The organism is Micromonospora sp. NPDC005252 (assembly GCF_042872475.1).
In the GTDB taxonomy this organism is placed as follows: Bacteria; Actinomycetota; Actinomycetes; order Mycobacteriales; family Micromonosporaceae; genus Micromonospora.
Window position 1 is genome coordinate 1 of the sequence record NZ_JBIAKN010000016.1, and the last position, 57,253, is coordinate 57,253.

At 72.5% G+C, this 57,253-nt stretch carries 51 protein-coding genes (1 of these 51 cut by a window edge); 36 read left to right on the forward strand and 15 right to left on the reverse strand.

Features of this window, described 5'->3' with window-relative positions:
* Positions 1–225: 225 nt before the first annotated feature.
* Positions 226–912: a hypothetical protein gene (locus tag ACFYPH_RS28245; RefSeq protein WP_354862418.1), complete on the reverse strand. Its 687-nt coding sequence runs from the start codon at positions 910–912 to the stop codon at positions 226–228.
* A 69-nt stretch (positions 913–981) separates the two neighbouring features.
* Here ACFYPH_RS28245 and ACFYPH_RS28250 point away from each other — a divergent pair, with 69 nt between their 5' ends.
* The 3 genes from ACFYPH_RS28250 to ACFYPH_RS28260 are packed head-to-tail and all read left to right on the forward strand — an operon-like array spanning position 982 to position 5,416.
* Entirely contained in the window at positions 982–3,600 is a 2,619-nt protein-coding gene (locus ACFYPH_RS28250) for a valine--tRNA ligase (RefSeq protein WP_387186020.1), read from the forward strand.
* Entirely contained in the window at positions 3,597–4,931 is a 1,335-nt protein-coding gene (locus ACFYPH_RS28255) for a folylpolyglutamate synthase/dihydrofolate synthase family protein (RefSeq protein ID WP_355067032.1), read from the forward strand. Before ACFYPH_RS28250 ends, ACFYPH_RS28255 begins: the two co-directional genes overlap by 4 nt.
* Positions 4,928–5,416: a DUF4233 domain-containing protein gene (locus ACFYPH_RS28260; RefSeq protein WP_387186025.1), complete on the forward strand. Its 489-nt coding sequence runs from the start codon at positions 4,928–4,930 to the stop codon at positions 5,414–5,416. Before ACFYPH_RS28255 ends, ACFYPH_RS28260 begins: the two co-directional genes overlap by 4 nt.
* Before the next feature lie 42 nt (positions 5,417–5,458).
* Here ACFYPH_RS28260 and ACFYPH_RS28265 read toward each other — a convergent pair whose 3' ends face one another.
* Positions 5,459–6,997 (reverse strand): VOC family protein, encoded by a 1,539-nt coding sequence (locus ACFYPH_RS28265; RefSeq protein WP_387186027.1) that lies wholly within the window; start codon positions 6,995–6,997, stop codon positions 5,459–5,461.
* A 142-nt stretch (positions 6,998–7,139) separates the two neighbouring features.
* On the opposite strand from ACFYPH_RS28265, the gene ndk reads away from it, so the two are divergent.
* A complete protein-coding gene (gene ndk / locus ACFYPH_RS28270; protein WP_354862410.1) occupies positions 7,140–7,565 on the forward strand; it encodes a nucleoside-diphosphate kinase in 426 nt (141 codons plus the stop codon).
* A 13-nt stretch (positions 7,566–7,578) separates the two neighbouring features.
* Here ndk and sigJ read toward each other — a convergent pair whose 3' ends face one another.
* The 3 genes from sigJ to ACFYPH_RS28285 all read right to left on the reverse strand — a co-directional run bounded on the left by sigJ (position 7,579) and on the right by ACFYPH_RS28285 (position 10,143).
* Positions 7,579–8,454 (reverse strand): RNA polymerase sigma factor SigJ, encoded by an 876-nt coding sequence (sigJ, locus tag ACFYPH_RS28275; protein WP_355135362.1) that lies wholly within the window; start codon positions 8,452–8,454, stop codon positions 7,579–7,581.
* A complete protein-coding gene (locus ACFYPH_RS28280) occupies positions 8,451–8,894 on the reverse strand; it encodes a carboxymuconolactone decarboxylase family protein (protein WP_354862407.1) in 444 nt (147 codons plus the stop codon). The genes sigJ and ACFYPH_RS28280 overlap by 4 nt, the downstream gene beginning before the upstream one ends.
* A gap of 79 nt (positions 8,895–8,973) precedes the next feature.
* Positions 8,974–10,143 (reverse strand): acyltransferase, encoded by a 1,170-nt coding sequence (locus tag ACFYPH_RS28285; protein ID WP_354862405.1) that lies wholly within the window; start codon positions 10,141–10,143, stop codon positions 8,974–8,976.
* Positions 10,144–10,317: 174 nt separating this feature from the next.
* Between ACFYPH_RS28285 and ACFYPH_RS28290 the strand changes: the two genes are divergently transcribed.
* The 3 genes from ACFYPH_RS28290 (at position 10,318) to ACFYPH_RS28300 (ending at position 16,195) form a co-directional block, all read left to right on the forward strand.
* A complete protein-coding gene (locus ACFYPH_RS28290) occupies positions 10,318–11,868 on the forward strand; it encodes an alkaline phosphatase D family protein (protein WP_387186032.1) in 1,551 nt (516 codons plus the stop codon).
* 392 nt (positions 11,869–12,260) lie between these two features.
* Positions 12,261–15,407, forward strand: coding sequence for an isoleucine--tRNA ligase (gene ileS / locus ACFYPH_RS28295; RefSeq protein WP_387186035.1), 3,147 nt, complete (start codon positions 12,261–12,263; stop codon positions 15,405–15,407).
* Between the two features lie 98 nt (positions 15,408–15,505).
* Positions 15,506–16,195, forward strand: a complete 690-nt coding sequence (locus tag ACFYPH_RS28300) for a lysophospholipid acyltransferase family protein (RefSeq protein WP_354857892.1) — start codon at positions 15,506–15,508, stop codon at positions 16,193–16,195.
* A gap of 416 nt (positions 16,196–16,611) precedes the next feature.
* Here ACFYPH_RS28300 and ACFYPH_RS28305 read toward each other — a convergent pair whose 3' ends face one another.
* A complete protein-coding gene (locus tag ACFYPH_RS28305; RefSeq protein WP_387186038.1) occupies positions 16,612–18,021 on the reverse strand; it encodes a hypothetical protein in 1,410 nt (469 codons plus the stop codon).
* 155 nt (positions 18,022–18,176) lie between these two features.
* Between ACFYPH_RS28305 and ACFYPH_RS28310 the strand changes: the two genes are divergently transcribed.
* From ACFYPH_RS28310 to ACFYPH_RS28345, 8 genes are all read left to right on the forward strand, one after another.
* Positions 18,177–20,153 carry a TIGR03960 family B12-binding radical SAM protein gene (locus tag ACFYPH_RS28310; RefSeq protein ID WP_354857897.1) on the forward strand — a complete coding sequence of 659 codons (1,977 nt, stop codon included), beginning with the start codon at positions 18,177–18,179 and terminating at the stop codon, positions 20,151–20,153.
* 178 nt (positions 20,154–20,331) lie between these two features.
* Complete coding sequence (locus tag ACFYPH_RS28315) at positions 20,332–21,051, forward strand: TIGR03936 family radical SAM-associated protein (protein ID WP_387186116.1); 720 nt, start codon at positions 20,332–20,334, stop codon at positions 21,049–21,051.
* 131 nt (positions 21,052–21,182) lie between these two features.
* Positions 21,183–24,236, forward strand: a complete 3,054-nt coding sequence (locus tag ACFYPH_RS28320; RefSeq protein ID WP_355135354.1) for an Rne/Rng family ribonuclease — start codon at positions 21,183–21,185, stop codon at positions 24,234–24,236.
* 117 nt (positions 24,237–24,353) lie between these two features.
* Positions 24,354–24,866: a hypothetical protein gene (locus ACFYPH_RS28325; RefSeq protein ID WP_387186042.1), complete on the forward strand. Its 513-nt coding sequence runs from the start codon at positions 24,354–24,356 to the stop codon at positions 24,864–24,866.
* Positions 24,867–25,032: 166 nt separating this feature from the next.
* Positions 25,033–25,347 carry a 50S ribosomal protein L21 gene (gene rplU, locus ACFYPH_RS28330; protein ID WP_007464063.1) on the forward strand — a complete coding sequence of 105 codons (315 nt, stop codon included), beginning with the start codon at positions 25,033–25,035 and terminating at the stop codon, positions 25,345–25,347.
* 11 nt (positions 25,348–25,358) lie between these two features.
* Positions 25,359–25,613, forward strand: a complete 255-nt coding sequence (gene rpmA, locus ACFYPH_RS28335) for a 50S ribosomal protein L27 (RefSeq protein ID WP_007464062.1) — start codon at positions 25,359–25,361, stop codon at positions 25,611–25,613.
* Positions 25,614–25,708: 95 nt separating this feature from the next.
* Positions 25,709–27,184 carry a GTPase ObgE gene (gene obgE, locus ACFYPH_RS28340; RefSeq protein ID WP_354857905.1) on the forward strand — a complete coding sequence of 492 codons (1,476 nt, stop codon included), beginning with the start codon at positions 25,709–25,711 and terminating at the stop codon, positions 27,182–27,184.
* 70 nt (positions 27,185–27,254) lie between these two features.
* Positions 27,255–27,704 carry a GNAT family N-acetyltransferase gene (locus ACFYPH_RS28345; protein ID WP_354857907.1) on the forward strand — a complete coding sequence of 150 codons (450 nt, stop codon included), beginning with the start codon at positions 27,255–27,257 and terminating at the stop codon, positions 27,702–27,704.
* Positions 27,705–27,756: 52 nt separating this feature from the next.
* Here ACFYPH_RS28345 and ACFYPH_RS28350 read toward each other — a convergent pair whose 3' ends face one another.
* The gene (locus ACFYPH_RS28350) at positions 27,757–28,248 is read right to left on the reverse strand and encodes a DUF4383 domain-containing protein (protein ID WP_354857909.1); all 492 of its coding nucleotides are present in this window, start codon (positions 28,246–28,248) and stop codon (positions 27,757–27,759) included.
* Positions 28,249–28,480: 232 nt separating this feature from the next.
* On the opposite strand from ACFYPH_RS28350, the gene ACFYPH_RS28355 reads away from it, so the two are divergent.
* From ACFYPH_RS28355 to ACFYPH_RS28365, 3 genes are read left to right on the forward strand one after another with little or no spacing between them, the layout of a single operon-like run.
* Positions 28,481–29,305, forward strand: a complete 825-nt coding sequence (locus ACFYPH_RS28355; RefSeq protein ID WP_387186047.1) for a hypothetical protein — start codon at positions 28,481–28,483, stop codon at positions 29,303–29,305.
* 31 nt (positions 29,306–29,336) lie between these two features.
* A complete protein-coding gene (locus ACFYPH_RS28360; RefSeq protein ID WP_354857914.1) occupies positions 29,337–29,804 on the forward strand; it encodes a phage holin family protein in 468 nt (155 codons plus the stop codon).
* Positions 29,801–30,451 carry a DUF3618 domain-containing protein gene (locus tag ACFYPH_RS28365; protein ID WP_363940116.1) on the forward strand — a complete coding sequence of 217 codons (651 nt, stop codon included), beginning with the start codon at positions 29,801–29,803 and terminating at the stop codon, positions 30,449–30,451. The genes ACFYPH_RS28360 and ACFYPH_RS28365 overlap by 4 nt, the downstream gene beginning before the upstream one ends.
* A 108-nt stretch (positions 30,452–30,559) precedes the next feature.
* Here ACFYPH_RS28365 and ACFYPH_RS28370 read toward each other — a convergent pair whose 3' ends face one another.
* Together ACFYPH_RS28370 and ACFYPH_RS28375 are read right to left on the reverse strand one after the other, a co-directional pair.
* Positions 30,560–31,594: a glycosyltransferase gene (locus ACFYPH_RS28370; protein WP_387186051.1), complete on the reverse strand. Its 1,035-nt coding sequence runs from the start codon at positions 31,592–31,594 to the stop codon at positions 30,560–30,562.
* 92 nt (positions 31,595–31,686) lie between these two features.
* Complete coding sequence (locus ACFYPH_RS28375; RefSeq protein ID WP_354857922.1) at positions 31,687–32,931, reverse strand: cytochrome P450; 1,245 nt, start codon at positions 32,929–32,931, stop codon at positions 31,687–31,689.
* A 218-nt stretch (positions 32,932–33,149) separates the two neighbouring features.
* On the opposite strand from ACFYPH_RS28375, the gene ACFYPH_RS28380 reads away from it, so the two are divergent.
* Positions 33,150–33,539: a hypothetical protein gene (locus ACFYPH_RS28380; protein ID WP_387186055.1), complete on the forward strand. Its 390-nt coding sequence runs from the start codon at positions 33,150–33,152 to the stop codon at positions 33,537–33,539.
* Between the two features lie 144 nt (positions 33,540–33,683).
* On the opposite strand, the gene ACFYPH_RS28385 is transcribed toward ACFYPH_RS28380, so the two are convergent.
* A complete protein-coding gene (locus ACFYPH_RS28385) occupies positions 33,684–33,902 on the reverse strand; it encodes a DUF397 domain-containing protein (RefSeq protein ID WP_007464035.1) in 219 nt (72 codons plus the stop codon).
* Positions 33,903–33,970: 68 nt separating this feature from the next.
* Between ACFYPH_RS28385 and pepN the strand changes: the two genes are divergently transcribed.
* Complete coding sequence (pepN, locus tag ACFYPH_RS28390; RefSeq protein WP_387186058.1) at positions 33,971–36,487, forward strand: aminopeptidase N; 2,517 nt, start codon at positions 33,971–33,973, stop codon at positions 36,485–36,487.
* Between the two features lie 92 nt (positions 36,488–36,579).
* Here the strand turns inward: pepN and ACFYPH_RS28395 are convergent, their stop codons facing one another.
* Positions 36,580–37,794: an FAD-dependent monooxygenase gene (locus tag ACFYPH_RS28395; protein ID WP_387186060.1), complete on the reverse strand. Its 1,215-nt coding sequence runs from the start codon at positions 37,792–37,794 to the stop codon at positions 36,580–36,582.
* A gap of 159 nt (positions 37,795–37,953) precedes the next feature.
* Entirely contained in the window at positions 37,954–38,613 is a 660-nt protein-coding gene (locus ACFYPH_RS28400; protein ID WP_355067046.1) for a PadR family transcriptional regulator, read from the reverse strand.
* A gap of 123 nt (positions 38,614–38,736) precedes the next feature.
* Between ACFYPH_RS28400 and nadD the strand changes: the two genes are divergently transcribed.
* From nadD to ACFYPH_RS28425, 5 genes are all read left to right on the forward strand, one after another.
* Entirely contained in the window at positions 38,737–39,333 is a 597-nt protein-coding gene (gene nadD, locus ACFYPH_RS28405) for a nicotinate-nucleotide adenylyltransferase (protein WP_203178711.1), read from the forward strand.
* Between the two features lie 110 nt (positions 39,334–39,443).
* Complete coding sequence (gene rsfS, locus ACFYPH_RS28410; RefSeq protein ID WP_354857937.1) at positions 39,444–39,851, forward strand: ribosome silencing factor; 408 nt, start codon at positions 39,444–39,446, stop codon at positions 39,849–39,851.
* Entirely contained in the window at positions 39,848–40,477 is a 630-nt protein-coding gene (locus ACFYPH_RS28415; protein ID WP_387186065.1) for a histidine phosphatase family protein, read from the forward strand. Before rsfS ends, ACFYPH_RS28415 begins: the two co-directional genes overlap by 4 nt.
* Positions 40,478–40,549: 72 nt before the next feature.
* A complete protein-coding gene (locus tag ACFYPH_RS28420) occupies positions 40,550–41,404 on the forward strand; it encodes a DegV family protein (RefSeq protein WP_354857943.1) in 855 nt (284 codons plus the stop codon).
* 4 nt (positions 41,405–41,408) lie between these two features.
* Positions 41,409–42,182, forward strand: coding sequence for an SDR family oxidoreductase (locus ACFYPH_RS28425; protein WP_354857946.1), 774 nt, complete (start codon positions 41,409–41,411; stop codon positions 42,180–42,182).
* Between the two features lie 66 nt (positions 42,183–42,248).
* On the opposite strand, the gene ACFYPH_RS28430 is transcribed toward ACFYPH_RS28425, so the two are convergent.
* Positions 42,249–43,727 (reverse strand): arabinofuranosidase catalytic domain-containing protein, encoded by a 1,479-nt coding sequence (locus ACFYPH_RS28430; RefSeq protein ID WP_387186069.1) that lies wholly within the window; start codon positions 43,725–43,727, stop codon positions 42,249–42,251.
* A 394-nt stretch (positions 43,728–44,121) separates the two neighbouring features.
* On the opposite strand from ACFYPH_RS28430, the gene ACFYPH_RS28435 reads away from it, so the two are divergent.
* From ACFYPH_RS28435 to ACFYPH_RS28450, 4 genes are all read left to right on the forward strand, one after another.
* Positions 44,122–44,976, forward strand: a complete 855-nt coding sequence (locus ACFYPH_RS28435) for a helix-hairpin-helix domain-containing protein (RefSeq protein ID WP_387186072.1) — start codon at positions 44,122–44,124, stop codon at positions 44,974–44,976.
* Positions 44,973–47,381: a ComEC/Rec2 family competence protein gene (locus tag ACFYPH_RS28440; protein WP_387186075.1), complete on the forward strand. Its 2,409-nt coding sequence runs from the start codon at positions 44,973–44,975 to the stop codon at positions 47,379–47,381. The genes ACFYPH_RS28435 and ACFYPH_RS28440 overlap by 4 nt, the downstream gene beginning before the upstream one ends.
* Positions 47,382–47,582: 201 nt before the next feature.
* The gene (gene holA, locus ACFYPH_RS28445) at positions 47,583–48,563 is read left to right on the forward strand and encodes a DNA polymerase III subunit delta (protein WP_387186119.1); all 981 of its coding nucleotides are present in this window, start codon (positions 47,583–47,585) and stop codon (positions 48,561–48,563) included.
* Positions 48,560–48,973, forward strand: a complete 414-nt coding sequence (locus tag ACFYPH_RS28450; protein ID WP_355067051.1) for a hypothetical protein — start codon at positions 48,560–48,562, stop codon at positions 48,971–48,973. The genes holA and ACFYPH_RS28450 overlap by 4 nt, the downstream gene beginning before the upstream one ends.
* A 132-nt stretch (positions 48,974–49,105) precedes the next feature.
* Here ACFYPH_RS28450 and rpsT read toward each other — a convergent pair whose 3' ends face one another.
* Positions 49,106–49,372 (reverse strand): 30S ribosomal protein S20, encoded by a 267-nt coding sequence (rpsT, locus tag ACFYPH_RS28455; protein WP_007464006.1) that lies wholly within the window; start codon positions 49,370–49,372, stop codon positions 49,106–49,108.
* Between the two features lie 228 nt (positions 49,373–49,600).
* Complete coding sequence (locus ACFYPH_RS28460) at positions 49,601–50,587, reverse strand: phosphotransferase (protein ID WP_354857961.1); 987 nt, start codon at positions 50,585–50,587, stop codon at positions 49,601–49,603.
* Positions 50,588–50,648: 61 nt separating this feature from the next.
* Here ACFYPH_RS28460 and ACFYPH_RS28465 point away from each other — a divergent pair, with 61 nt between their 5' ends.
* The 7 genes from ACFYPH_RS28465 to ACFYPH_RS28495 all read left to right on the forward strand — a co-directional run.
* A complete protein-coding gene (locus ACFYPH_RS28465) occupies positions 50,649–51,185 on the forward strand; it encodes a DUF4240 domain-containing protein (RefSeq protein WP_387186079.1) in 537 nt (178 codons plus the stop codon).
* 117 nt (positions 51,186–51,302) lie between these two features.
* Positions 51,303–53,177 (forward strand): translation elongation factor 4, encoded by a 1,875-nt coding sequence (gene lepA, locus ACFYPH_RS28470; RefSeq protein WP_354857966.1) that lies wholly within the window; start codon positions 51,303–51,305, stop codon positions 53,175–53,177.
* Between the two features lie 365 nt (positions 53,178–53,542).
* Entirely contained in the window at positions 53,543–53,827 is a 285-nt protein-coding gene (locus ACFYPH_RS28475; protein ID WP_053656080.1) for a GlsB/YeaQ/YmgE family stress response membrane protein, read from the forward strand.
* A gap of 382 nt (positions 53,828–54,209) precedes the next feature.
* Positions 54,210–54,494, forward strand: a complete 285-nt coding sequence (locus ACFYPH_RS28480) for a GlsB/YeaQ/YmgE family stress response membrane protein (protein ID WP_344360793.1) — start codon at positions 54,210–54,212, stop codon at positions 54,492–54,494.
* 224 nt (positions 54,495–54,718) lie between these two features.
* A complete protein-coding gene (locus ACFYPH_RS28485) occupies positions 54,719–56,005 on the forward strand; it encodes a sugar ABC transporter substrate-binding protein (protein ID WP_354857971.1) in 1,287 nt (428 codons plus the stop codon).
* A complete protein-coding gene (locus ACFYPH_RS28490; RefSeq protein WP_387186084.1) occupies positions 56,002–56,988 on the forward strand; it encodes a carbohydrate ABC transporter permease in 987 nt (328 codons plus the stop codon). The genes ACFYPH_RS28485 and ACFYPH_RS28490 overlap by 4 nt, the downstream gene beginning before the upstream one ends.
* Positions 56,985–57,253, forward strand: the beginning of a protein-coding gene (locus tag ACFYPH_RS28495) for a carbohydrate ABC transporter permease (protein WP_355135333.1). The gene runs 562 nt beyond the window's last position; only the first 269 of its 831 coding nucleotides appear in the window; the start codon lies at positions 56,985–56,987; its stop codon lies beyond the right edge, outside the window. Before ACFYPH_RS28490 ends, ACFYPH_RS28495 begins: the two co-directional genes overlap by 4 nt.

The following is a 57,253-nucleotide window of genomic DNA, read 5'->3' on the forward strand; positions in this document are numbered from 1 at the left end:
CCGGAAGCTAAGCCCTCCAGCGCCGATGGTACTGCACTCGTGAGGGTGTGGGAGAGTAGGACACCGCCGGACAATCTTCCAGAAAAGGCCACCCCCAACAGGGGTGGCCTTTTCTGCGTTTCCCCGACTCCGCGCCGCTGATATCGGGCGCTTCCGCAGTTGCGGACACCCGATATCCGGGAAGGCGCGTCGCTCAACGAGGTCACATCGCCGGGCGGGCGCGGATCAGTCGCGGGTCTGCATGTCCCCGCGAAGGTCGCGGAACAGGGCGCCGGCGTCGGTCACCGACCTACCGGGGAACATCGCCATCACGACGCTGCCGTGGTCCGCCCAGCCGCACACCGCGAAGTCGCCGCCGTCGCCACTGGTGCTGCCGCACTTCATCACGCCACCCAGGTCGCCCGCGGGCACCTCGCGCAGGCCGGTCACCGCGCCGGTCTCGTCGGACATCAGGCCGAAGAGGCTGTCCAGGTCGCGTTCGGGCTGCCAGAGCAGCGTGGTGCCGCCGAAGATCAGCACCGAACGCTTGTCGTCGGCGGGGTCGCGGTAGACGGTGCCGAAACTGCGGTCCAGCTCGATGTCGGCGGCCAGGCCGCTGCGTAGATAGTCCGCCGTGCTCTTGGCCCGCTCGCTGTCGTCCCGGGTCAACCCCGCCACCTGATCGGGTGAATTCAGCCGGGTGTCCTTCTGCTGCGCCACGCGCCACCCGCCGACCCCCAGTACGCCCGCACCCGCGAGACCCACGACCAGCGCTACCGCCCAACCGATCTTGCGGCGCCGGGACCAGCCGCCGGAGCGCTCGTCGGGGTCGCCCCCGGTGTCCCGGGTGCTCAGCTGGATGGGCTCCTCGGTCAGTTCGACCGGCTCGCGACTGTCGTCGAGCGAACGTTCGGTGAGATGTGCGTCGGACATAGCCGACACCGTACGCGAACGGCAGGTGGCGCACGTCAGGTCCGCGGAAGCCCTCCGTAGACTTGTCAGGTGACCGAGAGACTGGATGCCCGACGCCCCGACGCCCCGACCCTCGCCGGCCAGTACCAGCCCGGCGAGGTAGAGCAGCGACGGTACGAGCAGTGGGTAGCCGCTGGGCACTTCCGGGCCTCCGCCGACAGCGACAAGCCCCCCTTCACCATCGTCATCCCGCCGCCGAACGTCACCGGCTCGCTGCACATGGGCCACGCGTTCGAGCACACGCTCATGGACGCGTTGACCCGGCGGAAGCGGATGCAGGGCTTCGAGGCGCTGTGGCTGCCCGGCATGGACCATGCCGGCATCGCCACCCAGAACCTGGTCGAGCGTCAGCTCGCCGCCGAGGGCCTTTCCCGACACGACCTCGGCCGGGAGAAGTTCGTCGAGCGGGTCTGGCAGTGGAAGGCCGAGTCCGGCGGCGCCATCCTCGGCCAGATGCGCCGCCTCGGCGACTCCGTGGACTGGGACCGTGAGCGCTTCACCATGGACGCGGGGCTGAGCCGCGCCGTCCAGACGATCTTCAAGAAGCTCTTCGACGACGGCCTCATCTACCGAGCCAACCGGATCATCAACTGGTGCCCGCGCTGCCTCACCGCGCTCTCCGACATCGAGGTCGAGCACACCGACGACGACGGTGAGCTGATCTCCATCCGCTACAGCGACGAGGTCGTGGTGGCCACCACCCGGGCCGAGACGATGCTCGGCGACACCGCCGTCGCGGTGCACCCCGACGACGAGCGCTACCAGCACCTGATCGGCACCGAGGTCGAGCTGCCGCTCACCGGCCGGCGGATCCCGATCGTCGCCGACGCGCACGTCGACCCGAGCTTCGGCACCGGCATGGTGAAGGTGACGCCCGCGCACGACCCGAACGACTTCGAGATCGGCCAGCGCCACGACCTGCCCGCGCTGACCGTGATGGACGAGCGCGGTGTGATCACCGTGCCTGGCCCGTTCGAGGGGCTGGACCGGTTCGAGGCGCGGCCGGCGATCGTGGCCGCGCTGCGGGAGCAGGGCCGGATCGTCGCCGAGAAGCGGCCGTACGTGCACGCGGTCGGGCACTGCTCGCGCTGCAAGACGACTGTCGAGCCGCGGCTGTCGCTGCAGTGGTTCGTCAACACCGCCCCGCTCGCGCAGGCCGCCGGCGACGCGGTCCGCGGCGGCCGGGTGCGCATCGAGCCGGCCGAGCTGGCCAAGCGCTACTTCGCCTGGGTCGACAACATGCACGACTGGTGCATCTCCCGCCAGCTGTGGTGGGGGCACCGCATCCCGGTCTGGTACGGCCCGGCGGGCGAGATCGTCTGCGTCGGCCCCGACGAGGAGGCCCCGACCGGCGAGGGCTGGCACCAGGACGAGGACGTCCTGGACACCTGGTTCTCCAGCGGCCTGTGGCCGTTCTCCACCCTGGGCTGGCCCGAGCAGACCCCGGACCTGGCGAAGTTCTACCCGACCAGCGTGCTGGTCACCGGGTACGACATCCTGTTCTTCTGGGTGGCCCGGATGATGATGTTCGGCCTGTACGCGATGGACGGCCGGCCGCCCTTCGACGTGGTCGCGCTGCACGGCATGGTGCGTGACCAGTTCGGCAAGAAGATGTCGAAGTCGTTCGGCAACGTGGTCGACCCGCTGGACTGGATCGACAGGTACGGTGCCGACGCCACCCGGTTCACCCTGGCGCGGGGTGCGAACCCCGGTCAGGACGTCCCGGTCAGCGAAGAGTGGTGCCAGGGCTCGCGCAACTTCTGTAACAAGCTCTGGAACGCCACCCGGTTCGCCCTGATGAACGGCGCGCACACCACGGGCGACCTGCCGCCGGTCGAGCAGCTCTCCACCGTCGACAGGTGGATCCTGTCCCGGCTGGCGCACGTCACCGCCGAGGTCGACGAGCAGTTCGAGGCGTACGAGTTTGCCAAGGTGTGCGACCTGCTCTACCACTTCGCCTGGGACGACGTCTGCGACTGGTACGTCGAGCTGAGCAAGCCGGTGCTCGCCGAGGGCGGCGAGCGGGCCGACGCCACCCGGCGGGTGCTCGGGCACGTGCTCGACCAGCTGCTGCGGCTGCTGCACCCGGTCATCCCGTTCGTCACCGAGGAGCTGTGGCTCGCGCTGACCGGCGGCGAGACGGTGCAGGCCGCCGCCTGGCCGGTGGCCGACCGGTCGCTGGTCGACGACGCCGCCGAGGCTGAGCTGGCCGCCGTGCAGCGGGTGGTCACCGAGATCCGCCGGTTCCGTTCCGACCAGGGGCTGCGCCCGACGCAGCGGGTGGCCGCCCGCCTGGACGGGCTGGCCGGGGCCGGCATCGCGGCCCACGAGCCGCTGATCAGGTCGCTGGTCCGGCTGGACGCGGCCGGTGACGACTTCCAGGCCAGCGCGACGCTGGCCATGCCCGGCGCGGTCGGTGTCGCGTTGGACACCCGGGGGTCGATCGACGTGGCCGCCGAGCGGGCCCGGCTGACCAAGGACCGCGCGGCCGCCGAGAAGGAGGTCGCGCAGGCCCGAGCGAAGCTCGACAACCCTGCCTTCATCGGCAAGGCCCCCGAGCCGGTCGTCGCGAAGATCCGCGACCGGCTCGCCACCGCCGAGGCCGACCTGGTCCGGATCGACGCTGCTCTGGAGACACTGCCCTCGTGACCGACCGTACCGATTTCGCCGCCGCCGAAGCCGAGCTGAACGCCCGCGGCTTCACCCGCATGGTCTTCGAGCTGGACCGCATCGAGTCGCTGCTCGACCTGCTCGGCAGCCCGCAGCGGGCGTACCCGGCGATCCACCTGACCGGCACCAACGGCAAGACGTCCACCGCGCGGATGATCGACTCGCTGCTGCGGGCGTTCGGGCTGCACACCGGCCGGTACACGAGCCCGCACCTGGAGACCGTGCGGGAGCGGATCAGCCTGGACGGCGAGCCGGTCAGCGAGGAGCGGTTCGCCGCGGTGTACCGGGAGATCAAGCCGCTGGCGGAGCTGGTCGACGCCCGGTCGGACGAGCCGCTGACGTACTTCGACATGACCACCGCGCTGGCGTTCGCCACGTTCGCCGACGCGCCTGTCGACATCGCCGTGGTCGAGGTGGGACTCGGCGGCGCCGAGGACGCCACGAACGTCATCCAGGCCGGGGTGTGCGTGATCACCCCGATCGGCCTGGACCACACCGAGTGGCTCGGCGACACCCTCCAGGACATCGCGCTGGCGAAGGCCGGCATCATCCACCCGGGCGCCACGGTGATCGCGGCGGCGCAGGAGGAGGAGGCCGCGCGGCCACTCCTCGACCGCTGTGCCGAGGTGGGCGCCACCATCGCCCGGGAGGGCGCCGAGTTCGGCGTGCTGGGCCGGGCTGTCGCGGTCGGCGGGCAGGTGCTCAGCCTCCAAGGCCTGGGCGGCATCTACGACGACATCTTCATTCCGCTGCACGGCGCGCACCAGGCGCAGAACGCCGCGGTGGCGCTCGCCGCCGTGGAGGCGTTCCTGGGCGCCGGGAGCCGACGGCAGTTGGACGTCGACGCGGTCCGGGAGGCCTTCGCCTCGACCAGTTCCCCCGGGCGGCTGGAGCGGGTACGCAACGCGCCGACCATCCTGCTGGACGGCGCGCACAATCCGCACGGCATGGCCGCCACCGTGACCGCACTCCAGGAGGAGTTCGCGTTCAGCAAGCTGGTGGCGGTGGTCGGCGTACTCGCCGACAAGGACGCGGAAGCCCTGTTGGAGTTGCTGGAGCCGGTGGTCGACCAGGTGGTGGTCACCCGTAACAGCTCGCCGCGGGCGATGCCGACGGCGGAGCTCGCCGCGCTGGCCGAGGAGGTCTTCGGCGAGGAGCGGGTGGAGTCGGCCGAGGAGATGCCGGACGCCATCGAGCTGGCGGTCGCACTGGCCGAGGAGGACGTCCCCGGAGAGCTCAGCGGCGTCGGGGTCCTGGTGACCGGTTCGGTGGTCACGGTGGCCGACGCCCGCCGGCTGTTGAAGCGATGACCGGCCCGGAACAGGACCCGCGCGCCACCGAGGGCCCCGCCGGCCCGTCGGTCGGCGAGGCGGGCTCGTCGCGCGGCGAGGCGGGCTCGGTTACCGAGCAGGGCGCGGCCGGATCGTCAGTGGGGGAGCCGGAGGCCGGGCAGCCGCGGCGGTCCGGGCTGCGCAACCCGGAGCGGGCGGTACGCGGCCTGGGCGCTGGGACGCTCAGCCTGGAGGCGCTGGTGCTGCTGCTGGCCATCCAGCCGATCCGGGTGGTCGGTGGCGACCTCGGCGGGGCCGCGATCGCGGCGGTGGTGGCCCTGGCGGTTGCCGCCGTCCTGCTTGCCGGCATGATGCGCCGCCCCTGGGCCTGGCACGCCGGCACCGTGCTGCAGGGCCTGCTGATGCTGGCCGGTCTGCTGCACTGGTCGCTGCTCGTGCTGGGCATCATCTTCGCCCTGGTCTGGGCGTACGCGCTGCACGTCCGCCGGGTCATCCTCGGCTGACACGCCGACTCGTCCGGCGATGCTCCGGGAGGACCGGCCGGGTCAGGCGTCGGCGCGTTCGCGCCACTGGGTGAGGGCGATGCCGTGGCCGTCCGGGTCCCGGAAGGCAGCCGCCCACACCTCCAGCCTGCTGCCCCGGTTGACCACCCGGGGCGCGTACGTGAAGCGGACCCCGGAGTCGCGCAGCCGGCCGTACGCCGCCTCAATGTCGTCCACCTCGAGGTTGACGTGCACCAGTCGGCGGCTGATCGGCGCCGCCCCGGTCACCTCGCGCAGCACCAGCCGGGTCGTGCCGAAGGCGAGCACGGCGTTGCCGGCGCCCTGGTCGACCTCGCTGAAGCCGAGCATGTCGCGGTAGAAGCCGAGCGACCGGGACAGGTCGGTGACCAGCAGGGTCAGGCCGACACCGCTGATCGGGCCGGCCGGATCAGTCGCGGACGCGCCGTCGTACCCGAAGATCGCCTCGTCCAGGTCCTCGGCGGTGACGGTCTCGCGGGCCTTCCCGGTCGGGGTCGGATCGTCCAGCGGCAGGTCCAGCGGGTCCAGCGGATCCATGGCGACCGGGCCGGTGCGCTGCGCCGGAGGTGGATCGAAGCGCGGCGCGGCGGGTGGGTCGAGGCGGGCCTCGGCGGTCGCGCGCCGGTCGTCGGGCGCCGGGTCGACGCGGTCGTCGGGTTGGTCGACGCGGTCGTCGATCGGGGCGAGCGGGTCCGCGCTGGGCTGGTCGAAGTGCTCCTCCGCCGGTGGGCGCGGTGCGGGGGTGGCCCGTCGGGGCAGCCCCGCACCGGGCTGCGGCTCGACGACGACGCCTTCGAGCACCACCGGGCCGCCCGGGCTCTGGCTCATCACCACCGGCTCGCGCTCGTCGGGCGCGACCGCCGGGTCGTCGCGCAGCGGGTCGGGGCCGCGCGGGTCACGGAACACCTCGGGGCCGCGTGGGTCACGGAACGGGTCACCGTCGCGGGCGTCGCGGAAGGGGTCGCCGTCGCGGCCACGCGGGTCGAGGAACCCCTCGCTGTCGCGCGCGTCCCGGAAGTCGTCGTCCGTCGCGCGGTCGGCCCACGGCGGAGCGTCCTGCTGGATGAGCACGTCGTCCACGGCGTCGATGTCGCCGAACTCCGGTGGGAGGTCGGCGACGGCCGCCGCGGTCTCGGCGTGGGTGGGCACCTCGTCCCAGAGAACCTTGACGTGCCGCTGGTCGTCCAACGCGACCCGGATCGGCAGGGTCTGACCCAGCGACGGCCACTTCGAGACCGGCACCCGCGGCTCGATGATCTTCTTGGATCGGGGCGGCAGACCGGGCGCGTCGATGACCAGTTGCAGCTCGCACCGGCCGAACGCGTACTGGGTGGGTGGTTCGGAGGCGCTGTGCACGTGCGCCACGCCGACCACCCAGGTGCGCCCGCCGCCGCGTACGGTAGCCAGCGCGATCGCCAGCACCAGCAGGGCGACCCCGAGGGCCACGATGGCCCAGCTGGTCATGCCCAGCCCGAAGAGGACGACGAAGGTGGCCACGGTGCCGAGCACCGTGCCGATGAGCTTGCGTACCGGCGCGATGGGCCGGTTCCCGCCATTCGCCACAGTGGACCTCCCGGGGGTCAGGGCCAGGCTAGGCCGGATCGGCCACCGGGGGAAAGACCGGCCGCCGCGCCGGCGCCGGGACCGGGTCGCTAGGCTGACCGTACCGATCCCAAGCGTTCCGCGCGTACAGGAGGAACCCAGCGTGTCCAGCAACAGCCCGGATGAGCGCAGCCTCGTGCTGATCAAGCCGGACGCGGTCCGCCGCGGCCTGGTCGGCGAGGTCCTCTCCCGCTTCGAGCGCAAGGGGCTGCGGATCGACGCGATGGTGCACCGGACGATGGACGCCGCGCTGGCCGACGCGCACTACGCCGAGCACGTCGACAAGGCGTTCTACCCGCCGCTGAAGGACTTCATGACCGGTGGCCCGCTGGTCGCCCTGGTGCTCTCCGGCGACCAGGTCATCGACGTGGTCCGTGGGCTGGTCGGCGCGACCGACGGCCGCAGGGCCGCCGCCGGCACGATCCGGGGCGACCTGTCGCTGTCCAACCGGGAGAACCTGGTACACGCCTCCGACTCGACGGACAGCGCCAAGCGCGAGATCGGGCTCTGGTTCCCCGAGCTGAGCTGACGGCGCCGGGGGTTCAGCCGACCGGCGGCAGCTTCTCCGGGTTGCCCACGACGTAGATCCCGGTGATCCGGCCGGCTGCGGCGGTGACGGTCAGCGTGTACCGGCCGCCGTCGGAGCGGGTGAGCAGGATGGCGGGTTCGCCGTTCAACTCCAGCCGACGCGCCGCCCACTCGCGGCGTGGGCCGTAGATCCCGGCGTAGAACCGGGCGACCCGGTCCGCGCCCCGCAGCGGGTTGCGGGCGGAACGCACCCGGCCGCCGCCGTCGTTCCACGCCGTGACGTCCGCGGCCACCAGACTGGTGAGCGTCGCCAGGTCCCCGTTCCGGGCGGCGGCGAGGAACGCCTCCAGCAGCCGCTCACGCTCCGAGCGGCTGGCGGTGAAGCGGCGGCGCTCCTGGCGTACCCGCGTGGCCGCCCGGTGGTGCAGCTGTCGACAGTCCTCGGGGGTCCGGTCCAGGATCTCCGCGATCTCGGCGTACGGCAGGTCGAACGCGGTGTGCAGGACGTACACCGCGCGCTCCGGCGGGGTGAGCCGCTCCAGCACGTGCAGCAGGGCGGTGGACAGCGAGTCGCGCAGCTCCGCGCGGTCCAGCGGGCCGAACGGCGAGGGCTCGGTCGGCACCGGCTCGGGCAGCCACGGCCCGACGTAGGTCTCGCGGGCCGCCTGCCGGGCCCGGAGCCGGTCCATCGCCAGCCGGGTGACCACCCGGGACAGGTAGCGGCGCGGCTCGGCCACGGTGGCGCGGTCCACGCCCAGCCACCGCAGGTACGCCTCCTGGAGCACGTCCTCCGCGTCGTGCCGGCTGCCGAGCAGGCGGTAGGCGAGCCCGAGCAGCATCGGCCGGTGCGCCTGGAGCGCACCGGCCGCCTCTGCCGCCTCGGTCGTCACACCTGCGCCGGGGGCTCCGTGTGCGTGGTCACGGCGATACGATTCCACACGTTGATTGTGGCGATCGCGAGGACCAGATCGGCCAGTTCCTTCTCCGGCCAGACCTTCGCGGCGGCGTCCCACACCTCGTCCGACACCCCGTGCTCGCCGAGCCGGGTCACCGCGTCGGTGAGCGCCAGCGCGGTCTGCTCCCGCTCGTCGAAGAACGACAGCGCCTCCCGCCAGGCGGCCACCGCGAACAGCCGCCGGCTCGACTCGCCGGCGGCGAGGGCGTCGCGGCTGTGCATGTCCACGCAGAACGCGCAGCCGTTCAGCATCGACGCCCGCAGCTTGACCAGCTCCAGCACGGTGTGGTCGACGTTCGCCTGGACGTACTTCTCCAGGCCCGACACGGCCTGGTATCCCTGCGGCGCGACCTCGAAGAGCCTCATTCGTTGCATGACCAACTCCCTGTTCGATCCGACACCGCAACGACGGTTCGACCGGGGCGTGCCGTGACAACCGCGGTGGTGACCCCGGTCACGCGTGGCGGTGGGCCCGGCCGGAGGCCGTCGGAACGGTGTCGGCCAGCACCTCGCGCGGGCGGGGGATCCGGGGGCTGTCATCGACGGTGTCCACCGGTCGGTCGTCGTCGCGCGACGCGGGCCGCGCGACGCGGGCGGCGAGCCGCCGCCCCACCCCGATCGCGGGTAGCTCGACCCACCGGTAGAGCACGTCCGCGAGGATCAGCCCCACCACCACGGCGCCCACGAAGATGACGGTGCCGTGGCGCCCCCTCGTGGGCAGCAACCCGATCGCCACCCCTGCCGCGATGGACTGGACCAGGTACATCGAGTACGACCGTTCGCCGACGAAGACCAGTGGACGGAGCGCCAGTACGCGCGCGAGGAGGCTGCGCGACAGCAGGGCCGGCAGCAGCAGGGCGGCCGCCGCGGCGTAGCTGCCGATCAGCGCCTCCGGGCCGAGCCGGGCCGGCCAGTACCGCACGGCCACCTGGACCGCGACGAAGGCCATGATCACCGCGCTGGCCGTGATCGGGTGGGTCAGCGGCCGGAGCAGGGCGAAGCCCCGGGGGTGCTGCATGATCACGGCGATGAGGCAGCCGAGCAGGATCGCCACGTAGTGGATCGGCCAGCTCAGCCACGCGATCTCCGGCGGGATCAACGCGACGAGGAGCACGAGCAGGCCGAGAGTGACGGCCAGTCGGCGGCGGAAGACGGTGGTCACCAGCACGAACGCGATGGCCGGCCAGAACAGGTAGAACTTCTGCTCGATCCCGATCGTCCAGGAGTGCAGGTACGGGGCGCCGGCCGGCAGGAAGTCGTTGAGCAGGAGCAGGTAGTACGCCAGCGAGCGTTCCAGCGCGTCGGCCGTGCCGCTGAGCCGGGCCAGTGCCCAGGTCAGGAAGAGCACCAGCAGGTACACCGGCATGATCCGGAAGAACCGCCGCAGGTAGAACGCGCGCAGTGAGACCCGCCCGTACCGGTGCTCCTCCCGCAGCAGCAGCGTGGTGATCAGGAAACCGGAGAGCACGAAGAACAGGTGGACGCCGATCCAGCCCGTCAGCCAGGCCCAGGACGGGCCACCGAAGTGGAAGGCGAAGACCATGACGGCCGCCACGGCCCGCAGGCCGTCCAGGGCGGGAAAGCGTCGCATGGCCTGGAACTCGTCGTAATCGAGCGGACGCACCGGCGAAGTTTGCGCGAGCCCGTCAACGGGGTCAAGCGGCGACCGTCGTCCAGAGCGGAGCGTGCGGCCGTTCCGGCCGGACAACCGGCGTTCGGGCCCCGGTCATCCGGGCCGCCGATCGCGGTCATCTCCGCCCGGTAGACCGACGGGGTCAACCCATGACCGGGAGGAAGCATGACCGAGCTTGATCGACGTACCCTGCTGCGGGCCGGCTTGGTGGCCGGGGCCGGAGTCGCCGGCGGCGCGCTCCTGGGCGGCGCCGGCGCGAACGCCGCCCCGGCCTGGCGCCCGGCGGGACGCCCCGTGCTCACCCACGGCGTGCAGAGCGGCGACGTGACCGCCGACTCGGCGCTGGTCTGGGCGCGGGCCGACCGTGCGGGCCGGATGCTGGTCGAGGTGAGCCGGCGGCCCGACTTCCGGGGCGCGCGGCAGTTGCGTGGCCCGGTGCTCGGCCCGAGCGGAGACTTCACCGGCAAGGTGCGGCTGCGGGGCCTGCCGGACGCCGAGCGGCTGCACTACCGGGTCCGGGTGGAGAGTCTGGAGCGGCACGGGGTGGTCAGCGAGCCGCTGACCGGGTCGCTGACGACCGCGCCGGGCCGGCACCGGCGGCGCGACGTGAGGTTCGTCTGGACCGGGGACATCGTCGGGCAGGGCTGGGGGATCGACCCCAACTACGGCGGACTGTCGATCTTCCGCGCGATGCGGGAGGCCCGTCCGGACTTCTACCTGTGCAGCGGCGACACCGTGTACGCCGACGGCCCGCTGGTCGAGTCGGTGACGCTGCCCGACGGGCGGATCTGGCGCAACCTGGTGACCCCCGAGAAGAGCAAGGTCGCCGAGACGCTTACCGAGTACCGGGGACAGTTCGCCTACAACCTGCTCGACGCGCACCTGCGGGAGTTCGCCGCGGCGGTGCCGCAGATCAACCAGTGGGACGACCACGAGGTCCTCAACAACTGGTACCCGGGGGAGATCCTGGACGACCCGCGCTACACCGAGCAGCGGGTCGACGTGCTCGCCGCGCGGGCCAGTCAGGCGTTCCACGAGTGGCTGCCCGTGCCGGACGACGGGCCGCTGTACCGGCGGATCTCGTACGGGCCGCTGCTGGACGTGTTCGTGCTCGACATGCGTACCCACAAGGACCCCAACGACGGCAACACGTACGCCGACCCGAAGCGCGGTCTGCTCGGCCGCGAGCAGCGGGAGTGGCTGATCCGGGAGCTGAAGCGCTCCACGGCGACCTGGAAGGTGATTGCCAACGACCTGCCGATCGGGGTCGTGGTGCCGGACGGTCCGGGCGCGCAGGAGGGCGTCGCGCAGGGCGACCCCGGTGCGCCGCTCGGTCGTGAGCTGGAGTTCGCCGAGGTGCTGCGGGCCACCCACCGGGCTCAGGTGACCGGCATGGTCTTCCTCACCGCCGACGTGCACTACTCCGCCGCGCACCACTACGACCCGTCCCGGGCGGCGGTCGGTGACTTCACGCCGTTCTGGGAGTTCGTCTCCGGTCCGGCGCACGCCGGCGCGTTCGGCCCGAACGCCCTGGACGGCACGTTCGGCCCGCAGGCGGTCTTCGTGCACGCCCCGCCGCGCGCCAACACCTCGCCGGCCGAGGGCTTCCAGCACTTCGGCGAGGTATCGATCGACGGCGAGTCCGCGGCCCTGACAGTTCACCTGCGCGACCGCGACGGCGCCTCCCTCTGGAACACCACCCTCCCCGCCCCCTAACCCACCCTCCCACCGTCCCCTGTTGATCAAGAGGTTTGCGTCAGGATTTGGCGCGACGTTGACGCAAATCTCTTGATCAACGGAAGCATCCGCCGGGGTGGGGTGCACGCGGGATTACTCGGCGGCGGAGTGATGGGTGGGTCTTGTATCGTTGAGCACCGTAAGGCGATGACCCGGCCATCACCGGTGAGCCTCCGGAAGAACAGCCGGGCAACCGGCCCAGTAGAACCGGACGGGTGCGGCCCGTCACAGCCGGCAAATGAGCGGGCGGTCGATCCTGACCGCCAAGCGGGGTGGTACCGCGGGCCACCCGGGAGCGCCGTCGTCGGCGTACCCGGACGGTTCGTCCTCGCAGACCCACGTTGAGTGAGCTGCGAGGAGAGCGACAGGCGATGGCCTATCCGTTGCACGACCCGACCGCCGCCGGTGTGCCGGCGAGCCCGGACCTGCCCGCGGTCGAGCGCCGGGTGCTGGAGCACTGGACGGCCGACAAGACCTTCGAGGCGTCCGTCGAGGCCCGCCCCGCCGGCACCGACGGCAAGAACGAGTACGTCTTCTACGACGGCCCGCCGTTCGCCAACGGCCTGCCGCACTACGGCCACCTCTTCACCGGCTACGTCAAGGACGTGGTGCCGCGCTACCAGACCATGCGCGGTCGGCACGTCGAGCGGCGCTTCGGCTGGGACTGCCACGGCCTGCCCGCCGAGGTGGTGGCCGAGAAGCAGCTCGGCATCACCAGCAAGGCGGAGATCATCGACCTGGGCGTGGCCCGGTTCAACGAGGCCTGCCGCACCTCGGTGCTGGAGTTCACCCAGGACTGGGAGCGGTACATCAACCGGCAGGCCCGCTGGGTCGACTTCGCCAACGACTACAAGACCCTCGACCTGGACTACATGGAAAGCGTCATGTGGGCCTTCAAGACCCTGCACGACAAGGGTCTGATCTACGAGGGTTTCCGGGTGCTGGCGTACTGCTGGCGCTGCGAGACGCCGCTGTCGAACACCGAGACCCGGATGGACGACGTCTACCGGGACCGGCACGACCCCACCCTGTCGGTGTGGTTCGGGCTGACCGCCGACGAGTCCGCGCCGGAACTGGTGCGCGGGCCCGTCAAGCTGGGCGTCTGGACCACCACGCCGTGGACCCTGCCGTCGAACCTTGCGCTCGCCGTCGGCCCCGACATCGAGTACGCGGTGCTGGAACGCGACGGCGAGCGGTTCGTGGTGGGTGCCGCGCGGCTCGGGGCGTACGCCAAGGAGCTGGAGGGGTACGAGCAGGTCGGCACGGTGTACGGCCGGGACCTGGTCGGGCGCCGCTACACACCGCTGTTCGACTTCCTCGTCGAGCAGGCGGGCGAGAACGCCTACCAGGTGCTCGGCGCGGAGTTCGTCACCACCGAGGACGGCACCGGGATCGTGCACCTCGCCCCGGCGTTCGGCGAGGACGACCAGAACGTCTGCAACGCCGCCGGCATCCCCACCATCGTCACGGTGGACGACCACACCCGGTTCACCGCGCTGGTCCCGCCGTACCAGGGTGAGCAGGTCTTCGACGTCAACAAGCCGGTGATCCGCGAGCTGAAGGACCGGGGGGTGGTGCTCAAGCAGGACACCTACACCCACTCGTACCCGCACTGCTGGCGCTGCGACACCCCGCTGGTCTACAAGGCGGTGTCGTCGTGGTTCGTCGCGGTGACGCAGTTCCGGGACCGGATGGTCGAGCTGAACCAGGAGATCAACTGGACGCCCGGCCACATCAAGGACGGCTCGTTCGGCAAGTGGCTGGCCAACGCACGGGACTGGTCGATCAGCCGGAACCGGTTCTGGGGCTCCCCGATCCCGGTGTGGAAGTCCGACGACCCGAACTACCCGCGCCTGGACGTCTACGGCTCCCTCGCGGACATCGAGCGGGACTTCGGCGTACGCCTCACCGACCTGCACCGGCCGGCGGTGGACGACCTGGTCCGCCCCAACCCGGACGACCCGACCGGTCAGTCGATGATGCGTCGGGTGCCGGAGGTGCTGGACTGCTGGTTCGAGTCCGGGTCGATGCCGTTCGCCCAGGTGCACTACCCGTTCGAGAACGCGGACTGGTTCGAGCACCACTACCCGGGTGACTTCATCGTCGAGTACATCGGGCAGACCCGCGGCTGGTTCTACACCATGCACGTGCTGGCCACCGCGCTGTTCGACCGGCCGGCGTTCCGCAACTGCCTGAGCCACGGCATCCTGCTGGGCTCGGACGGGCGCAAGATGTCCAAGAGCCTGCGCAACTACCCGGACGTCTACCACGTCTTCGACGCGTACGGCTCGGACGCGATGCGGTGGATGCTGATGTCCTCGCCGGTGCTGCGCGGCGGTGACATGGCGGTCACCGAGGCGGGCATCCGTGACGCCGTCCGGCAGGTGCTGCTGCCGCTGTGGAACGTCTGGTACTTCTTCACGCTCTACGCCAACGCGGACGGGTACCAGGCGCGGCGGCGCACCGACTCGACGCACCTGCTCGACAGGTACGTGCTGGCGAAGACCAACGAGCTGGTGTCGACGGTCAGCGCGCAGATGGACGCGTACGACATCTCCGGCGCCTGCGCCACCGTGCGGTCCTACCTGGACGCGCTGACCAACTGGTACGTGCGCCGCTCGCGGGACCGGTTCTGGTCCGGCGACGCCAACGCGTTCGACACCCTGTCGACCGTGCTGGAGACGCTCTGCCGGGTGGTGGCGCCGCTGGCGCCGCTGACCGCGGAGGAGATCTGGCGCGGGCTGACCGGGGAGCGCTCGGTGCACCTGACCGACTGGCCGGAGGCGAGCGAGTTCCCGGCCGACCACGACCTGGTCGCCGCCATGGACAACGTGCGGGCCGTGGCCTCGGCGGCGCTGTCCCTGCGCAAGGCCAAGGGTCTGCGGGTACGGCTGCCGCTGTCGAAGCTGACCGTGGCCTCGCCGGCGGCGGAGCAGCTGCGACCGTTCGCCGATCTGATCGCCGACGAGGTCAACGTGAAGGCGGTGGAGTTCAGCGCCGAGCTGGCCGCGTACTGCGAGCAGGTGTTGACCGTGGTGCCCCGGGCGCTCGGCCCGCGCGTCGGCAAGCAGGTCCAGCAGGTGATCAAGGCGGTCAAGGCGGGCGAGTGGGAGCTGGTCGACGGCGCCCCGGTGGCCGCCGGCATCACCCTGGCCGAGGGCGAGTACGAGCTGCGCCTGGTCGCCGCCGACGCCGAGCACTCCGCGCCGCTGCCCGGCGGCGAGGGCGTGGTCGTGCTGGACACCGAAGTCACCCCGGAGTTGGCCGCCGAGGGCCTGGCCCGCGACGTGGTGCGGGTGGTGCAGCAGGCCCGCCGCGACGCCGACCTGGACGTCTCCGACCGGATCGTGGTGTCGGTGTCGGCGTCCGAGGAGGTGCGCGCGGCGGTGAGCGCGTACGTCGATTTCGTCGCCGGTGAGGTGCTGGCCGACTCGATCGACTTCGCCGAGGGCCTCGACGGTTTCGCCGGCGAGGTGGGCGAGGGCGAGCGGGTTACGGTCGTCGTCCGCCGGGTGTAACGCGCGGGTAGCGGACGCCTCCCCACCTCCGTCCGGGAGGTGTGGAGGCGTCCGCTACCGTGACACCGCCTGCTCGCACCTCATCTGCCGGAGGACCAGTGCCCCTGCTCTACACCATCGGCAAGCTCACCGTGGCGCCCACGCTGCGGTTGGCGTTCCGCCCGACCGTGGAGGGTCTGGAACACGTGCCGGAGACCGGCGGCGCGATCTTCGCCGGCAACCATCTCTCGGTGGCCGACGAGCTGTTCCTCGGCACGGTGGTGCCCCGGCACCTGGCGTTCTGGGCCAAGTCGGAGTACTTCAAGGGCACCGGCGTGAAGGGCGCGTTCTCGAAGTTCGTCCTCACGGGTCTGGGCGCGATCCCGGTCGAGCGGGCCGGTGGGCGGGCCGCGTTGTCCGCGTTCGACGCCGCCATCCCGGCGTTGCAGGGTGGTGACCTGGTGGTGGTCTACCCGGAGGGCACCCGCTCCCCGGACGGCAAGCTCTACCGGGGGCGGACCGGGGCGGCCCGGCTGGCCATCTCCGCCGGTGTGCCGATCATCCCGGTCGGCACGATCGGCACGGACAAGGCTCAGCCGATCGGCGCCCGGGTGCCCCGCCCCGGCAGCGCCAAGATCACCGTCCGGTTCGGCAAGCCGCTGGACTTCACCGGTCGCCCGGACGACCGCGCCTCGCTGCGCCAGATGACCGACGAGCTGATGAGCGAGATCCAGAAGCTCACCGGCCAGGAGTACGTCCCGCGCTACGCCCCGCCGCGCGCCCACCCGGACCCGACCGGCGACGTCTGACCGGCGACGCCTGATCCGCGGGCCGGGGTCGTGTTGCCCCGGGATCTGCGGCGCTTGGCCCGCGCTGACCACGCGATGTGTGGCGCGGCGCCGGGACTGCGGCGTCTGAACCGCGCCGGGCCGGGGCCTCGGTTCCTTCCCGCGCGTCTGGCCGCCCACGGCGGACCCTTCGTCCGGGGCACTCGCTCCTCGAAGCGGCATTCCTGCGAGTCATAAAGATGACTCACAGGAATGCCGGTCTCCGGCCCGCTTCGTCCGCGTGACGTCACGGGGCGTAACGGGGCCGCCGGTGGTCGCGGTCCCGCTGACCCACTCGGGTCCGCGATCCGCCGCCCGGCCCGGCCCCGCGATCCGCCGGCGGCCCGGCCCGCCCCGCCGTCGACGGTGCGGCGTCGCTCCTGTGGCCGGGGCGCGGCTCAGCCCCGCTCGGGCTGAACGATCTGGCCGCGCAAGGTTTTCAGCAGGTCGGCGCTGTCGACGACGGAGAGTCGGGTGAACACCCCGGTGGCGATGCTGCCGTGGTCGACCGAGGTGCACACCACCACGTCGCCGTCGGCCGGCCGGCCGATCGCGCAACGCTCGTGCCGACCCCGTACGCCGGTCTGCACCGTCTCGGGCGACTCCAGCGCGTAGCGCTCCTTGAGCCGCGTGATTTCCGCGTTCGCGTCCGCCTCCGGGTTAAGCCGGAAGCCGGTCCCGCCGAAGACCGTCACCCGCTTGCCGTCCGCCGTGGCGTATACGCCGGCGAAGGTGTCCTCGGCCAGCCAGTTCTCCTGGCGTACCTCGTTCTCCAGCTGGCGGGCCGTCGCGGCGCTGACGTCGTCCTCACGCAGGCTCAGATCGGCGACCTGCCCGGGCAGCGCGGCCCGGGCCGGGTACTGGGACGAGATCGGCAGGCCGTAGTAGGCGGGACATCCGCAGCAGCAGGCCAGGGTGAGCAGCAGCAGCCACGGCCAGCGACGTCGACGACGGACCGGAACCGGCACGTACCCCTTCGGGGCCTCCCAGCCCGGTGGTGGCGTCACAGGCGGTGGCGTGGCCGACCGCCGACCCCGCCGCTGCTTCGGCACCCGGGCGGGCGGCGCCGGCCGCACCGGCGCGGTGGGTCGGCCCGTGCCGGGCTGCGCCGGCAGGGCGGGCCGGGCTGGCGGCGCCGGGTGGGCTGGCGGCGCCGGGTAGGTGGGTCGCGCCGGGTAGGCGGGCGACGTCGGGTGGGCGGGTGACGGCGACACCGGGTGCATCCCCACCGGCGGTGCGGGCGGCCCGGACCACTGCCGGGTCGACGGGGGCGCCGGGTAGTCCAACGTCGGGGGCAGCGGGGGCAGTTCGGCGGAGGGCAGGTCCCAGCCGCCGGTGTCCACCCCGGCCCACGGGTCGACCGGGGTGCGGTGCTCGGGTGGCTGCTCGGGCAGGGGCGGCGGCGGGGTCGGCTCGGCTGACTCACCCCAGGCACGCCTGCGCGGCAGCGGGGGAGGGACCGGCGCGGACCCACTCCACCGCGGCGCGGGGGAGTCCGCGGACGCGGCCGGCTGGGCCGCGGCTTCCTGGGCCGTTGGCTCCGGCTGGGCCGCGGGCTCCTGGGCCGTTGGCTCCGGCTGGGCCGCGGGCTCCTGGGCCGTCGGTTCCGGCTGGGCCGCGGCTTCCTGGGCCGCGGGCTCCTGGGCCGTCGGCTCCTGGGCCGTGGGTTCCGGCTGGTCGGGGGCGGCGGGGTGGTCCGGCGGTACGGGTGGGGAGGTCGACTCGTCGGCGACCGCCGGAGCGTCGTCCGGCTCCGGGCCCGGGGTGCGCCCGTCGGCCGGCCGTGCTCCCGGCTGGGGCTCCGGCATCGCGGCAATCTCCTCTCGCGCCGGTCCGAGGTTAGTACCGCGTCGCCACCGCCGCCGCCCGGGCATCGGGGCGGAGTGCGTGCACAGGTGGTTGGTCGGGCGGCATCGTGGCGTGCGCGCGGTCACCGGCGGGCGGGCGCGTACCCTTGGGCATCATGAGTGCCCCGTCCACGACGCCGCGCGCGGCCGCGACCAATTCCGTCTGGCCCCGGCTCGAGCCGCTGCTCCCTCAGGTCTCCAAGCCCATCCAGTACGTCGGCGGTGAGCTGGGCGCGGTGGTCAAGGACTGGGATGCCGCGACGGTGCGCTGGGCGCTCATGTATCCCGACGCGTACGAGGTGGGCCTGCCCAACCAGGGTGTGCAGATCCTCTACGAGGTGCTCAACGAGCTGCCCGACACCCTCGCCGAGCGGACGTACGCGGTCTGGCCCGACCTGGAGAACCTGATGCGCACGCACGGCGTGCCGCAGTTCACCGTCGACGCGCACCGGCCGGTGCGCGATTTCGACGTCTTCGGCATCTCCTTCTCCACCGAGCTGGGCTACACCAACATGCTCACCGCGATCGACCTGGCCGGCATCCCGATGCTGGCCGCCGACCGCACCGACGCCGACCCGGTGATCGTGGCCGGTGGGCATGCCGCCTTCAACCCGGAGCCGATCGCCGACTTCATCGACGCCGCCGTTCTCGGCGACGGCGAGGAGGCGGTCCTGGAGATCACCGCGATCGTCCGGGAGTGGAAGGCCGAGGGCTCCCCGGGTGGCCGCGACGAGCTGCTGCTGCGGCTGGCCCGCACCGAGAGCGTGTACGTCCCGCGTTTCTACGACGTGGACTACCTCCCGGACGGGCGGATCCAGCGGGTCGTGCCGAACCGGGCAGACGTGCCGTTCCGGGTGCACAAGCGCACAACGATGGACCTGGACGCGTGGCCGTACCCGAAGAAGCCCCTCGTCCCGCTCGCCGAGACGGTGCACGAGCGGTACGCGGTGGAGATCTTCCGGGGCTGCACCCGGGGCTGCCGGTTCTGCCAGGCGGGCATGATCACCCGTCCGGTGCGGGAGCGGTCGATCACCACCGTCGGGCAGATGGTGCGCGAGGGCCTGGAGTTCTCCGGCTTCTCCGAGGTGGGCCTGCTGTCGCTCTCCTCGGCCGACCACTCCGAGATCGGCGACATGTGCTCCGGCCTGGCCGAGCAGTACGCGGGCACCAACGTGTCGCTGTCGCTGCCGTCGACCCGGGTCGACGCGTTCAACATCGACCTCGCGCAGGAGTTGTCCCGCAACGGGCGGCGTACCGGCCTGACCTTCGCCCCGGAGGGCGGGTCGGAGCGGATCCGCAAGGTCATCAACAAGATGGTGTCGAAGGAAGACCTGATCCGGACGGTCGTCACCGCGTACAGCAACGGTTGGCGGCAGGTGAAGCTCTACTTCATGTGCGGCCTGCCCACCGAGACCGACGAGGACGTCCTCGAGATCGCCGACATGGCCCACGAGGTGATCAAGGCCGGTCGGGCCGCGACCGGCTCGAAGGACATCCGCTGCACGGTCTCCATCGGCGGGTTCGTGCCCAAGCCGCACACCCCGTTCCAGTGGGCCGCCATGGAGCGCCCGGAGGTCATCGACCACCGGCTCAAGATCCTCAAGCAGGCCATCAACTCGGACCGCTCGCTGGGCCGGGCCATCGGCTACCGCTACCACGACGGCGAGCCGTCGCTGATCGAGGGCCTGCTCTCCCGGGGTGACCGCCGGGTCGGCTCGGTGATCCGCAAGGTGTGGGAGGACGGCGGCCGGTTCGACGGGTGGAGCGAGCACTTCTCCTACCAGCGCTGGGTGGACGCGGCGGCCGAGACGCTGCCGGCGTTCGGGGTGGATCTCGACTGGTACACCACCCGCCAGCGCGACGAGCTGGAGGTCCTTCCCTGGGACCACCTGGACTCGGGCCTGGACAAGGACTGGCTCTGGCAGGACTGGCAGGATTCGCTGAGCGAGTTCGAGCAGGACGACTGCCGGTGGACCCCGTGCTTCGACTGCGGTGTCTGTCCCTCGATGGACACCGAGATCCAGATCGGCCCCACCGGCAAGAAGCTCCTGCCCCTGACGCCGATCAAGGGCCTGAAAACCCCCACGCCCTGACCCCCGGCCCTCCCGGCCCCGCCCGTCGCCCGCGTCGATCATGAAGTTGTTGCCCGGAGCACCGCGTGTCGCCGACAATAACTTCATGATCAACCGGTGCTGAGTTCCGAGGAGCGAGACGATCAGTAAGAAAAACCAGCCGGAGGGTGGGCAGGCGCCGGTCGTTCAGCGCGCCCGCATCCGGTACGCCAAGCGCGGGCCGCTGCGGTTCACCTCGCACCGGGACTTCGCCCGGGCGTTCGAGCGTGCGCTGCGCCGTGCCGCCGTACCGATCGCGTTTTCCCAGGGCTTCACCCCGCACCCGAAGATCTCCTACGCCAGCGCCGCGCCCACCGGGGTGGCGAGCGAGGCGGAGTACCTGGAGATCGGCCTTCAGGCGCCGGTCGAGCCGGAGGCGCTGCGCGCCGCGCTCGACGCCGCGCTCTCACCCGGGCTGGACGTGCTGGAGGTGGTGATCGCCGAGGGCGGCAGCCTGGCGGACCGCATCGAGGCGTCGCACTGGCACATCGAGCTGCCCGAGGTCGACACGGAGACGCTGCGCGCCGCCGTGGACGCCTTCACCGCTGCCGACGAGGTGCTGGTCGAGCGGATGACCAAGCAGGGGCGACGCACCTTCGATGCCCGTGCGGCGGTTATGTCGATCGATGTCCCCTCCCCGACGCAGACGCCTTCCGGGGCGCCGGCCGTACCGTGTGCGATACTCGAACTGGTCGTGCGGCAGGTCACCCCGTCCGTACGGCCCGATGACGTCCTTTCCGGCCTCCGCGTGGTGGCCGACCTGGAGCCGCCGGTCTCGCCGAGGGTGACCCGGCTGGCTCAGGGCACGCTGACCGCGCAGGGTGCGATCGTGGATCCGTTGGATGCGGATCGCGGCGGGGCAGCCATCGTTGGGCACTGACCGACGGTCAGCGCTCTTGCAGGCAGACTTCGGCGGTCGCGCACCACGCGCGCCCGGCGGAAACACTTTTGCGGCGACCCTGCGTGGCAGCGCTCACCCGCGCCCGGGGCAGCCAGAACTGGAGAACGTCCATGCTCGAGAACGAGCCCGAGGGCGGCGAACGGACCGGTTCACAGCCGGCCGGCGACACCGCTGACCAGAGCACCACCACCGACGGCGCCGCCGGCGCGCAGCAGGCGGGCGCGGAGAGCGCCGAGGCTGCCGCACCGCCACGGCGGGCGCGGGCCACCCGGCGTCGGGCCGCCCCGCTCAACCAGCCGGAGCAGGCCGAGGCGCCCGTCGAGGCGTCCGCCGGCGGGTCCGGCGCCGTCGAGTCGCCGCAGGCGGAGGTCTTCGCCCCGGTCTCCGGTGACCTGGACGTCGCCCCGAAGACCCCCCGACGCCGGCGCAAGGCGGCCCCCGTCGAGACGACCGCCGAGGAGCCGCTGGTCGCCGCCAGCGCGGAGCTGGCCTCCCCCGAGGTCGTTCCTCCGGTCAAGGTGACCCGCACCCGGCGCAAGAAGGCAACGCCCGCCGTCGAGGAGCCGCCGGCCGTCGTGGAGCCCGCCGCCGCCGAGGAGCCCGCCGTCGAGGAGCCCGCCGCAGAGGAGCCCTCCGCCGAGGGGGACGCCGCTGAGACGTCGGCGGAGTCCGACCTGCGTCAGGCGGAAGCCGAGCTGAACGAGGCGCAGACCCCGCCGGACGGAACCGGCGCCGAGCAGGCGTTCGGTGACGCGCGGGAGCGCTCCGGCGAGGTGGCGCCCGGTGTCGCCGTGGCGAACGTGGCCGATGAGCCGATCGAGCCTGCCGAGGTCGTCGAGGCCGAGCAGCCGCGCACCCGCCGTCGGCGGGCCGCGCTCTCCGCACCCACAGTGCTGTTCATGGCACCCCAGCCGGACGCCGTGCCGGTGACCCGGCCGGCGGAGCCCGCTCCGGTGGCCGAGGAACCGGCCGTCGAGGCCGAGCCGTCCCGTCGACGGCGGCGCGGTCGCCGCGACGTCGAGCCGGTGGAGCCGGTCGAGGCCGAGGAAGAGCCGACCGAGGAGGCCGACGAGGCCGCCGAGGTGGACGAGGACGACGAGGACAGCGCCGCCGCGCGTCGCCGCCGTCGGCGTGGCCGCCGGGGTCGGGGCCGGGGCAAGGGCGGTGCCGACGACGCCGAGGACGAGGAGTCCGACGAGGCGGCACAGGCCGACGAGGAGGAGACCGCCGAGGCCGAGGCCGAGGGTGACGAGGACGAGGAGACCGAGGGCGGGGACGGGTTGACCCGTCGTCGCCGTCGTCGCCGCCGTCGCGGCGCCGGTGACACCGAGGGAGCCGCCGACGACGGTGTGCCCACCGTGGTCAAGATCCGCGAGCCGCGGCGCACGGTCGACGAGGTCCAGGGCGTGTCCGGCTCGACCCGGCTGGAGGCCAAGCGCCAGCGTCGCCGGGACGGGCGGGAGCAGCGGCGTACGCGGCCGCCGATCCTCAGCGAGTCGGAGTTCCTGGCCCGCCGGGAGGCGGTCGACCGGGTGATGGCGGTCCGGCAGCGCGGTGACCGCACCCAGATCGCCGTCCTGGAGGACGGTGTGCTGGTCGAGCACTACGTCACCCGAAACTCCTCGGGCACCATGGCCGGCAACGTCTACCTGGGCAAGGTGCAGAACGTGCTGCCCAGCATGGAGGCGGCGTTCGTCGACGTCGGCCGGGGCCGCAACGCGGTGCTGTACGCCGGCGAGGTCAACTGGGACACCTCCGGCCTGGAGGGGCGTGCCCGCTCGATCGAGCAGGCGCTGCGCTCCGGCGACTCGGTGCTGGTCCAGGTCACCAAGGACCCGATCGGGCACAAGGGCGCCCGGCTGACCAGCCACATCGCCCTCTCCGGCCGGCACCTGGTCTACGTGCCCAACGGCAACGCGTCCGGGATCAGCCGCAAGCTGCCGGACACCGAGCGCAAGCGGCTGCGCGACGTGCTCAAGAAGCTGGTCCCGGACGGCGCGGGCGTGATCGTCCGGACGGCCGCCGAGGGCGCCAGCGAGGACGAGCTGGCCCGCGACGTCAAGCGGCTCCAGGCGCAGTGGGAGGACATCCAGGCCAAGGCCGCCGAGGGTGGCGCCCCGGCGCTGCTCTACGGGGAGCCGGACCTGGTCATCCGCGTGGTCCGGGACCTGTTCAACGAGGACTTCCGCGAGCTGGTGATCGAGGGCGAGCAGTCGTACGACATCGTCGAGTCGTACCTGTCGCACGTCTCTCCGGACCTGGTCGACCGGGTGCGCCGGCACGTCGGGACGAGCGACGTCTTCGCCGAGTACCGGATCGACGAGCAGATCATCAAGGGCCTGGACCGCAAGGTCTTCCTGCCCTCCGGCGGCTCGCTGGTGATCGACAAGACCGAGGCCATGACGGTCGTCGACGTCAACACCGGTAAGTACACCGGCTCCGGGGGCAACCTGGAGGAGACCGTCACCCGCAACAACCTGGAGGCGGCGGAGGAGATCGTCCGCCAGCTCCGGTTGCGCGACATCGGCGGCATCGTGGTGATCGACTTCATCGACATGGTGCTGGAGTCGAACCGGGAGCTGGTGCTGCGCCGACTCACCGAGTGCCTGGGCCGGGACCGGACCAAGCACCAGGTCACCGAGATCACCTCGCTCGGTCTGGTGCAGATGACCCGTAAGCGGATCGGCGCGGGCCTGCTGGAGGCGTTCAGCGAGACCTGCGAGTGCTGCAAGGGCCGGGGCGTCATCATCCACACCGAGCCGGTGCCGGAGAAGCCGCATACCGGTGGGGCCGCGGAGAAGGTCAAGGCGGTCGCCTCGTCGGCGCCGGCCGCTCCGGCCGTCGAGGCCGGCACCGCGTCGTCCCGCCGCCGGGCGCGCAAGAGCGCCCCGGCCGAGCGCGCGGTGGTCGAGGTCGTCGACACCGACACCAGCGTCGAACCGGACGCCGACTACCAGGACACCATGGGGTACGACCTGTCCCGCTACGAGGCGGAGACCGAGGCGGCGCCGGCGGTGTCCGACAGCCTGCAGGGCGAGTCGGCCCGGCTGGCCGCGGCCGACGACCCGGACGCGCTCGCCGACGGCGACACCGACGAGGAGGCCGGTGGCGCGGGGCGTCGCCGCTCCCGCCGCGGTGGCGCTCGTCGGCGGACCCGCCCCTGACGGCCTGACCGGCCCGGTGTTTGACGAGGTCCCTTTCCCGGCAATGTGACGGGGAGGGACCTCGCCGTTCCGGTCACCCCGGGCCGGGAGCGGTCGCCCCCCGGTCAGGAGAAGAAGATGCCTCGCCTGCTCGCCGTCACCGTGCTGGGGGCCGTGCTCGCCGTCGGAGCCGCCTGCTCCGCCGACCGGTCGGTCGATGCGGGCCCGACCGGCGCGACCGCCGGGGCTTCCGGCCCGGCCGCCGGGTCCGGAGGCGCTCCCGGCGGGTCGACCGGTACGCCGGTGGGTGGCGGTGTCGCGGGCGACAATCGGCAGGTGTGCGCCGAGGCGCAGCAGGCCGGCGCCACCGCCGTCCGGGAGTACGTGGCGGAGCTGGGCCGGATGGTCGCGGCGGTGGGTGCGGGGGACACCGCCACCGCCGATGCGGCCCGCACGAGGGCGCAGACGGCGCTGGCCGGGTGGCGGGCCGCGCTGCGGGAGCAGTCGGCGCGGTCCACCGATCCGCAGCTCAAGACGTTGCTCAGTGACCTCGGCACGGAGGTCGCCGCACTCGGCGCGGACGTCGAGTCGATCGACGAGACCGAGCTGGACCGGCTCCAGCAGCGCCTCGACCAGCTCTGCGCCCGCTGACCAGGGCGGGCCGGTTTGGGGTCCGGGCCGGCAATGGCGTACTCTTGCCTGCGGCCCACCTTTGGTGTGCCGAGTTCCCGTGTGCCCGCGCCGCCGTGCACTGCTACCCGGCGAGCCGCCGCGGGGACGACCGCCAGCAGCCTCAACGACAGGGAGTCCGCCTCCGATGTACGCGATCGTCAAGACCGGCGGCAAGCAGTACAAGGTCGCCGAGGGCGACGTGATCGAGGTCGAGAAGCTCACCGGTGCCCCCGGTGACGCGGTGAAGCTCACCGCGGTGCTCCTCGTCGACGGTGACGACCTGGTGACCGACGCGGCGAAGCTTGCCGAGGTCGCGGTGTCCGGCGAGATCGCCGCGCACACCAAGGGCCCGAAGATCCGGATCCACAAGTTCAAGAACAAGACCGGCTACCACAAGCGCCAGGGTCACCGCCAGCCGTTGACCCAGGTCAAGGTGACCGGCATCTCCAGCGGGAAGTAGGTCGTCCTCCAATGGCTCACAAAAAGGGTGCGTCCAGCTCGCGTAACGGTCGTGACTCCGCGGCCCAGCGACTCGGCGTGAAGCGCTTCGGTGGTCAGGTCGTCAGCGCCGGTGAGATCATCATCCGGCAGCGTGGCACCAAGTTCCACCCCGGTGACCTGGTCGGCCGTGGCGGCGACGACACGCTTTTCGCGCTGTCCGCCGGTGCGGTCCTGTTCGGCACCAAGCGCGGTCGCAAGACCGTCAGCATCGTTCCGCAGCAGTAGCTCTCGGGCTTAAGCGGGCCGCGGACCTCCGGGTCCCGGCCCGCTTAGCCTTTTTCACGAAGTGCGAGGTGGACCTCGCTGGAAGGATTGACGCCGTGGCGACGTTCGTTGACCGGGTCGTCCTGCATCTGCAGGCCGGCGATGGTGGGCACGGTTGTGTCTCGATCCACCGCGAGAAGTTCAAGCCCTTCGGCGGGCCGGACGGCGGCAACGGCGGGCACGGCGGCAGCGTGTCGCTGGTGGTCGACCCGCAGGTGACCACGCTGCTCGACTTCCACTTCCACCCGCACGTCAAGGCCGACAACGGCAAGGGCGGCGCCGGGTCGAACCGGGACGGGGCCAACGGCCACAACCTGGTGCTGAAGGTGCCCAACGGCACGGTGGTCCAGACCACCGACGGCACCGTGCTGGCCGACATGGTCGGCGCCGGCACCACCTTCGAGGTGGCCCGGGGCGGGCGCGGCGGGCGCGGCAACGCCTCGCTGGCCAACGCCAAGCGCAAGGCTCCCGGCTTCGCCGAGCTGGGCGAGCCCGGCGACCAGCTGGACATCGTGCTGGAGCTGAAGAGCGTCGCCGACGTGGGCCTGGTGGGCTTCCCGTCGGCCGGTAAGTCGTCGCTGATCTCGGTGATCTCCGCCGCGAAGCCGAAGATCGCCGACTACCCGTTCACCACCCTGGTGCCCAACCTCGGTGTGGTCCGGATGGACAACCACACCTTCACCGTCGCCGACGTGCCGGGCCTGATCCCGGGCGCGGCCACCGGCAAGGGCCTGGGCCTGGAGTTCCTGCGGCACATCGAGCGCTGCGCGGTGCTGGTGCACGTCATCGACTCGGCGACCCTGGAGCCCGGCCGCGACCCGGTCGCCGACATCGACGCCATCGAGGCCGAGCTGAGCCAGTACGGCGGGCTGACCGACCGCCCACGGCTGGTGGCCGTGAACAAGGTCGACGTGCCGGACGGCCGGGACCTCGCCGAGATCGTCCGCCCGGATCTGGAGGAGCGCGGCTACCGCGTGTTCGAGGTCTCCGCGGCCACCCGGGAGGGGCTCAAGGAGCTGACGTACGCGATGGCCGAGCTGGTCGAGGCGGAGCGCAAGGCGGCGCCGCCGGCCGAGCCGACCCGGATCGTGATCCGGCCGATGGCCGTGGACGACGCCGGCTTCACCATCACGGCCGAGGCCGACGGCTCGTTCACCGTCCGCGGCGTACGCCCGGAGCGGTGGGTCAAGCAGACCAACTTCGACAACGACGAGGCGGTCGGCTACCTCGCCGACCGGCTGGCCCGGCTCGGCGTGGAGGACAAGCTCGCCAAGGCCGGCGCCCAGCCCGGTGACCTGGTCCGGATCGGTGAGCGCGAGTTCGACTGGCAGCCGACGCTGTACGCGGGTGTGGAGTTCGCGCCCGGCAACCGGGGCACCGACGTCCGCCTGGAGGAGAAGTCGAACCGGGCCTCGGCGGCGGAGCGGCTCGCCGCCCGCAAGGCCCGCCGGGTGCGCTCGGCGGACGAGGTGGGCGCGGACTCGTCCGACGACGACGTCGAGGACATCGAGGACGAGGACGACGCCGAGTAGCCCGTTGCTCTCCGTGATCGGGACGACTGCCGGAAACCTGCGCGAAATCCACCCCGCCTAGCGTGGGGTGATGCTGATCGAGTCGCGGCCCGCCACCGATCCCGAGATCGCCGCCCTGGTCGTCGCCCAGCAGCGTGAGCTGCGCGAGGCCGACGGCGGGCTGGACGGGCAGGTCACCGTCGCCCACGACGACATCCGTTACCTGGCGGTGGTGGTGCACGGCCGGGCGGTCGCCTGCGGCGGGCTCCAGTCGCTCGACGCCGTCACCGGCGAGGTCAAGCGGATGTACGTCCGGCCCGCGTACCGGGGCCGGGGCATCGCCCGCCAACTGCTCGCCGCGTTGGAGGAGTGCGCGTTCCGGCAGGGGCACACGGTGGTCTGCCTGGAGACCGGCACGTACCTGCCGGCGGCCATCGGGCTGTACACCTCGTGCGGCTACGAGCCGGTCCCGGTGTACGGGGAGTACGTCGGCAACCCGTACAGCGTCTGTTTCGCCAAGCGGCTCCCGGTCGCGGCCTGACGGCGACGGGTCGCTCGCCCGCGGTGGCGGTCAGGCGCCGTGAATCGGCAGGTCAAGGCCGGTCGATCGGGGTGTCCAGGCGCCCACCGGTGCCCACCTGGTTGGACAGCAACAGCCCGAGCGCGAGCATGCCGAAGCCGAGGGCGAGGTGCAGCCAGTTGTCGGCGTCGTTGACCGGCAGGATGTTCGCTCCGGCCTCGGGGTCGACCGCCTCGATCCCCAGGCCGTACAGCCAGAGGGCCAGGTAGATCGCGCCGCCGCCGGCCAGGAAGAGCCGGGCGCCGGCGACGCTGCGGGCCAGCACCAGGCCCACCAGCCCGAACAGCAGGTGCACCGCGTTGTGCAGGATCGACACCTGGAACAGCCCGAGCAGCTTGGCGTCCGAGTGGTGCCCGGCGAAGGTCAGCTCGCCGTAGTCGGTGGTGATGCCGGGGATGTAGCCGAGGATTCCGATCAGCAGGAAGACCCCGGCCACGACAAGCGCGACCACCTGCACCCGGGGTCGGGAGGCAGCAGGTCGGCCACCTCGCGCGTCTCGTGCCATCCCTGCCCCCTTTTCGTGGATCTGCCGGTCCCGCGAACCTCGCTGTCCGCAGCGGCGACGTGACGCAGCCCGACGATCCTCCATTTTGAAGTCGATCCCACCGGCCGCGCAGAGAAATGCACGAACAGGTATGGAAGCCGAAACGCAGGGTAGGTGAGTTGTCAGCGGCCACTGCGTCACGGCCGCATCCCCCCAGCACAACCGCGACGACTTTCCGAGCGGAAGGGAAATCATGACTTACGAAGTGTCACCCACGTCTTCCACGTACGGGCACGAGTCCACCAACGGCGGCGGCGTCCGCGAGCAGGCCCGGCACGTCGGGTCCGAGGCGGCGCACGCCGGTGGCGCGGTCGCCCAGACCGCGAAGGAGCAGGGCACCGAGGTCGGCCGCGAGGCCGCCCGGCAGGCCCGCAACCTCTACGGCGAGGCCCGCACTCAGCTCGCCAGCCAGACCGGTGAGCAGCAGCGCCGGGCCGCCGGCGGACTGCGGTCGATCGCCGACGAGATGCGCACCATGGCCGAGCAGGGTGGCCAGTCCGGCCCGGTGAGCGAGCTGGCCCGCCAGGCCGCCGACCGGGTGCACGGTGTGGCCGGCTGGCTGGAGGAGCGCGAGCCGGGCGACCTGATCAACGAGGTACGCGACTACGCGCGGCGCAACCCGGGCACCTTCCTGGTCGGCGCGGCGGTGCTCGGCGTGCTGGCCGGCCGCCTGACCCGCGGCATCTCCGACTCCGGCGACCACTCCGGCAACGGCTCCGCGGGCTACCGCGGCAACGGGGCGTACGACCCGGAGCAGACCGCGGTGATCCCCACGCCGCCGCCGGCACCCCGCACGACCGCGGACACCACCCCGGCGGGCGGCTACCTCGACCCGACCCCCGGGACGTACACCGAGCCGACCTCCGGCGGCTACAGCGACCCGACGCCCGGCGGCTACAGCGACCCGACCCGTCCGGACGGCTACACCGAGCCGGCCAGCACCGGTCAGCCGCTGCCGCCGGTGACCCAGACCGACCCGCTGCCGGGCGTGCCGTCCAGCGGCAGCCCCCGCCCGTGAGGCGCCGAGTCATCCGAAGGGAGGCGACGGCATGACCATGCCGACGCAGGGGTCCGGCCTGGACTCCGGTTACCACCCCGACGCGGGTGCCCCGCACACCGCGGCGGAGGTGAAGGGCAGCTCGCTCGGTGACCTGATGCGTCAGGTCACCACCGACCTGTCGACGCTGATGCGCCAGGAGGTCGAGCTGGCCAAGGCCGAGATCCGCCAGGAGGGCAAGAAGGCCGGCAAGGCCGCGGGCCTCTTCGGCGGCGCTGGCTTCGGCGGCTACATGGTGGCGTTGTTCGTCTCCATCGCCGTGTGGCAGTTCCTGGACAACGTCATGGACTCCGGCCTGGCCGCGCTGATCGTGGCCGTCATCTGGGCCGTGGTCGCCGCCGTCCTCTACTCGATGGCCAAGAAGAACGCCCAGCACGTACGCGGGCTCAAGCAGACCAACGACAGCGTGCAGCGGATCCCCGACGCGCTCAAGCCCCACCCGGAGGGAGTCACCCGATGAGCACCGATCCCGACCAGATCCGCCGGGAGATCGAGGCCACCCGCAACAGCCTCAGCTCCGATGTGGACGCGCTGGCGTACAAGGTCAGCCCGAGCCGCATCGTCGACGACCGCAAGCAGCGGGCCCGTTCCGCGCTGCAGAATGTGAGGGACAAGGTCATGGGAACCGCGTCTGACCTCGGCCACGGCACCGGACACGCCGCCCACTCGGTGGGTGACCGTGCCTCCTCGGCGGCTTCCAGCGTCAGCGACGCCGCGCACTCGGCGGCCTCCTCGGTCAGCGACGCCGCCCACAGCGCGCCCCGGGTCATCCGGCAGAAGTCGCAGGGCAACCCGCTGGCCGCCGGCCTGATCGCCTTCGGGGTCGGCTGGCTGGCCTCCTCGCTGATCCCGGCCTCCCGCCGGGAGCAGCAGGCCGCCGCTCAGGTCAAGGACAAGGTCAGCGAGCACAGCGGCGCCGTGAAGGAGAAGCTGGGCGAGGTGGCCAGCGAGCTCAAGGACGAGCTGCGCGAGCCGGCCCAGCACGCCGCCGAGTCGGTGAAGTCCACCACCCAGGACGCCGTGCACGCGGTCAAGGACGACGGCCGGTCGGCCGCCCAGGACGTCAAGGACCAGGCCCAGCAGGCCCGCCAGCAGGTCAGTTCCTGAGCCCACCGCAATCGGCGACAGCTCGCGGTCACCCCGGTGGCCGCGAGCTGTCGCATGTCCACCCGCGCCCCGACGCGGTCGCGGTGCAGCGGCGGCGCGGACGCCTGATCAGCGCCCGCGTCGGCCGGGTCGGCGAGCGGCCTGGCGGATACGGGTGTTGCCGTAGCGGACTCCGCCGAGCAGGAGGCGCTGGGCGACCGCCAGCCAGCTGCAGATGCCACGTTCGAGCAGCCAGAGTGGGGCGGCCAGCGAGGTGCTCGGTGGGAAGACGGTCCCGCCGTCGGCGCGGCGGCGGCCCACCTCGGCCACGGCGACGACAGTTGCCGCCGTGCCGAGCAGCAGCCGGGGCCGCCGCGCCGCGACCGCCGCGGCCAGCGCCGGCAGGACCGCGAGCGCGGTCAGCAGGCGGGCCGGCTGGGCCAGATCGTCGTACGCCTGGCGGACCCGCTGGCCCCGGAAGTGCGTCGCGTCCGACGGCAGCCGGCGTACGTACAGCCAGGGCGGCGCGACCTGGACACCGCCGTACGCGCGTACGGTGCGGATCAGCTCCAGGTTCTCGAAGAGCACGTCCGGGTCGTACCCGCCCATGGCGAGGAACGTGCTGCGGCGCACCGCGAGGGTGCCGGGGTAGTCGTCTCCGAGCGCCCGGTTGAGCAGCGTCCGCCCGGTGTCCCACCAGGCGTGCCAGGGCAGTGGGTCGAAGTAGTTCTGCGGCCGGACCAGGTCGACCCGGCCCAGCAGCCGGTGCACGGCGCGCAGCCCGGCCTCGTCGTACCGGACGTCGTCGTCGGCGATGACCACGTGTTCGTGGTGTGCCGCGTCAACGCCGGTGTGCACCCCGACCACCTTGCCGTTGTGCCCTCGCCCGGCGGGATCGGGCGGCAGGTGCCGGACCAGCCCCTGCCAGGCCACCGCGTGCCGGGCGAAGAGCTCCGGCGGTGACCCGTCGACGACGAGCACCTCGACCAGGCCGCTCAGCCGGCGCAGGTAGCCGGTCAGCTCGTCCAGACCGCTGTCGGTGTGCCAGCGCAGCGGCAGCACGTACGCCATCGGCAGGACGGCCGGCGGCAGGGTGGTCGGCGGTGTGCCGGTGTTGTCGTGCCCGGCTCGCCGGGCGGCGTCACCGGCGGCCGGGAAGGGCATCGGCGCCTCCTGGGCAGGCGGTCCGCGGCCGGCGGTGGGCGGGCCGCCCGCTGCACGTGCCCGCCCTGCCTCGATCCAAACCGGCGACGGGGTCAGGCGCGGCGGATGTTGGTGAGGGTCAGGCCGCTGGGCGGCAGCGCGGGCATGCGCCGCAGGTCCAGGGTCAGGTCCTGCGGCGGGACCTCGTAGCGCATACCGCCGGTCAGGTTCGTGACCGCCCGCTTCATCAGGTCGATGGTGATCCACTCGCCGGCGCAGCGGTGCCCGGTGGTGTGGTCGCCGCCGCCCTGCGGGACCAGCTCGAATGGGTCCACACGGCGGCCGGCGAACCGCTCGGGACGGAACAGCTCCGGTTCGGGCCAGAGCGCCGGGTGGTGGTTGGTGCCGTAGAGGTCGAGCAGCACCCGCCGTCCTCGGGGGAAGTGGTGGCCCTCCCAGTCGAACGAGCGCCGGACCCGGGCGGCGGCCATCGGGAAGAACGGGTAGTAGCGACGTACCTCCTGGACGAACTGCTCGGTGGCCTCGTCGTCACCGTGGACCCTCTCCCGCCAGCCGGGATGGTCGCGCAGGGCGAGCGCGGCGAAGACGATGTACCGGTCCACGGCGACCACCGGGCGCAGCAGGTTGAGCAGTTCGACGGCGGCGGCCCGGCGGGGGAGCAGCGCCCCGCGCGCGTCGCGGTGCTCGGCCACGATCTCAAGCGGGCTGCCGGCCGGCGGCGGGTGGATGCCGGTCCGGGCCCGTTCGACGAGGTCGCCGAGCCAGCGTTCGGCGCGACGGCGGGCGAGCAGGCCCCGCCAGTGCCGTGGGCCGACGACCGCCGGGCCCTCGATCATGGCGTGCAGTTCGACGGCGCGGCGGGTGACCTGCGACGTGGCCAGCGGCACCCCGGCCCAGGCGCAGACCGCCCGGGTCAGCAGGCGGCCCAGCTCGTCGTAGAGCGGCACCGGCCCGGCCGCCTCCCAGGCGGGGATCCGCGCCCGCCACTCGTCGTCGAAGAGCTGCCCGAGGCGCTGGATGGCCGTCGGCGTCATGATCGACATGAGCATGGCCTTGCGGTCGGAGTGCTCCGATCCGTCCAGCCCCTGCACGCCACCCCGGCCGGTGAGCGTCCGCTGCACCCGCAGGTGCATCGCGCTGTCGCGCTGGAAGCGCTCGTTGTCGTAGAAGAGCATCGCGGCTGGCCGGCCCCGCAGGCAGATGGTCGGTGCGAGCAGGATGCGGGCCTGGAAGACGTCGCTGCCGTACCGCTCGCAGCGCTCACCGATGAACCGGTAGCCGGCGCGGAGCAGCGCGAGGGTGCTGTCCGGCGTGCGGTCGGCCGGCATGGTCGCCATCGGGTCTCCTCGGGTGCGAGCGGTGGCCGGCGTCGCCGTCGCGCTGCGTCTACCCGTGTTGCCGCCGCTGAATCCCCGCGGCGACAGCGCGTCGGCTGGCCCCTCCCACGGGCGGCGGAACCTGGTTTGCTCAGCTGGTGGGGCCGCCGTGAGCCGGCAGCACCGGTCGGCCGGTGCGGCCCTCGGTGGGCCGATGGCCACGACCACGGGGAGGGCGAATGCACGACAACAGGGCGCCGCACTGGCGGCAACGGCGGGCGGTCGCGGCGACGGGCGCGGGTCGTGCTCTGCGCCCACTGATCGGCCCGCCCGGTCGGCCGTTGCGGCCGCGCCGGTTCTTCACCGTGCACCTGGGCTTCACCGCGCCGGGCGCGGCCGACGCCCGCGAGCAGGCGGTGGCGTACGCGGAGGCGCTGAGCCTGCTTCGCCCGGAGGTGGCCCTCGGTGCGGCGGCCCTGTCACCGGCCGACGCGTGGCACCGGGCCGAGCGGCTGTTCTGTGGCGCGGTCGGCCCGGACGGGGAGCGTTGCGTCGATGTCGCCGAGCATCCGGGCTTCCACCACGCGCCGGGTCCCGGCGGTCTCGGCTGGGGCGACGGTGATGCCTGACCTGGCGTGGGGGGGGGGGGGGGGGGCGGGGCGCCCCCCCCCCCCCGGGGGGGGGGCGGGGGGGGCGGGGGGGGGGGGGGGGGTCGGGGGCCGGGGGGCGGGGGGGGGGGGGCGGTCCCCCCCCCCCCCCCCCCCGCCGGGTGATCAGTCCAGGTCGAACTCGCCGTCCTGCGCGCCCGCGACGAACGCGTCCCACTCGGCCTGGGTGAAGACGAGCACGGGGCCCTCCGGCTCGGCGGAGTTGCGCATCCCGATCAGATCGTCGACGAACGCGACCTCGACGGCGCTCTCCGAGGTGTCCCCCTCGGCCCGTTGCCAGACGGCCCGGGAGAGGTCGAAATCGCCCTTGGGGTGCTGCGCCATGGTTCTTTCCTCCAGTGCGGGGGCCGTCTGGGGACCGCGTGCCGATCCCCATCGGGCAGGATAAGCGGATGCCGAGCCTGACCCGTGTAGAGGCGACCGCGCGTGGCGCGGCGATTACTGTCGAGTCCTATCAGGTGGACCTCGACCTGACCGGCGACGGGGACCTGTTCCGTTCCCGCGTCGAGATCCGGTTCCGGGCGACCCCCGGCACCGCGACCTTCGCCGAGGTCAAGCCCGCCAACCTCCTCGCGGTACGCCTCAACGACCGCGACGTCGACCCCGGCACGTTGACCGACAACCGACTGCCGCTGGCCGACCTCGCCGAGACGAACACCCTGTTCGTCGAGGCGGAGATGGCGTACTCCAACGCCGGGGAGGGGCTGCACCGCTTCGTCGATCCGGCCGACGGCGAGACCTATCTCTACGCGATGTCGTTCCTCGACAACGCCCAGCGCATCTTCGCCGCGTTCGACCAGCCCGACCTCAAGGCCCCGTTCACCCTCACGGTCACCGCGCCGCCGCAGTGGACCGTCTCCGGCAACGCCGAGGTGGTCGCCACCCCGGCCCCGGGGCGCTGGGAGTTCGCCCCGACCGCGCCGCTGGCGACGTACTTCTTCTCGCTGATCGCCGGGCCGTACCACGTCCGGCGGGCCGAGCACGATGGTGTGCCGCTGGGCCTCTACTGTCGACGGTCGCTCGCCGAGCACCTCGACGCCGACGCCGAGGAGATCTTCACCGTCACCGGGCAGTGCCTGGACCGGTTCCACCAGCTCTTCACCGAGCGCTACCCGTTCGGCAAGTACGACCAGGCGTTCGTCCCCGAGTTCAACGCCGGGGCGATGGAAAATCCGGGCATCGTCACCTTCCGCGACGACTACGTGTTCCGCTCGGCGGTCACCGACACCCAGCGCGAGCTGCGGGCCACCACCATCGCCCACGAGATGGCGCACATGTGGTTCGGTGACCTGGTCACCATGCGCTGGTGGGACGACCTGTGGCTCAACGAGTCGTTCGCCGAGTACCTGGGCACCCGGGTCACCGCCGGGGCGACCCGCTTCGACCAGTCGTGGACCACGTTCGCCATGCGCCGCAAGGCCTGGGGGTACGCGGCGGACCAGCGCCCCTCCACCCACCCGGTCGCCCCGCCGGAGGTGGCCGACGCCGACGAGGCCCTGCTCAACTTCGACGGCATCTCGTACGCCAAGGGCGCCTCCGTGCTGCGGCAGCTCGTGGCGTGGCTCGGCGACGAGGCGTTCCTCGCCGGCCTGAACGCGCACTTCGCCGCGCACCGCTTCGGCAACGCCACCCTCGCCGACCTGCTGGCCAGCCTGGGCACGGCCAGCGGCCGGGACCTGTCCGGATGGGCCGAGCTGTGGCTGCGCCAGCCGCAGGTCAACACGCTGCGCGCCGAGGTCGCCGTCGACGCCGACGGCCGCTACACCGAGGTCGCCGTGGTGCAGACCGCGCCCGAGTCGCATCCGGTGCTGCGTCCGCACCGCATCGGTGTGGGCCGGTACGCGGCGGACGGCACGGTGCGGCGCGACGAGGTGGATCTCGACCCGGCCGTCGACGGTGGTCGGACCGTGCTCGGCGCGTTGACCGGCGAGCCGGCGGCCCGGGTGCTGCTGCTCAACGACGGTGACCTCACCTTCGCCAAGGTGCGCCTCGACCCGGCGTCGGCGGACGCCGTCGCGCTGGTCCTGCCGGGCCTGGCCGACCCGCTCACCCGGGCGGTGCTCTGGAGCGAGGCACTGGACGCGGTGACCGACGGTGAACGGCCGGTCAGCGGCCTCGTCGACCTGATGGTCGCGGCGCTGCCGGCCGAGACCGAGGTGATCATCGCGGAGGACGTGCTGACCCTCAGCCGGTCCCTGGTGGACCGCTACCTCGACCCGCTGGCCCGTTCGGCGGCGCTGGCCCGGGTCGCCCTGGCCTGCCGACAGCTGCTGGACGGCGCCACGGCGGGGGAGTCGTTGCAGCTCGCCGCCGCGCGCGGCTGGATCGCCGCGACCACCGACACGGACCTGCTCGTCGGTTGGCTCGCCGGCCGGGACGTACCGCCGGGGCTGAAGGTCGACGCCGAGCTGCGGTGGGCGGTGCTGCGCCGGCTCGTGGTGCTGGGCGCGGCCGGGGAGGCGGAGATCGCCGCCGAGGCGGCCGCCGACGTCAGCTCCACCGGCGCGGAACGGGTCGCCCGCTGCCGGGCCGCTCTGCCCGACCCGGCCGCCAAGCAGGCGGCATGGGAGATCATCGTGCGCGACACCGAGCTGTCCAACCGGCTGCTGGAGGCGACGGCCGAGGGGTTCTGGCAGCCCGAGCAGGCCGACCTGACCGCCGCGTACGTCGAGCGGTACTTCACGGAGATGCCGGCCGCCGCGCGTCGGCGTACCGCGTGGACGGCCGACCGGGTGGCGAAGCTGGCGTTTCCCCACTACGCCGTGGCGCAGCCGACCCGGGAGGCGGCCGCGGCGCTGCTGGCCCGCGACGACCTGACCCCGGGCCTGCGCCGGGTGGTCACCGACACGGACGACGACCTGCGGCGCGCGCTCGTCGCCCGGACGGCGGTGGCCGCCGCCGCAGCCTGAGGCGGGGTCACGGCGGCAGCCTGAGGCCGGGCCGCCGAGACGATTCGGTGCCGGCAGGGCGCGGGGCGGCCCGGCCACCCCGCGCCCTGCGGTCAGCGCAGCGCGGGCTCCGCCGTCACCGGGGCGTCGAAGTCGATGACGTGGCGCTGCTCGTGGGCGATGGTCCGTTCCGGGTCCATCGCCGTGCGCACGAGCAGCGGCATCAGCAGCGGCATCAGCGTCCGCGCGACCGGCCCCGGGGCCTTGGTGTGGTTGATCCGCGCCGCGCGGGCGGCGACCTTCTCGACCCGGGTACGGCGCAGCCGCACGTACGCGTCGAACGCCGACGCCACGTCGGGCAGGTCCCGCAGGCAGCGGGCGAGCTGCACCCCGCTCTCGATGGCGAGCGAGGCGCCCTGCCCGGAGCTGTTCGACGGCGCGTGCGCCGCGTCGCCGACCAGCACCATCCGGCCCCGGTGCCAGTGCGGCACGGGCGGCATGATCTGCAACGACCCGACGACCTGGAGTTCGTCGGCGTTGCTGGTGGCCATCAGCTCCCCGCCCGGGTCGTCGTCGCCGTAGGTGGTGCGCAGCGTGTCCAGCCACTGCTCCGCCGGCACCGTGCGGGCCTCGACGAGGCTCATCGGCCGCTGCTGCGGCAGGTTGGCCCCCCAGCGGGTGCCGCCGCCGGGCTCCGGCCAGTACAGGTAGTAGCCACGTCGCCCGAACGCGAACGTCATCGTGCCCGCCTCGGCGCTCACCTCGTGCCGGGCGACCGCCTCGAAGCCGAGCAGCCCGGTGAACCGGGGGCCGGGCGCGGCCGGGTCGATGAGGCCACGGACCGTGGACCGGATGCCGTCCGCGCCGACCAGGACGTCGGCGGTGGCCGTGCTGCCGTCCTCGAAGCGCGCGGTCACGCCGCTGTCGGTCTGCTCGACGGCGACCAGCCGCCGGCCGTACGCGAAGGCGACGCCCTCGGCGACCGCCCGGTCGTGCAGAACCCGGTGCAGCTCGGCCCGGTGCACCACGCGCAGCGGCGGCACTCCGGCCAAGGTGGGCAGGTCGATGCGCCGACGGCCGACGGCCATGACGGTGCGGTCGATCGGGGTGGCGATCGCCGTCACCGCCTCGTCCGCGCCGACCGCCCGCAGGGCGGCCACGCCGTTGGGCGCGAGCGCGAGGGTGCCGCCGATGCCGCCCACCCCGGCGGCGGTCGCCGGGTACGCCTCGTGAACGGTGGCGGTGATGCCGGCGCGGTGTAGCGCGAGCGCCGTCACCGGGCCGGCGATGCCGCCGCCGATGACGATCGCGGTTCGTACCGTGGTCATGCTCTCTCCCTGGGTGTCGTCGGGTGCGTGCGTGCGAACCGACCTGGGAGGGAACCCGGTTATCCTCATGACTGCCGCTTCGGGCCGGGTGCCTGCTCAGGTGTCGGTTCGAGGTAGGGCTCCGGCGGGGTGTTGGCGCACCCCGCCGGAGCTGTCTTCTCAGTCGGCGTTGTCGGGGTCGCTGCTGGTCCTCTCGGCCAGCTCGATCAGCTCGGCCGGCATCTCGCCGGTCTCGTGGAAGGCCCGCCACGTGTCCAGCCCCGGGTAGCTGCCCGAGGTCAGCTCGGCGAGCAGGGCCCGCAGCCAGGTCGCCTCAGCGGCTCGCATGGCCAGGTCGTACTCCGACTCCACCAGGAACAGCCGGGGGATCTCCCGCAGGTGGGCGTCGAGCGTCTCGCGGTCCCGGCGGAGCGCGTCGTCCAGCCGGTCGAGTCGCTGCCGGAGCAGGTCGGTGGCCTCGTCGGGATGCAGGGCGGCGAGGACGGACAGGCCGGCCCGGAAGCGGGGATGCTCCGGCATCGGCGTGGCGACCAGCTCGCGCGCCCAGTCGACCAGCTCGGCCCGCCCCGCGTCGGTGATCCGGTAGACGGTGCGTTCCGGGCGTCGGCCCTCGCGGACGCTCTCCACCGCGGCGATCAACTGGTGTTTGTCCAGGTTGCGGATGACCGTGTAGAAGGAGCCCCACTTGATCTCCATGTCCTGGTCCTTGCCCCAGGCGCGCAGGGTGCTTGCCATCTCGTAGGGGTGCATGGGCCGCTGGACGAGGGCGGAGAGCACGGCCAGTGCCAGCAGGTTGCCGACCTTGCGCCGCTTCGGCATGACGTCCCCTTACTCGCCGACAATTACTCGTAGACGAGTATATGCGCGGGATCGGTCGCCTGGCGACCCCCTCGCGCGCCGGGCCGGAGTGGCCGGCCACGATGCCCGGCCTACGATCACGGGGTGGAGGAAGATATCCGGCGGATCGGGATCATGGGCGGCACCTTCGACCCGATCCACCACGGGCACCTCGTCGCGGCCAGTGAGGTGGCGGACCGGTTCGGCCTGGACGAGGTGGTGTTCGTCCCGACCGGGCAGCCATGGCAGAAGGCTGACGAACCGGTCAGCCCCGCCGAGGACCGGTACCTCATGACGGTCATCGCCACCGCCTCCAACCCCCGGTTCCAGGTCAGTCGGGTCGACATCGACCGCAGCGGGCCGACCTACACCGTCGACACCCTGCGCGACCTTCAGGCCGAGTACGGCCCCAAGGTGCAGCTGTTCTTCATCACCGGCGCGGACGCGCTGCAACGCATCCTGTCCTGGAAGGACCTGGACGAGATCTTCGAGCTGGCCCACTTCATCGGGGTGACCCGCCCCGGCTTCCCGCTGACCGACGAGCACCTTCCGGCGGACACGGTCAGCCTGATCCAGGTGCCCGCGATGTCCATCTCGTCGACCGACTGCCGCGCCCGGGTCGCCCGGGGCGAACCGGTCTGGTATCTGGTGCCCGACGGTGTGGTGCAGTACATCGCCAAGCGACGCCTCTATCAGCCCTGATCACGTCCGGTATGCACCGTTCCGTACGTCTAATCGACCAGAACTGACGGGTCGTGACCTCGCCGGGTGTGAGACGCTTGGTGGATCGCACGCCTGATCGAAGGAGAACGGTGACAGTTTCCGAACGCGCGCACGAGCTGGCAATGGCAGCCGCCCAGGCCGCCGCCGACAAGAAGGCGCAGGACATCGCGATCATCGACGTCGGCGACCAGCTCGCCATCACCGACGCGTTCCTGCTCGCCGCCGCCCCCAACGAGCGTCAGGTGCTCGCCATCGTCGACGCCATCGAGGAGCGCCTGCTGGAGCTTCCGGAGAAGGCCAAGCCGATCCGGCGCGAGGGTGAGCGGGGCGGCCGCTGGGTGCTGCTCGACTACGTCGACATCGTGGTGCACGTCCAGCACACCGAGGAGCGCGAGTTCTACGGGCTCGACCGCCTCTGGAAGGACTGCCCCACCATCCCGTTCGTCGACCGCGACCTGGTCGAGGCCGACGCCGGCGGGACCGCCGCAGCCGAATGACCCGGCTGATCGTCTGGCGGCACGGCAACACCGACTGGAACGCCGCCAACCGCGTCCAGGGGCAGACCGACGTACCCCTCAACGAGCTGGGCCGCGACCAGGCCCGCGTCGCCGCCCCGCTGCTCGCGTCGCTGCGTCCCGACGCCATCGTGTCCAGCGACCTGAGCCGCGCCGCGGAGACCGCGGCGGCCTTGGCCGCGCTGACCGGGCTGCCGGTCCGCACCGACGCCCGGTTGCGCGAGCGGCACTTCGGCCAGTGGCAGGGCCTGCACCTCACCGAGGTCGCCGAGCGTTTCCCCGCCGAGTACGCCCGCTGGCGGGCTGGCGACCCCGCCCCGGGGGCGGACCTGGAGCCGCTGGACGCCCTCGGCGAGCGGGTCGCCGCGGCGTTCCTGGCGGCGGCCGACGTGGCCCCCGGCGGGACCGCGGTCATCGCGACCCACGGCGGTGGCTCCCGCCAGGGCGTCGGCCACCTGCTCGGCTGGCCCTCCGGCGTGCTGCGCACCATCGGCTCGCTGGCCAACTGCCACTGGTCCGAGCTGCGGCACGACGACGTTCGAGGCTGGCAGCTACGGGGGCACAACGTCGGCCTGGTCACCGCCCCGGCCGTCGTCGACGCGGTCTGAGCGCCGTTCCCGCCCGCGGCCGGCGCGCTCGCGCCTCGGCGTATCCCGTCGTGATCGGCTAGCGTGCCGGGCATGCCCGTCGCGGTCGTCACCGACTCCACCGCCTACCTTCCGCCCGAGCTGGTGCGGCGGCACCGGCTGACCGTCGTTCCGCTGACCGTCGTGCTCAACGGCGCGGAGGGTCTGGAGGGGGTGGAGACCCAGCCCGCCGACGCCACCAGGGCGCTGCGCGAGCGGCGGGTCTCGGCCAGCACCTCCCGCCCGGCCCCCGAGCAGTTCGCACGGACGTACCGCCGCCTCTTGGACGACGGCGCCGACGGCGTCGTCTCGGTACACCTGTCCGCCGGCCTGTCCGGCACCGTCGAGGCGGCCCGGCTGGCCGCTGCCGACTTCGACGGTCGGGTCGAGGTCGTCGACAGCCGATCCGCCGGCATGGGGCTCGGCTTCCCGGCCATCGCGGCCGCCGCGGCCGCCGAGGCCGGGGCAGACCTCGCCGGTGTACGCGACGCGGCGCTCGCCTCCGTCGCTCGGACCACCGTCTGGTTCTACGTCGACACGTTGGAGTTCCTCCGCCGGGGTGGCCGGATCAACGCGGCCGAGGCGCTGTTCGGCACCGCCCTGTCGGTCAAGCCGATCATGCACATGCCGGACGGGGCGATCGTGCTGCGCGAGAAGGTGCGTACCGCCAGCCGGGGAGTGGCCCGTCTCGTCGACCTGGCCGTCGAGGCCGCCGGCGACGACGACGTGGACCTCGGCGTACACCACCTGGCCGCGCCGGAACGTGCCGAGGCGCTGCTCGCCGCGCTCACCGAGCGACTCGGTGCACGGCTGCACGACACGTACGTCTCCGAGGCGGGCGCGGTGGTCGCCGCGCACGCCGGGCCGGGGCTGGCGTGCGTGGTCGTGCACCGCCGATCGGACGGCTGAGCCGGTGGCCACCACGTGCGTGGTGACCGGTGGCGGCCGTGGCGTCGGCCGGGCCGTGGTGCAACGGCTGGTGACGACCGGCGTCACAGTCGTCGTCGTGGAGCGCGACGCCGAGGCGGTGGACTGGCTGGCCGGGCACCCGGCCGCCGACCGCCTGCTGCCGGTGGTCGGCGACGCCGGCGACGAGCGGGTGGCCGAGCACGCCGCCGAGGTGGCGGAGCGCGCCGGCCGTCTCACCGGCTGGGTGAACAACGCGGCGGTGTTCCGGGACGCGGCGCTGCACTCGGCGTCGGCCGACACCGTCCTGGACCTGATCGGGCTGAACCTGCGCCCGGCCGTGGTGGGCGCGGCGGTGGCGGTCCGCCGGTTCCTGGCCGCCGGCACGGGCGGGGCCATCGTGAACGTCTCGTCGCACCAGGCCCGCCGGCCGGTGTCGGGCGCCCTGCCGTACGCCACGGCGAAGGCCGCCGTGGAGGGGCTGACCCGGGCGCTGGCCGTCGAGTACGGGCGGCACGGTATCCGCGCCAACGCCGTCGCGCTCGGCTCGATCGCCACCGAGCGGCACGCCGAGTTCCTCGCCGCGCAGGAGCCGTCCCAGGCCGAGTGGATCGACGCCGAGCTGACCCGGCTGCATCCGGTGGGCCGGATCGGGCGCGCGGACGAGGTGGCGGAGGCGGTCGCGTACCTGCTGTCGCCGGCGGCGAGCTTCGTCAACGGGGTGACGCTGCCGGTGGACGGCGGACGAGCCGTACTCGGCCTCGACCCGGAGGCCCGCTGACCCGGCGCGAGCGTGCCGCCTCCGGGTCGTGGTGACGACCCGGAGACGGCCCGACAGGCGGCCTGATCAGCTACGCAGGGCCCACTGCTGGTTCTGCTGCCCGTTGCAGGCCCAGAGGATGACCTTCGTGCCGTTGGCGGTGGCGGCGCCGTTGGCGTCGAGGCAGAGCCCGGACTGGACGCCGGTGATGGAACCGTTCGCGTTGACGTTCCACTGCTGGTTGGTGCCGCCGTGGCAGTCCCAGATGATGACCTGGGTGCCGTTGGTGGTGCCCTGGCCGTTGGCGTCGAGGCACTTGTTGCCGTACACCTGGATCTGCTTTGCGGCGGTGTAGGTCCAGCGTTGGGCGGTGCTGTTGCTGATGCAGTCCCACAGTTGCACCTGGGTGCCGTTGGTGGTGGTGCCGTTCGGTACGTCGACGCAGCGGCCGGACTGCGCGCCCACGACCTGGACGTTCTGCTGCGGGTTGCCACCGGTGGCGGGGGTGTAGGCGGCAGCGGCGATGTTGGCCTGCACGGCGTCCTCGGTGGCGGCCGACGGGTAGCCGGACGTCAACACACCCTCGAAGAAGGTGCCCCGGCCGGTGATGCTGTTGTCGCCGCCGATACCGAGCAGGATGGCCCCCTCCTTCTTCATGGGGTTGTAGCCGTTGGGGCGTCGACCGTCGAAGTAGGTGGTCAGGCCGCCCGACTGCGCGTTCCCACCCCGGATCGCCCAGTGGTTCGGCTCGCCCTTGACCATGGCGGTCACGAAGCGGTGGTTGATGGACGCGATGTTGTTGTAGCCCGCGTTCACCCCGGAGAAGAGCCCCCACTCCAGGTCGGCCATGATCCAGGGGCCCGCCCCTGCTCCGTAGCCCCACTGCTTGTTGGCGCCGAAGTAGACGGTCTCCATGATGGCGCGTTCGTCGGCCTGGACGTTGGTCTGCGCGTTGCCGTAGTCGAAACAGCACCACTGGTTGTAGTGCGTGCCGTCGACGACCGCGTAGATGCCCTCGGGCTGGTCGCCGGTCGCGACGCCGTTGGTGTTGTTGTTGCGGTAGCCGGTGCCGGGGGCGATGTAGACGCCGTACGCCTTCTGACCGCCGATGGTGACCGGTGCCGCCTTCGCGTCGGCGAGGTTGTCGTACCCGCCGGCGGCGGGGCCGGTGAAGCCGCCCGGAGGCGCCTGGGTGAGGCGGTTGTTGCGGCCGGACTGGTCGTAGATGACCGTGATCACGCAGCTCGTGTTGGCGCAGAACGTGTCCTGCGTGGCGGCGTTGGCGACGCCGCCGGCAGTGAGCACGCCGACGTCGCGGGTGGTGTTGTCCGACGAGCGGCGGACCTGGTAGAGCGGGCCGTTGTACGCCCCGTACAGGGCTCGGGTGGTGCTGTGCGCGGCCACGCACGGCGTGCCGCCGGAGGCGTAGATGTCGCACGGGCCGGTGCCGGCGGCCCGGGCGACGCCGGGCGTCTCGGAGACCACGTAGACGCCGGCCCCGGCGACGAGGACCAGCAGGGTCCCCGCGGCGGCCAGCGAACGGCTCAGCCTTCTCTTCACGTCCATGGATTCCTCTTCGGTGGTGGAGGGTGATGGGAATGGGTGGCGGTCAGGGATCCCACGGACGCCGACGGAGGGCGGGTGTCCGTCGTGTGGGCGCACTTCAGCGGGACGGGACGTGCCGCGTGGCCCGTCCTCGGTGGACCGGCGCGGTGCGGGATCGGTCCGCCGGGCGCTGGCCCATCGTGACGTCACACGTCATACCTGTAACATTAATAGTCGTCCATGCGTGCGCGCTACCTCCCGTGCCCGGCCGCCGGTGTGCCGCGACGCCTCGTCGCCCCGGGCGGCCAGTAGCAGATCGGGACATGATCAGGGCGTTGTCCACAGTGGCGCCGGTTGTCCACAGGTCGACGCCGGAGCGCCCCGGCCTGCCGCCCGTCGGCCCTAGCGTCGCGGTGTGTCGCAGGACGAGGAGACAGAGGTACGCCAGCGTCTGCGCCGGTTGACGGCCCCGACGGGTGGCGGCGTGCCGATCGCGGGGGCGCTCCCGTTCGGCGTGCCGCCACCCCGAGCTGGCGTGCCGCTCGCGGGGGCGCTTCCGTTCGGCGTGCCGCTGCCCCGGGTCGGTGCGCCGTCGACCGACCCGGCGGCGCACGGGCCCCCCGATTCCGACGGCGGCGCCGCACGGCTGCCCGGCCCGGGGGCGTTCGATCCGGGGCGGCGCGGCGTGCGGGCGTTGGCGGTGGTCGCCCTCGTGGTGGTGCTGGCCGCCGCTGGTTGGGCCTGGCGGTCCCGGCCGCACGCGGAACCGGTCACTCCGTCGACCGGCGCGGCGGCCCCGGCCGTCTCGGCCGAGCAGGGGAGCGCGTCGCCGGCCGGCGAGCTGGTGGTGGCGGTCGCGGGCAAGGTGCGCCGGCCCGGGTTGGTGCGCCTGCCGGCCGGGGCCCGGCTCGCCGACGCCGTGCAGGCGGCCGGCGGCCCGCTGCCGGGTGTCGACGTGGCGCTGCTCAACCCCGCGCGCAAGGTCACCGACGGCGAGTTGATCGTGGTCGGGGTGACGCCACCACCGGTGCCGGGGGGCGGGGCCGACCCGGCGGCCGGCGGGGCACCGGCCGCCGGCGGGCCGCTGAACCTCAACACCGCGACGCTGGCCCAGCTCGACGCGCTGCCCGGGGTGGGGCCGGTGCTCGCCCAGCGGATCCTCGCCTACCGGGATCAGCACGGCGGGTTCAAGGGCGTCGGTGACCTGCGCCAGGTCGACGGGATCGGTGACGCGCGCTACGAACAGCTCAAGGATCTGGTGACGGTGTGAGGGGCGCTCATCCCGCGCCGTCGAGCCACCCGGACCTCGCCCAGCCCCGGACCCCGCCGCCGGATCTCCGGCTCGCCGGGCTGGCCGTGGCCGCCTGGCTCACCGCGCTCACCGGCCTGCACGTCGGCGTCCGCCCGCTCCTGCTGGTGGGCGGGACAGCGGCCGTGCTGTCGGCGTTCAGCGCCCTGCACCTGCTCGGCCGACTCGGCCACCCCCGGGCTCCCGCCCGTCGGCACGGCTGGATCGCCGTCGCGGTCGGCCTCGGCGTGCTCTGTGGCGCGGCGGCAACCGCCGGCCGCCTGGCTGTCCGGGACGCGCCGCCGATCCACGTCCTGGCCGAGCAGCGCGCTCCGGTCACCGCCGAGCTTGTCGTCCGGGACGATCCGCGCCCGATCCGATCCGCCGGCCGTCCCGGCATGCTGCTGGTGTCGAGCGAGCTGATCCGGCTGACCGGTCCGAACGGCCAGCGGGTTCGGGCGTCGGCGTGGCTGCTGGTCCTGGCCACCGACCCGGGCTGGCGAGGTCTGCTGCCCGGTCAGCGCGTGACCGCCGAGGGTCGCCTCGGCCTTCCGCGCGGCGGCGACCTCACCGCGGCGGTGCTCGGCGCCACCGGGCCCCCCGAGCGTCATGGTGCGCCGTCCTGGGCGCAGCGCGCAGCCGGCACGCTGCGTGCCGGCCTGCAACGGGCCTGTGTGCCCCTCCCCGACGATCCGGGTGGCCTGCTGCCGGGGCTGGTGGTGGGGGACACGAGCCGCCTGCCGCCCGCCGTCGAGGAAGACTTCCGGGCGACCGGAATGACACACCTCAACGCTGTTTCGGGCAGCAACGTCGCGATCGTGTTGGGCGCGGTGCTGCTGCTGGCCCGCTGGGCGCGCGCCGGCCCGTGGCTCGCCGGCCTGCTCTGCGGGGTGGCGCTGGTGGGGTTCGTCATCCTGGTCCGCCCGTCGCCGAGCGTCGTCCGGGCCGCCACGATGGGGGCGATCGGGCTCGTCGCGCTGGCCGCCGGTCGACCGCGGGCCGCGCTGCCCGCACTGGCCGCCGCCGTCACGGTGCTGGTGCTGGTCGACCCCGAGCTGGCCGGTGACGCCGGGTTCGCGCTGTCCGTGCTGGCCACCGGGGGTCTGCTGCTGCTCGCGCCGCGCTGGCGGGACGGGCTGCGCCGCAGGGGTGTCCCGGCCGGGCTGGCCGAGGCGTTGGCGGTGCCGGCGGCCGCCCAGGTGGCCTGCGGGCCGGTCGTCGCCGGCATCTCCGGCACGGTCAGCCTGGTGGCCGTGCCGGCCAACCTGCTGGCGGTGCCGGCCATCGCCCCCGCGACGGTGCTGGGCGTGACGGCCGCCGTGCTGTCTCCGGTCTGGCCCGCCGGGGCCGGGTTCGTCGCGTGGCTGGCGAGCTGGCCGGCCTGGTGGCTGGTCGTCATCGCCCGCCAGGGCGCCCGCCTCCCGGCCGGCACCCTGCCCTGGCCCGGCGGCACGTGGGGCGCCCTGCTGCTGGCCGGGCTGACCGTCGCGCTGCTGGTCGCCGCGCGTCGACCGCTGGTGCGTCGAGTGGTGGCGGTCGTCGCGGTCGCCGCGCTGCTCGGCGCCCTCGGCGTCCGGCTGATCGCCACCGGCTGGCCGCCGCCCGGTTGGGTGGTGGTGGCCTGTGCGGTGGGGCAGGGTGACGCCCTGGTGCTGCCCGTCGCCCCCGGCCGGGCGGTGGTGGTCGACGCCGGCCCGGAGCCGGGCGCGGTGGACGCGTGCCTGCGACGGCTCGGCATCCGGGAGGTGCCGCTGTTCGTGGTCAGCCACTTCCACGCCGACCACGTGGGCGGGGTGGCCGGCGTGTTCCGGGGCCGGCGGGTGAGCGCCGTGCTGACCCCGCCATCGACGGATCCGGCGAGCGGCCGGGACGCGGTCCGCGCGGCGGCGACGAGCGGACGGGCCACGCTGCTCGGCACCACCGCCGGGGCGCTGCATCGGGTCGGCGGTGTCGACCTGCTCGTGCTCGGTCCGCCGTACCCGCTGGCCGGCACCAGATCCGACCCGAACAACAATTCGTTGATGCTGCGCGCCACGGTCGCCGGCGTGCAGATCCTGCTGCCCGGCGACGCCGAGACCGAGGAGCAGCACGCCGTGCTGACCCGGACGGCGTCGGGACAGCTGAGGGCGGACGTGCTGAAGGTCGCCCACCACGGCTCGGCGTATCAGGACGACGGCTTCCTGGCCGCCGTACGGCCGGCCATCGCGTTGGTGCCGGTCGGCGCGGGCAACACCTACGGGCACCCGAGCCCGGCGCTTCTGGCCCGGCTCAGCAGGGGCGGCGCCCGGGTCCTGCGGACCGACACCGATGGTGACCTGGCAGCGATCCGGACCGGCCACGGACTGGCGGTGGCCCGCCGAGGGGTGCAACCCGGACGACCACCGTGAGAGTCGACCGCGGGGCGGCCCGGCTCTGCCGTCGCGGGAAAGGCGGCTCTGCCGTGGAAATTGCAGCGTTATGGAGGAAATGGTGACCGTATTGCGGATTAGATGACGAACCGAGATAAATGTCTGGATTTGCGCTTAGTGCGGGCTGCACCGACCGGTCGGCGAATGAGCAGGCCCGTACCCGCCATGGGCCGTGCGAATATGGGCGACGTGACCCCCGCCAGCCTCGCCCCCATTCTGCTCGTCCTCGGCGACGAGGAGCTGCTCGCCACGCGCGCCGTGACCGAAGCTGTCGAGCGGGTCCGCAGCGTCGAGACCGAGGTGGACGTTCGCGAGTACCAGGCAGGTGCGCTCACCGTCGGTGAGATCGCCGAGATGCTCAGCCCATCGCTGTTCGGTGGGCGGCGGCTGCTCATCCTGCGCTCCGGTCAGGACGCCCGGAAGGACCTGGTCGCCGCGCTGCTGGCGTACGCGAAGAATCCCGACCCGGACGTCCAGTTGCTGGTGCTGCACCTGGGCGGGGCCAAGGGCAAGGCGTTCGCCGACGGGCTGCGGTCGGCAGGCGCGACGGTGATCCCGGCGGCCAAGCTCAAGGGGCACCGCGAGCGGGTCGCCTTCGTCCGCGACGAGATCCGCCGGGCCGGCGGCAGGTGCACCGACGACGCCGCCGAGGCGCTGATCGCGGCGGTCGGCAACGACCTGCGCGAGCTGGCCGCCGCCTGCTCCCAGCTCATCGCCGACACCGACGGGCGGATCAGCGCCGAGACGGTGGCCCGCTACTACCGGGGCCGGGTCGAGGTGACCGGCTTCACGGTGGCGGATGCCACAATGGTCGGCGATGTGCCGGCCGCCCTGGAGGCGCTGCGCTGGGCCCTGCACGTCGGTGTCGACCCGGTGCCCATCGCCGACGCCCTGGCCGACGGGGTGCGTACGGTGGCCCGGGTGGCGTCGGCCGGGCGGGGCAACCCGTACCAGCTCGCCAGCAGCCTCGGAATGCCGGCCTGGAAGATCGAGCGGGCGCAGCGGCAGGGGCGCGGCTGGACGCCGGAGGGGCTGGTCCGGGCCATGCAGGTCGCCGCCGAGTGCAACGCGGCCGTCAAGGGCGGCTCGGACGACCGGGCGTACGCCCTGGAGCGCGCGGTCTTCTCGGTGGCGGCCGCCCGGCAGGGCAGCGGCCGGTGACGGGGCCGAACCGTACGGCGTGGGCCACCATGCCCGCCGACGAGGAGCGGTACCGGCCGCTCTACGCCCGGCTCCTCGGCCTGCGGTTCGTCAACCCCGGCGGGGTGCTCTGCTTCCTCTTCTTCGAAGGTGCCATCGCCCTGGCGGTGCTGCTCGCCCTCGCGGAGCTGGTGACCTGGTGGGCGGTGCTGGTGCTGCCCGTGGTGGTGGCGGCGATGGTCAAGCTCAACGACATGGTGGCCGCCGTGGTGGTCCGTTCCGCCGCGCTCGTGCCCGAGCAGGAGCGGGACCGTTTCCGCCGGCAGATGGAGCCGGTCGTCGGCCGGGCCCGGGTCTCGAACGTCGTGACCGCGGTGGTGGTCACGACCGACCCGGTGCGGCCGACCCGCCGCACCGACCCGTCGGACTGACCGCCGCCGAGGCCACGACACGGGCACGCCGATCGGCCTGCCGACGCCACGCCGGCACGTCGACCCGTCCGTGGACACACGGAAGCCCCGGACCGGGGGTCCGGGGCTTTCCGAATCAGTCTGACGGAGTCGTCAGGCGGAGAGTGCCACCACGCGCTTCGCGATCGCGGACTTGCGGTTCGCGGCCTGGTTGGAGTGGATCACGCCCTTGCTGACGGCCTTGTCCAGCTTGCGAGAGGCGTCCAGCATGAGGGCGGTGGCCTTCTCGACGTCACCGGCCTCGGCAGCCTCGTTGAACTTCCGGACGGCGGTCTTCAGCGACGACTTGACCGACTTGTTGCGCAGCCGGGCCTTCTCGTTCTGCCGGTTGCGCTTGATCTGGGACTTGATGTTCGCCACGCGACAGCCTCGTCTTGATAGCTCGGGTTGGTCAGCTTATTGCGCGGGATGACGAACATGCGTCATCGCTGCGCGAAGAGCCAGGTTACCAGGTCGCCCGGGACGAGCCAAAACGGCTCGGTCATCGCGCGGCCCATCCCGGCCCGACGACCACCAGACTACGCCCCGGACAGGCCGGCCCCGCCTCCCCGCCCGGCCGGCCCCGCGTCAGCGCCAGGCCGGCCCGCGTCACCGCCAGCCCTGCCGGCGGGCGAGCCAGTCGAGGGCCTGTTCGCCGCTCCAGCGCTGGTGCGCCGACCGGTGCGGTGAGGCCGTCGCCGGTGTCGCGTCCGCCCCGGTGAGGTAGTAGCCGGCCAGCGCGGCCAGGGTGGCGTCCAGCGCGTCCGGGGGAGCGCCCGCCGACGCCGGGTGTCCGGCGAAGAGTCGGTCGGTGTCCAGGCCGCTGGCGTACGCGGTGAGCAGCAGGCTCACGAGGTCGAACCAGGCCGGCCCGGAACAGGCCCAGGTCCAGTCGCAGAACCAGGCCCGACCGTCACCGCCGATGAGCACGTTGTCCACCCGCAGGTCGCCGTGGATCATGCCGGTCGCGCCGTCCGCGTACCGGGGGAGGCGGGACTCCAGCGCCACCAGCTCGGGCAGTCGGCCCCGGGCGGCGGCGGGCAGCGCCGGGAGCGGCTCCCGGCCGGCGGCGACCTCCTCCCACCACAGGATGTCCGAGCGGGCCAGCTCGGCGAGATGTGGCAGGCCGAGCGCGGTCAGCCCGGCCGGCGGGGCGGCCAGGGCGGCGGCGACCTCGGCGTACGCGGCGAGCGTGGCGTCCAGCTCGGTCCGCGTCCAGGGCAGGCGCGGGGTGTGGCCGTCGACCGCGTCGGTGCAGAGCGCGAACCAGCCGGCCTCGTCCAGCGTCCACCGCAGGCGGGGCGCCGGCAGGCCGGCCGGCAGCCGGTCGAGGATCGCGGCCTCCCGCGCGTACCCCTGCACGAGGCGCGGTTGCTCGACGGCGGGTGCCGCCTTGACGAAGGCCCGACCACCGTCGGCGGTATCGAGCACGGCGGCGAACCCCCGGGTGAAGCCGGCGGCGGCGACCCGGGCGGTGACCACCGGCGCGCCGAGGCGCCCGGCGATGGCGGCCCGCAGCGCCGCCGGCAGGGCCGGCCACGACGGGCGCAGCGCACCCGCGTGGTACGGCACCGGGGGCAGCGGCGGGGAGGACACCCCACCATGCTGCCCCGGGGTACGTGCGCGGCGCGCGGCGACACTGCCAGACTGCCAAGCCATGAGGACCGAGGACTTCTGGCAGCTGATCGACCAGGCCCGCGCCGGGGGCGGGGGAGAGCCCGGGCCGGTCGCCGCGCGGGCCGTCGCCCTGCTCGCCGAGCGCGACCCGGAGGACATCGTCGGGTACGCCCACCACCAGCGCAGGGTGCTGGCGGCCTCGCACAAGGCGGACCTGTGGGGCGCGGCGTACCTGATCAACGGCGGAGCCTCCGCGGACGGCTTCGAGCACTTCCGGGGCTGGCTGATGACCCAGGGGCGAGCGGTCTTCGCCCGCGCGGTCAGCGACCCCGACTCGCTGGCCGAACTGGCCCAGGTGCGGGCCGCCTCGCTCAGCGGAGAGGAGTTCTCCGCCGAGCAGATGCTCACGGTGCCCTGGGACGCGTACCGCAAGGCCACCGCGTCGGAGCTGCCGGAGGACCGCGAGCCGGTGCGTACGCCCGACCTCAACGACTTCTGGGACTTCGACGACGAGGAGGAGGCCCGCCGCCGCCTGCCCCGGCTGGCCGCGCTGTTCGTCGAGCCGCCCATGGAGTGAGAGGTCGCCGGGGCCGATCCGTCGCCCGCGCAGCGGGCGTACCCCGGCGGCGTGGGAACATGGAGGGGGTCGGCGGCGCGCCGGCCTGTTCACGTCAGCCGACCAGAACGGACCGCTGTGCCACCGAAGCTCGATCCCGGCGCGAACGCCCCTGGTGCCACCGACCCCGGTCGCATCCGGAACTTCGGCATCATCGCCCACATCGACCACGGGAAGTCGACCCTGGCCGACCGGATGTTGCAGCTCACCGGCGTGGTCGACCCCCGGCAGATGCGCGCGCAGTACCTGGACCGGATGGACATCGAGCGCGAGCGCGGCATCACCATCAAGAGCCAGGCCGTCCGGATGCCGTGGACCATCCGCGACGGCGAGCGGGCCGGTGAGCACGCGGTGCTCAACATGATCGACACCCCGGGGCACGTCGACTTCACCTACGAGGTGTCCCGGTCGCTGGCCGCCTGCGAGGGCGCCGTGCTGCTGGTCGACGCCGCGCAGGGCATCGAGGCGCAGACCCTGGCCAACCTCTACCTGGCGCTCGAGAACGACCTGCGCATCATCCCGGTGCTCAACAAGATCGACCTGCCGGCCGCCCAGCCGGAGAAGTACGCCGAGGAGTTGGCCCACCTCATCGGCGGGGACCCCGCCGACTGCATCCGGGTCTCCGGCAAGACCGGCGAGGGCGTGCCGTACCTGCTCGACGAGATCGTCCGGCAGTTCATCCCGCCGGTCGGCGACGCCGAGGCGCCCGCCCGGGCGATGATCTTCGACTCGGTGTACGACGTCTACCGCGGCGTCGTCACATACGTCCGGGTCATCGACGGCCGGATCAGCGCCCGCGACCGGATCAAGATGATGTCCACCGGGGCGGTGCACGAGCTGCTGGAGATCGGCGTCATCTCACCGGAGATGGTGAAGGCCGAGGCGCTCGGCGTCGGCGAGGTCGGCTACCTGATCACCGGTGTGAAGGACGTCCGGCAGTCCCGGGTCGGTGACACGGTCACCATCAACGCCCGGCCGGCGGCCGAGGCGCTGGGTGGCTACAAGGACCCGAAGCCGATGGTCTACTCCGGCCTCTACCCGATCGACGGGTCCGACTACCCGAACCTGCGTGAGGCCCTGGACAAGCTCAAGCTCAACGACGCCGCCCTGGACTACGAGCCGGAGACCTCCGGCGCGCTCGGGTTCGGCTTCCGCTGCGGCTTCCTCGGCCTGCTTCACCTGGAGATCATCCGAGAGCGGCTGGAGCGCGAGTACAACCTCGACCTGATCTCCACCGCGCCCAACGTGGTGTACCGGGCGATCACCGACGACGGCGCCGAGATCGTCGTCACCAACCCCAGCGAGTACCCCACCGGCAAGATCGCCGAGGTGTACGAGCCGGTGGTGCGGGCCACCGTGCTGACGCCCAACGACTACGTGGGCGCGGTGATGGAGCTCTGCCAGGGCCGGCGCGGCAGCCTGCTCGGGATGGACTACCTCTCCGCCGACCGGGTGGAGCTGCGCTACACCCTGCCCCTCGCCGAGATCATCTACGACTTCTTCGACCAGTTGAAGAGCCGGACCAAGGGCTACGCCTCACTCGACTACGAGCCGTCCGGCGAGCAGGCGTCCGACCTGGTGAAGGTGGACATCCTGCTGCACGGCGAGCCGGTGGACGCGTTCAGCGCCATCGTGCACAAGGACAAGGCGTACAACTACGGCGTCACGATCGCCGCCAAGCTGCGCACCCTCATTCCGCGCCAGCAGTTCGAGGTGCCGATCCAGGCGGCCATCGGCAGCCGGGTCATCGCCCGGGAGACCATCCGCGCGATCCGCAAGGACGTCCTCGCCAAGTGCTACGGCGGTGACATCAGCCGTAAGCGCAAGCTGCTGGAGAAGCAGAAGGAAGGCAAGAAGCGGATGAAGATGGTCGGCCGCGTCGAGGTGCCGCAGGAAGCCTTCATCGCCGCCCTGTCCTCCGACTCCGGCGACGCCAAGGCCACCAAGAAGTAACCCCCCGGCCCGCCCCCTGCCTCCGGGCCCCCGGGGTCACCCGTGTTGATCAAGAGGTTTGCGTCAGTGGAGGCCCTGATCCTGACGCAAACCTCTTGATCACCGACGTGGGGCGAGGGTCTGGGCCTGGTCGGGTGCGGCTGAGGGAGAAAATTTTTGGCCGCGTGGGCGGGGTCGTCGCCCTGGGCAACATGTTGCCTGACCTGTGTGGACGCGCTCCCACCCCAATCGACGCAGCCGTCCGGCATCGACGCCGACAACTTCTCTGCGGTTGAGTCGGTTTGGTTTTTCGGTGGGTCGGGAACTTAGTCGTCACGACAGGAAGCACACATTGTGTGTCAGACATTCTTAGAAGGAGGGCGACCGTGGAGCTCACCGTGTGGGGCATCATCACTGCCATCGTTGTTGGTCTCATCGTCGGGGCGCTCGGCCGCCTGGTTGTTCCGGGCCGGCAGAACATGCCGATCTGGCTGCACCTGCTGATCGGTGTTGGCGCGGCTCTGCTGGGTACGGTGCTGGCGCGGGCGATGGGTATCGCGACCGAGACGGCCGGTATCGACTGGACGGAGCTGCTGGTGCAGGTCGTGGTGGCCGCGATCGCGGTCGCGCTGGTGGCCGGCGTGGGTGGCCGCCGCCGCGTCACCCGATGACACCAGCACACCCGTAACACCGAACCACTTCCGAGGGGCGCCCGGCCGACAGGCCGGGCGCCCCTCGGCGTTCGCCGGGCCGGTGGGTGGGGCCGCTCTCCACTGCGGCGACGTGGCCGGCATTCGGTTCGCCAGACACCGCCACATCGGGGCACTGGAGTCGATCATGCCCGTGCGCAGCCAGCGCACCTCCCGGCCAGGCTCAGTCGATCGCGGTGTCCCGGTCCGCGCCGCCCGGGGGCCCGGTGGAACGTGCCGCTGTTGACCAAATCGTGATCCTCTGAGCCGCGAAGTCGGTTTGGTTTTTCGGTGGGTCGGGAACTTAGTCGTCACGACAGGAAGCACACATTGTGTGTCAGACATTCTTAGAAGGAGGGCGACCGTGGAGCTCACCGTGTGGGGCATCATCACTGCCATCGTTGTTGGTCTCATCGTCGGGGCGCTCGGCCGCCTGGTTGTTCCGGGTCGGCAGAACATGCCGATGTGGCTGCACCTGCTGATCGGTGTTGGTGCGGCTCTGCTGGGTACGGTGCTGGCGCGGGCGATGGGTATCGCGACCGAGACGGCCGGTATCGACTGGACGGAGCTGCTGGTGCAGGTCGTGGTGGCCGCGATCGCGGTCGCGCTGGTGGCCGGCGTGGGTCGCCGCCGCAGCGTCACCCGGTAACAACCTGGCATCACCGCACCACGGAAAAGAGCGCCCGACCACTGGTCGGGCGCTCTTTCGTGGTGAAGTGCCCGGATTCGGCCCGATGCCACGGGCCCGTCGGGTCGGTTCCCTGCGGTACGGTCGCGACGCTTCGGCCTGCCCGCCCACTGTCGTAAAGGATTTCTTCGTACTAAGGTGCGGCGGAGAAGGTAAGTTCCAGGCGGCGCGAGGGGAGAAGTGGCGTGAACAGGTGGAAGCGGCTGGCCCCGGTCACCGCCGTGGTGGCCTCGGCCGCGATGGTGCTGACCGGCTGCGGAGGCTCCGACGACAAGGCGGGCGACGACAGCAAGCTCACGGTCTGGATGATGGGCGAGGGCGGCGACGCGCAGAACAAGTTCCTCGACGGCGTCGAGGCGGAGTTCCGCCAGAAGCACCCCGACACCGATGTGGTCGTGCAGTACATCCCCTGGCTGGAGGCGCCCAAGAAGTTCCAGGCCGCGCTCGCCGGTGGTGAGGGACCGGACATCACCGAGCTGGGCAACACCGAGACCCAGGGCTGGGCCGCGCAGGAGGCGCTCGCCGACGTCAGCGGCCGGATGGGCGGCTGGGCCGACGGCAAGGACCTGCTGCCCGACCTGGTCCGCAACGCGCAGCTCGACGGCAAGCAGTACGGCGTCCCCTGGTACGCGGGCGTGCGGGCGATCTACTACCGCACCGACTGGTTCGCCGAGGCGGGCGTCCAGCCGCCGAAGACCTGGGACGACCTGGTCACGGTGGCCAAGACCGTGCAGGCGAAGAAGCCGGGCACCTACGGCATCGCGCTGCCGGGCAACTCCGAGCTGCCCTTCTACTCCTTCCTCTGGGGCGCTGGCGCGGAGATCGCGACCAACCAGGGCGGCGCCTGGAAGTCCGGCTACACGACGCCGGAGGCGCAGCGGGCCGTCAAGTACTGGACCGACCTCGTGACCGTCCACAAGGTGGCCCCGCCGGCCGCCGCCGGGTGGAACGAGATCGACGCGCGCACCCAGTTCGCCACCGGCAAGGCCGCCATGGCGTTCGCCGGTAGCTGGCAGCAGGCCGCCATCAAGAAGGACAACCCCGAGATCGAGAAGGTCTGGGGTACGTTCCCGATCCCCGGCCCGGACGGCAAGGCCGCGCCCGGCTTCGCGGGCGGTTCGGACGTGGCGATCTGGAAGGACAGCGAGCGCCAGGATCTGGCCTGGGACTACCTGACGGTGCTGCTGAACAAGAAGAACTCGCAGAGCTTCGCGAGCAGCCTCGGCTTCTTCCCGGTCTACCAGGATCTGGTCGCCGGTGACACGTACGCCAACGACAAGGTGATGGCGGCGTTCGCCACCACCATGCAGAACACCAAGCTCACGCCGCTCACCCCGAAGTGGGTGGAGGTCAGCCGGACGAAGACGGTGACCCAGGCGATGAACAGCTCGGTCATGAAGGGTCAGAAGACGGTCGAGAAGGCCACCGCCGACGCGGCCGCCGAGATGGAAGGCATCTTGAACAGCAAGTGAGCTTACTGACCAAGAGCGCCGAGACGTCCGCCGCGCGGGAGACCCCCGCGCGGCGGCGTCGCCCGGTGGACCGCCTGCCGTACCTGCTGCTCCTGCCCGCGCTCGTCATCATCGGCGTGCTGCTGCTCTGGCCGCTCGGCCAGGTGGTGGCGATGTCCTTCTACCGGCTGAACAGCGTCCGGCAGTTGCGCGGCGACCGGGAGTGGCCGTGGGTGGGGCTCGGCAACTACACCGACATCCTCTCCGACCCGTTCTTCCTGACGGTGCTGCGCAACACGGTGCTGTTCGCGCTGGCGAACGTGCTGCTCACGATGGTGCTCGGCACCCTGGTCGGGCTGCTGCTCAACCGGCTCGGCCGCAAGATGGCCACCTTCGTCGCCAGTTGCGTGATGCTCGCCTGGGCCACCCCGGCGCTCACCGGCACGATCGTCTGGAAGTGGATCTTCGACGACACCAGCGGCCTGGTCACCTGGCTGTTCAACGCGCTGCCGGACGGGTTCTCCCACGCCCTGTTCGGCCGCAGCGACTGGACCGGCTACGGCTGGTTCAACTCGCCGCTGCTCTTCTTCGCCATCCTCACCCTGGTGGTCGTGTGGCACTCGTTCCCGTTCATCGCGGTGAGCGTGCTCGCCGGCCTGAAGAGCGTGCCGAGTGAGTTGCACGAGGCGGCCCGGGTGGACGGTGCCAGCCCGTGGCGGGTCTTCTGGAAGATCACGTTCCCGCTGCTGCGCCCGGTCTTCGGGATCCTGATCGTGCTCTCCACCATCTGGGACTTCAAGGTCTTCACCCAGCAGTTCGTCCTGGCCGGCGGCACCCAGGACCGGCCGACGTTCATGCTCTCCATCTACTCGTACGCCGAAGCCTTCTCTCCGCCACCGAAGTACGGCCTCGGCGCGGCCATCGCGGTGATCCTCACGCTGATCCTGCTCGTGGTGACCGGCTTCTACGTACGGATGGTGCTCAGGCAGGAGGACGAGTCGTGAAGAAGGTGGCCCTCAACGCCGCCGGGCTGCTGGTCGCGCTCTTCGCGGCGTTCCCGGTCTACTGGATGATCTCGACCTCGTTGAAGCCGAGCAGCGAGATCTTCTCGTCCACCCCGCAGCCGGTGCCGGCCCACCCGACGCTGGCGCACTACCGGGAGATCCTGACCGGCAACCTGATCCCCGGCGTCAGTTTTCTGGACTTCTTCCTCAACAGCGCGATCGTCGCCGTCTCCACGGTGGTGCTCAGCGGCCTGGTCGCCCTGCT

Bases quoted from the DNA above. Each gene is read 5' to 3' on its own strand.
- ACFYPH_RS28325 (WP_387186042.1), top strand. From the start codon at position 24,354: ATGCCTCGCCTGCTCGCCGTCACCGTGCTGGGGGCCGTGCTCGCCGTC.
- ACFYPH_RS28310 (WP_354857897.1), top strand. From the start codon at position 18,177: ATGAGTGCCCCGTCCACGACGCCGCGCGCGGCCGCGACCAATTCCGTC.
- ACFYPH_RS28245 (WP_354862418.1), bottom strand. From the start codon at position 912: ATGTCCGACGCACATCTCACCGAACGTTCGCTCGACGACAGTCGCGAG.
- ACFYPH_RS28420 (WP_354857943.1), top strand. From the start codon at position 40,550: ATGCCCGTCGCGGTCGTCACCGACTCCACCGCCTACCTTCCGCCCGAG.
- ACFYPH_RS28360 (WP_354857914.1), top strand. From the start codon at position 29,337: ATGACCATGCCGACGCAGGGGTCCGGCCTGGACTCCGGTTACCACCCC.
- ACFYPH_RS28260 (WP_387186025.1), top strand. From the start codon at position 4,928: ATGACCGGCCCGGAACAGGACCCGCGCGCCACCGAGGGCCCCGCCGGC.
- ACFYPH_RS28305 (WP_387186038.1), bottom strand. From the start codon at position 18,021: ATGCCGGAGCCCCAGCCGGGAGCACGGCCGGCCGACGGGCGCACCCCG.
- ACFYPH_RS28465 (WP_387186079.1), top strand. From the start codon at position 50,649: ATGAGGACCGAGGACTTCTGGCAGCTGATCGACCAGGCCCGCGCCGGG.
- ileS (WP_387186035.1), top strand. From the start codon at position 12,261: ATGGCCTATCCGTTGCACGACCCGACCGCCGCCGGTGTGCCGGCGAGC.
- ACFYPH_RS28380 (WP_387186055.1), top strand. From the start codon at position 33,150: ATGCACGACAACAGGGCGCCGCACTGGCGGCAACGGCGGGCGGTCGCG.
- rpmA (WP_007464062.1), top strand. From the start codon at position 25,359: ATGGCTCACAAAAAGGGTGCGTCCAGCTCGCGTAACGGTCGTGACTCC.
- ACFYPH_RS28280 (WP_354862407.1), bottom strand. From the start codon at position 8,894: ATGCAACGAATGAGGCTCTTCGAGGTCGCGCCGCAGGGATACCAGGCC.
- ACFYPH_RS28395 (WP_387186060.1), bottom strand. From the start codon at position 37,794: ATGACCACGGTACGAACCGCGATCGTCATCGGCGGCGGCATCGCCGGC.
- ACFYPH_RS28350 (WP_354857909.1), bottom strand. From the start codon at position 28,248: ATGGCACGAGACGCGCGAGGTGGCCGACCTGCTGCCTCCCGACCCCGG.
- ACFYPH_RS28320 (WP_355135354.1), top strand. From the start codon at position 21,183: ATGCTCGAGAACGAGCCCGAGGGCGGCGAACGGACCGGTTCACAGCCG.
- holA (WP_387186119.1), top strand. From the start codon at position 47,583: ATGGGCGACGTGACCCCCGCCAGCCTCGCCCCCATTCTGCTCGTCCTC.
- ACFYPH_RS28400 (WP_355067046.1), bottom strand. From the start codon at position 38,613: ATGCCGAAGCGGCGCAAGGTCGGCAACCTGCTGGCACTGGCCGTGCTC.
- ACFYPH_RS28430 (WP_387186069.1), bottom strand. From the start codon at position 43,727: ATGGACGTGAAGAGAAGGCTGAGCCGTTCGCTGGCCGCCGCGGGGACC.
- ACFYPH_RS28365 (WP_363940116.1), top strand. From the start codon at position 29,801: ATGAGCACCGATCCCGACCAGATCCGCCGGGAGATCGAGGCCACCCGC.
- pepN (WP_387186058.1), top strand. From the start codon at position 33,971: ATGCCGAGCCTGACCCGTGTAGAGGCGACCGCGCGTGGCGCGGCGATT.
- ACFYPH_RS28370 (WP_387186051.1), bottom strand. From the start codon at position 31,594: ATGCCCTTCCCGGCCGCCGGTGACGCCGCCCGGCGAGCCGGGCACGAC.
- ACFYPH_RS28290 (WP_387186032.1), top strand. From the start codon at position 10,318: ATGACCGAGCTTGATCGACGTACCCTGCTGCGGGCCGGCTTGGTGGCC.
- ACFYPH_RS28415 (WP_387186065.1), top strand. From the start codon at position 39,848: ATGACCCGGCTGATCGTCTGGCGGCACGGCAACACCGACTGGAACGCC.
- ACFYPH_RS28375 (WP_354857922.1), bottom strand. From the start codon at position 32,931: ATGGCGACCATGCCGGCCGACCGCACGCCGGACAGCACCCTCGCGCTG.
- ACFYPH_RS28345 (WP_354857907.1), top strand. From the start codon at position 27,255: ATGCTGATCGAGTCGCGGCCCGCCACCGATCCCGAGATCGCCGCCCTG.
- rplU (WP_007464063.1), top strand. From the start codon at position 25,033: ATGTACGCGATCGTCAAGACCGGCGGCAAGCAGTACAAGGTCGCCGAG.
- ACFYPH_RS28355 (WP_387186047.1), top strand. From the start codon at position 28,481: ATGACTTACGAAGTGTCACCCACGTCTTCCACGTACGGGCACGAGTCC.
- ACFYPH_RS28385 (WP_007464035.1), bottom strand. From the start codon at position 33,902: ATGGCGCAGCACCCCAAGGGCGATTTCGACCTCTCCCGGGCCGTCTGG.